At 65.9% G+C, this 57,546-nt stretch carries 49 protein-coding genes, 5 tRNA genes and 1 pseudogene (2 of these 55 running past the window's edge); 15 read left to right on the top strand and 40 right to left on the bottom strand.

Features of this window, described 5'->3' with window-relative positions; genetic code table 11:
* The 10 genes from lepA to BSTEL_RS11620 form a co-directional block, all read right to left on the bottom strand.
* Positions 1–1,326, bottom strand: partial view of a translation elongation factor 4 gene (gene lepA, locus BSTEL_RS01300; protein ID WP_034526173.1) — the 5' portion only. It extends 555 nt beyond the left edge of the window; 1,326 of the gene's 1,881 nt are visible here — the first part of the coding sequence; its start codon is at positions 1,324–1,326; the stop codon falls past the left edge of the window.
* A 121-nt stretch (positions 1,327–1,447) separates the two neighbouring features.
* Positions 1,448–1,708: a 30S ribosomal protein S20 gene (gene rpsT, locus BSTEL_RS01295; RefSeq protein WP_034526172.1), complete on the bottom strand. Its 261-nt coding sequence runs from the start codon at positions 1,706–1,708 to the stop codon at positions 1,448–1,450.
* Positions 1,709–1,790: 82 nt separating this feature from the next.
* Positions 1,791–2,555, bottom strand: coding sequence for a trimeric intracellular cation channel family protein (locus BSTEL_RS01290; RefSeq protein ID WP_051922734.1), 765 nt, complete (start codon positions 2,553–2,555; stop codon positions 1,791–1,793).
* 208 nt (positions 2,556–2,763) lie between these two features.
* Positions 2,764–3,003, bottom strand: coding sequence for a DUF2442 domain-containing protein (locus BSTEL_RS01285; RefSeq protein ID WP_034526169.1), 240 nt, complete (start codon positions 3,001–3,003; stop codon positions 2,764–2,766).
* 239 nt (positions 3,004–3,242) lie between these two features.
* Entirely contained in the window at positions 3,243–3,614 is a 372-nt protein-coding gene (locus BSTEL_RS01280; RefSeq protein WP_156963110.1) for a type II toxin-antitoxin system PemK/MazF family toxin, read from the bottom strand.
* Between the two features lie 619 nt (positions 3,615–4,233).
* Positions 4,234–4,425, bottom strand: coding sequence for a helix-turn-helix transcriptional regulator (locus tag BSTEL_RS11630; RefSeq protein WP_084686024.1), 192 nt, complete (start codon positions 4,423–4,425; stop codon positions 4,234–4,236).
* A 95-nt stretch (positions 4,426–4,520) separates the two neighbouring features.
* Entirely contained in the window at positions 4,521–4,721 is a 201-nt protein-coding gene (locus tag BSTEL_RS12965; RefSeq protein WP_034526163.1) for a helix-turn-helix transcriptional regulator, read from the bottom strand.
* A gap of 199 nt (positions 4,722–4,920) precedes the next feature.
* Entirely contained in the window at positions 4,921–5,307 is a 387-nt protein-coding gene (locus BSTEL_RS01265; RefSeq protein WP_034526161.1) for a type II toxin-antitoxin system mRNA interferase toxin, RelE/StbE family, read from the bottom strand.
* Entirely contained in the window at positions 5,300–5,503 is a 204-nt protein-coding gene (locus BSTEL_RS12010) for a hypothetical protein (protein WP_156963109.1), read from the bottom strand. Before BSTEL_RS12010 ends, BSTEL_RS01265 begins: the two co-directional genes overlap by 8 nt.
* A gap of 159 nt (positions 5,504–5,662) precedes the next feature.
* Positions 5,663–5,878, bottom strand: a complete 216-nt coding sequence (locus BSTEL_RS11620; protein WP_034526158.1) for a helix-turn-helix transcriptional regulator — start codon at positions 5,876–5,878, stop codon at positions 5,663–5,665.
* Positions 5,879–6,592: 714 nt separating this feature from the next.
* Between BSTEL_RS11620 and BSTEL_RS12645 the strand changes: the two genes are divergently transcribed.
* Both BSTEL_RS12645 and BSTEL_RS12640 read left to right on the top strand, forming a co-directional pair.
* Positions 6,593–6,775 (top strand): hypothetical protein, encoded by a 183-nt coding sequence (locus BSTEL_RS12645; RefSeq protein ID WP_238567594.1) that lies wholly within the window; start codon positions 6,593–6,595, stop codon positions 6,773–6,775.
* 16 nt (positions 6,776–6,791) lie between these two features.
* Positions 6,792–7,109, top strand: coding sequence for a hypothetical protein (locus BSTEL_RS12640; protein ID WP_238567595.1), 318 nt, complete (start codon positions 6,792–6,794; stop codon positions 7,107–7,109).
* A gap of 387 nt (positions 7,110–7,496) precedes the next feature.
* Here BSTEL_RS12640 and BSTEL_RS01245 read toward each other — a convergent pair whose 3' ends face one another.
* Together BSTEL_RS01245 and BSTEL_RS01240 are read right to left on the bottom strand one after the other, a co-directional pair.
* Positions 7,497–8,624: a branched-chain amino acid aminotransferase gene (locus BSTEL_RS01245; RefSeq protein WP_034526152.1), complete on the bottom strand. Its 1,128-nt coding sequence runs from the start codon at positions 8,622–8,624 to the stop codon at positions 7,497–7,499.
* Positions 8,625–8,842: 218 nt separating this feature from the next.
* On the bottom strand, positions 8,843–9,472 hold the full coding sequence (locus tag BSTEL_RS01240) for a 50S ribosomal protein L25/general stress protein Ctc (protein WP_034526150.1): 630 nt from the start codon (positions 9,470–9,472) through the stop codon (positions 8,843–8,845).
* A 240-nt stretch (positions 9,473–9,712) separates the two neighbouring features.
* Between BSTEL_RS01240 and BSTEL_RS01235 the strand changes: the two genes are divergently transcribed.
* Positions 9,713–10,711 carry an alpha/beta hydrolase gene (locus tag BSTEL_RS01235; protein ID WP_034526147.1) on the top strand — a complete coding sequence of 333 codons (999 nt, stop codon included), beginning with the start codon at positions 9,713–9,715 and terminating at the stop codon, positions 10,709–10,711.
* A gap of 113 nt (positions 10,712–10,824) precedes the next feature.
* On the opposite strand, the gene BSTEL_RS01230 is transcribed toward BSTEL_RS01235, so the two are convergent.
* From BSTEL_RS01230 to BSTEL_RS01220, 3 genes and pseudogenes are all read right to left on the bottom strand, one after another.
* A complete protein-coding gene (locus BSTEL_RS01230) occupies positions 10,825–12,246 on the bottom strand; it encodes an NAD(P)(+) transhydrogenase (Re/Si-specific) subunit beta (RefSeq protein WP_034526144.1) in 1,422 nt (473 codons plus the stop codon).
* Positions 12,247–12,546 carry an NAD(P) transhydrogenase subunit alpha part 2 gene (locus BSTEL_RS01225; RefSeq protein ID WP_034526141.1) on the bottom strand — a complete coding sequence of 100 codons (300 nt, stop codon included), beginning with the start codon at positions 12,544–12,546 and terminating at the stop codon, positions 12,247–12,249. It abuts the gene before it with no gap.
* A gap of 20 nt (positions 12,547–12,566) precedes the next feature.
* A pseudogene (locus BSTEL_RS01220) lies at positions 12,567–13,719 on the bottom strand (NAD(P) transhydrogenase subunit alpha).
* Positions 13,720–13,922: 203 nt separating this feature from the next.
* Here BSTEL_RS01220 and BSTEL_RS01215 point away from each other — a divergent pair.
* On the top strand, positions 13,923–15,965 hold the full coding sequence (locus BSTEL_RS01215; protein WP_034526138.1) for an AMP-dependent synthetase/ligase: 2,043 nt from the start codon (positions 13,923–13,925) through the stop codon (positions 15,963–15,965).
* A 122-nt stretch (positions 15,966–16,087) separates the two neighbouring features.
* Here BSTEL_RS01215 and BSTEL_RS01210 read toward each other — a convergent pair whose 3' ends face one another.
* The 7 genes from BSTEL_RS01210 to BSTEL_RS01180 all read right to left on the bottom strand — a co-directional run bounded on the left by BSTEL_RS01210 (position 16,088) and on the right by BSTEL_RS01180 (position 19,507).
* Positions 16,088–17,902 carry an AMP-dependent synthetase/ligase gene (locus tag BSTEL_RS01210; protein WP_034526136.1) on the bottom strand — a complete coding sequence of 605 codons (1,815 nt, stop codon included), beginning with the start codon at positions 17,900–17,902 and terminating at the stop codon, positions 16,088–16,090.
* Positions 17,903–17,940: 38 nt separating this feature from the next.
* Complete coding sequence (locus BSTEL_RS11615) at positions 17,941–18,645, bottom strand: M23 family metallopeptidase (RefSeq protein ID WP_238567593.1); 705 nt, start codon at positions 18,643–18,645, stop codon at positions 17,941–17,943.
* A gap of 348 nt (positions 18,646–18,993) precedes the next feature.
* Positions 18,994–19,069, bottom strand: a tRNA-Gly gene (locus BSTEL_RS01200).
* Between the two features lie 32 nt (positions 19,070–19,101).
* Positions 19,102–19,174: transfer RNA gene (locus BSTEL_RS01195), tRNA-Val, on the bottom strand.
* 43 nt (positions 19,175–19,217) lie between these two features.
* Positions 19,218–19,292 (bottom strand) — tRNA-Val (locus BSTEL_RS01190).
* Between the two features lie 43 nt (positions 19,293–19,335).
* Positions 19,336–19,406, bottom strand: a tRNA-Cys gene (locus BSTEL_RS01185).
* Positions 19,407–19,434: 28 nt separating this feature from the next.
* Positions 19,435–19,507 (bottom strand) — tRNA-Gly (locus BSTEL_RS01180).
* Positions 19,508–19,711: 204 nt separating this feature from the next.
* Here BSTEL_RS01180 and BSTEL_RS01175 point away from each other — a divergent pair.
* Complete coding sequence (locus tag BSTEL_RS01175; protein ID WP_034526132.1) at positions 19,712–20,566, top strand: PAC2 family protein; 855 nt, start codon at positions 19,712–19,714, stop codon at positions 20,564–20,566.
* A gap of 15 nt (positions 20,567–20,581) precedes the next feature.
* Here the strand turns inward: BSTEL_RS01175 and BSTEL_RS01170 are convergent, their stop codons facing one another.
* Positions 20,582–21,373: a fructosamine kinase family protein gene (locus BSTEL_RS01170; RefSeq protein ID WP_034526127.1), complete on the bottom strand. Its 792-nt coding sequence runs from the start codon at positions 21,371–21,373 to the stop codon at positions 20,582–20,584.
* A gap of 200 nt (positions 21,374–21,573) precedes the next feature.
* Here BSTEL_RS01170 and BSTEL_RS01165 point away from each other — a divergent pair, with 200 nt between their 5' ends.
* On the top strand, positions 21,574–22,494 hold the full coding sequence (locus BSTEL_RS01165; protein WP_034526122.1) for an undecaprenyl-diphosphate phosphatase: 921 nt from the start codon (positions 21,574–21,576) through the stop codon (positions 22,492–22,494).
* Positions 22,495–22,604: 110 nt separating this feature from the next.
* On the opposite strand, the gene dnaJ is transcribed toward BSTEL_RS01165, so the two are convergent.
* Positions 22,605–23,765 carry a molecular chaperone DnaJ gene (gene dnaJ, locus BSTEL_RS01160; protein ID WP_034526117.1) on the bottom strand — a complete coding sequence of 387 codons (1,161 nt, stop codon included), beginning with the start codon at positions 23,763–23,765 and terminating at the stop codon, positions 22,605–22,607.
* A 71-nt stretch (positions 23,766–23,836) separates the two neighbouring features.
* Positions 23,837–25,057, bottom strand: a complete 1,221-nt coding sequence (hrcA, locus tag BSTEL_RS01155; RefSeq protein ID WP_084686020.1) for a heat-inducible transcriptional repressor HrcA — start codon at positions 25,055–25,057, stop codon at positions 23,837–23,839.
* Positions 25,058–25,456: 399 nt separating this feature from the next.
* Between hrcA and tkt the strand changes: the two genes are divergently transcribed.
* The 6 genes from tkt to BSTEL_RS01125 all read left to right on the top strand — a co-directional run bounded on the left by tkt (position 25,457) and on the right by BSTEL_RS01125 (position 33,968).
* Positions 25,457–27,565 (top strand): transketolase, encoded by a 2,109-nt coding sequence (tkt, locus tag BSTEL_RS01150; RefSeq protein ID WP_034526114.1) that lies wholly within the window; start codon positions 25,457–25,459, stop codon positions 27,563–27,565.
* A gap of 118 nt (positions 27,566–27,683) precedes the next feature.
* Positions 27,684–28,787, top strand: coding sequence for a transaldolase (gene tal, locus BSTEL_RS01145; RefSeq protein WP_034526112.1), 1,104 nt, complete (start codon positions 27,684–27,686; stop codon positions 28,785–28,787).
* Between the two features lie 205 nt (positions 28,788–28,992).
* Complete coding sequence (brnQ, locus tag BSTEL_RS01140) at positions 28,993–30,345, top strand: branched-chain amino acid transport system II carrier protein (RefSeq protein ID WP_034526231.1); 1,353 nt, start codon at positions 28,993–28,995, stop codon at positions 30,343–30,345.
* Between the two features lie 69 nt (positions 30,346–30,414).
* On the top strand, positions 30,415–32,022 hold the full coding sequence (locus BSTEL_RS01135) for an aminopeptidase P family protein (RefSeq protein WP_034526110.1): 1,608 nt from the start codon (positions 30,415–30,417) through the stop codon (positions 32,020–32,022).
* Positions 32,019–32,540, top strand: coding sequence for an NUDIX hydrolase (locus tag BSTEL_RS01130; protein WP_034526108.1), 522 nt, complete (start codon positions 32,019–32,021; stop codon positions 32,538–32,540). Before BSTEL_RS01135 ends, BSTEL_RS01130 begins: the two co-directional genes overlap by 4 nt.
* A gap of 276 nt (positions 32,541–32,816) precedes the next feature.
* A complete protein-coding gene (locus tag BSTEL_RS01125; protein ID WP_051922733.1) occupies positions 32,817–33,968 on the top strand; it encodes an ROK family transcriptional regulator in 1,152 nt (383 codons plus the stop codon).
* Here the strand turns inward: BSTEL_RS01125 and BSTEL_RS01120 are convergent.
* The 7 genes from BSTEL_RS01120 to BSTEL_RS01090 form a co-directional block, all read right to left on the bottom strand.
* Positions 33,960–34,913, bottom strand: a complete 954-nt coding sequence (locus tag BSTEL_RS01120; protein WP_034526106.1) for an ROK family protein — start codon at positions 34,911–34,913, stop codon at positions 33,960–33,962. The two genes, BSTEL_RS01125 and BSTEL_RS01120, sit on opposite strands and share 9 nt — an antisense overlap.
* Before the next feature lie 30 nt (positions 34,914–34,943).
* A complete protein-coding gene (locus BSTEL_RS01115) occupies positions 34,944–36,443 on the bottom strand; it encodes a galactose-1-phosphate uridylyltransferase (protein WP_034526105.1) in 1,500 nt (499 codons plus the stop codon).
* Positions 36,440–37,519, bottom strand: a complete 1,080-nt coding sequence (locus BSTEL_RS01110; RefSeq protein ID WP_034526104.1) for a phosphotransferase enzyme family protein — start codon at positions 37,517–37,519, stop codon at positions 36,440–36,442. Before BSTEL_RS01110 ends, BSTEL_RS01115 begins: the two co-directional genes overlap by 4 nt.
* 13 nt (positions 37,520–37,532) lie before the next feature.
* Positions 37,533–39,785 (bottom strand): 1,3-beta-galactosyl-N-acetylhexosamine phosphorylase, encoded by a 2,253-nt coding sequence (gene gnpA, locus BSTEL_RS01105; protein WP_034526102.1) that lies wholly within the window; start codon positions 39,783–39,785, stop codon positions 37,533–37,535.
* A 54-nt stretch (positions 39,786–39,839) separates the two neighbouring features.
* On the bottom strand, positions 39,840–40,790 hold the full coding sequence (locus BSTEL_RS01100; protein ID WP_034526099.1) for a carbohydrate ABC transporter permease: 951 nt from the start codon (positions 40,788–40,790) through the stop codon (positions 39,840–39,842).
* Positions 40,787–41,758 carry a carbohydrate ABC transporter permease gene (locus BSTEL_RS01095; protein ID WP_034526098.1) on the bottom strand — a complete coding sequence of 324 codons (972 nt, stop codon included), beginning with the start codon at positions 41,756–41,758 and terminating at the stop codon, positions 40,787–40,789. The genes BSTEL_RS01100 and BSTEL_RS01095 overlap by 4 nt, the downstream gene beginning before the upstream one ends.
* A gap of 159 nt (positions 41,759–41,917) precedes the next feature.
* Positions 41,918–43,225 carry an ABC transporter substrate-binding protein gene (locus BSTEL_RS01090; protein ID WP_034526094.1) on the bottom strand — a complete coding sequence of 436 codons (1,308 nt, stop codon included), beginning with the start codon at positions 43,223–43,225 and terminating at the stop codon, positions 41,918–41,920.
* Positions 43,226–43,503: 278 nt separating this feature from the next.
* On the opposite strand from BSTEL_RS01090, the gene BSTEL_RS01085 reads away from it, so the two are divergent.
* The 3 genes from BSTEL_RS01085 to BSTEL_RS01075 all read left to right on the top strand — a co-directional run bounded on the left by BSTEL_RS01085 (position 43,504) and on the right by BSTEL_RS01075 (position 47,141).
* A complete protein-coding gene (locus tag BSTEL_RS01085; RefSeq protein ID WP_034526089.1) occupies positions 43,504–44,724 on the top strand; it encodes an ROK family transcriptional regulator in 1,221 nt (406 codons plus the stop codon).
* Positions 44,725–44,777: 53 nt separating this feature from the next.
* On the top strand, positions 44,778–45,674 hold the full coding sequence (locus BSTEL_RS01080) for a carbohydrate kinase family protein (protein WP_034526087.1): 897 nt from the start codon (positions 44,778–44,780) through the stop codon (positions 45,672–45,674).
* A gap of 234 nt (positions 45,675–45,908) precedes the next feature.
* Complete coding sequence (locus BSTEL_RS01075) at positions 45,909–47,141, top strand: MFS transporter (RefSeq protein ID WP_034526083.1); 1,233 nt, start codon at positions 45,909–45,911, stop codon at positions 47,139–47,141.
* A 158-nt stretch (positions 47,142–47,299) separates the two neighbouring features.
* Here the strand turns inward: BSTEL_RS01075 and BSTEL_RS01070 are convergent, their stop codons facing one another.
* The 8 genes from BSTEL_RS01070 to whiA form a co-directional block, all read right to left on the bottom strand.
* Positions 47,300–50,443: an alpha-mannosidase gene (locus BSTEL_RS01070; protein ID WP_034526079.1), complete on the bottom strand. Its 3,144-nt coding sequence runs from the start codon at positions 50,441–50,443 to the stop codon at positions 47,300–47,302.
* Between the two features lie 28 nt (positions 50,444–50,471).
* The gene (locus tag BSTEL_RS01065) at positions 50,472–52,064 is read right to left on the bottom strand and encodes an aminotransferase class I/II-fold pyridoxal phosphate-dependent enzyme (protein ID WP_169741207.1); all 1,593 of its coding nucleotides are present in this window, start codon (positions 52,062–52,064) and stop codon (positions 50,472–50,474) included.
* Positions 52,065–52,214: 150 nt separating this feature from the next.
* Positions 52,215–53,069 (bottom strand): HAD family hydrolase, encoded by an 855-nt coding sequence (locus tag BSTEL_RS01060; protein WP_034526074.1) that lies wholly within the window; start codon positions 53,067–53,069, stop codon positions 52,215–52,217.
* Entirely contained in the window at positions 53,066–54,016 is a 951-nt protein-coding gene (locus tag BSTEL_RS01055; RefSeq protein WP_034526072.1) for an L-lactate dehydrogenase, read from the bottom strand. Before BSTEL_RS01055 ends, BSTEL_RS01060 begins: the two co-directional genes overlap by 4 nt.
* 124 nt (positions 54,017–54,140) lie before the next feature.
* Positions 54,141–54,389 (bottom strand): preprotein translocase subunit SecG, encoded by a 249-nt coding sequence (gene secG / locus BSTEL_RS01050; protein WP_034526069.1) that lies wholly within the window; start codon positions 54,387–54,389, stop codon positions 54,141–54,143.
* Positions 54,390–54,470: 81 nt separating this feature from the next.
* Positions 54,471–55,265, bottom strand: a complete 795-nt coding sequence (tpiA, locus tag BSTEL_RS01045) for a triose-phosphate isomerase (protein WP_034526067.1) — start codon at positions 55,263–55,265, stop codon at positions 54,471–54,473.
* 102 nt (positions 55,266–55,367) lie between these two features.
* Positions 55,368–56,573 (bottom strand): phosphoglycerate kinase, encoded by a 1,206-nt coding sequence (locus BSTEL_RS01040; RefSeq protein WP_034526065.1) that lies wholly within the window; start codon positions 56,571–56,573, stop codon positions 55,368–55,370.
* A gap of 134 nt (positions 56,574–56,707) precedes the next feature.
* Positions 56,708–57,546, bottom strand: the 3' portion of a protein-coding gene (gene whiA / locus BSTEL_RS01035; protein WP_034526061.1) for a DNA-binding protein WhiA. 109 nt of this gene lie beyond the right edge of the window; 839 of the gene's 948 nt are visible here — the last part of the coding sequence; its start codon lies beyond the right edge, outside the window; its stop codon occupies positions 56,708–56,710.

Raw genomic sequence — 57,546 nt, 5'->3', positions numbered from 1 at the left:
CATCGTGCCCATCTGGCCGCGATGGTCCTGGCACAGGTCCATGACCGCGCCGATGAACTCCTTCGGCGTGATGATGTCCGCCGCGACCATCGGCTCGACGATCTTCTTGATCTTGCCGTCCGGGAACTCGCTCGGATTGGTGACGTGATGCTCGCTGCCGTCCTCGCTGGTCACCTCGTAGGTGACGTTCGGCGCGGTCTGGATGAGGTCGAGCCCGAACTCGCGGCTGAGTCGCTCGGAGACGATCTCCATGTGCAGCAGACCGAGGAATCCGCAGCGGAATCCGAAGCCCAGGGCGACGGACGTCTCCGGCGTGTAGACGAGGGCGGCGTCGTTGAGCTTGAGCTTGTCGAGCGCCTCGCGCAGTTCGGGGAACTGGGCGTTGTCGATCGGGAACAGGCCGGAGTAGACCATCGGCTTCGGGTCGCGGTAGCCGGGCAGCGGCTCGGTGGCGGGGCGCACGGCGGAGGTCAGGGTGTCGCCGACCTTCGACTGGCTCACGTCCTTCGCGCCGGTGATGATGTAGCCGACCTCGCCGGCGCCGAGCGCCTTGGTGCGGGTCATGTCCGGGCTGATCACGCCGATCTCGATCGGATCGTGCGTCATGCCGATGCCCATCATGTGCACCTTCTCGCGGTCGTGCAGTTCACCGTCCTCCATGCGGATGTAGGTGACGATGCCGCGGTAGGAGTCATACACGGAGTCGAAGATCAGGGCGCGGGCCGGCGCCTCGGGGTCGCCTTCCGGAGCCGGCACCTCCATGACGATCTGGTCAAGCAGGTCGGCGACGCCCTCGCCGGTCTTGCCGGACACGCGCAGCACATCGCTCGGATCGCAGCCGATCAGGCCGGCGATCTCCTCGGCGTGCTTGTCTGGTTCGGCGCTCGGCAGATCGATTTTGTTGAGCACCGGGATGATGGTGAGATTATGGTCGATGGCCATGTACAGATTCGACAGCGTCTGCGCCTCGATGCCCTGCGTCGCGTCGACGAGCAGCACCGCGCCCTCGCATGCGGCCAGCGCGCGCGACACCTCGTAGGTGAAGTCCACGTGGCCGGGGGTGTCGATCATGCCCAGCGTGTATTCGGTGCCGTCGAACGTCCACGGCACGCGCACGGCCTGCGACTTGATGGTGATGCCGCGCTCCTGCTCGATGTCCATGCGGTCAAGGAAGCGGTCGCGCATCTCGCGTTCCGGCACGATGCCGCTCAGCTGCAGGATGCGGTCCGCCACGGTGGACTTGCCGTGATCGATGTGCGCGATGATGCAGAAGTTGCGGATCAACGACTGGTCGGTGGAACCGGGCTGGTTGTGCTGGGTGGCCACTGAGCATGCCTCCTAATCGACTGTAGTCAAACCTTCATTAGTGTACGCGAAATAAGAGACCCCGCAAACCGGTGGGCTTGCGGGGTTCCTCGACCATCCGCTCAACGGAGCGGAACCAGTCTCACAGGGCGTTGATCGCGACGGCGAGGCCGGACTTGCGGTTGGCGGCCTGGTTCTTGTGGATCACGCCGGCGCTGGCGGCCTTGTCGAGCTTGCGGGCGGCGACCTGGTAGGCGGCCTGGGCGGCGGCCTTGTCACCGGCGGCGATGGCCTCGCGGGTGGCGCGGACGGCGGTCTTCAGCGAAGACTTGACGGCCACGTTGCGCTTGTGCGCCTTCTCGTTGGTGATGACGCGCTTCTTCTGCGACTTGATGTTTGCCAATGTAACTCCAAACGACGTTTGCTATAAGGACATACGAGACGTAGATGATAGCATGCCGTGCGGATAACGCGACGCGCCTTCGTCAGGCGTCATCGTCCTCATCCCACCGCGCGTGCGGCTCACGGTCCGCGGCACCGGATTTCGGGGTGATGTCCGGGCGTCTGAGATAGTGCCTCTCCCCCGGAAGATACACATTGTGGCGTTCCACGGCACCCGGAAACTTGATGTTGTAGATCACGGAGGCGAGACGCATCCCGACGATAAGCACGATGATGAGCACGTCGAGCCCGATTTCCTGCTCCGCATCCAGCAGACCCGCCATGCGCCCCTTGCACACGAACACGGTGCACACGCATCCGATGGCGGAGGGCACCGCGTACCAGTGCTTGTCGCGGATGATCATCGGCACGTCGTTGAGGAGGATGTCGCGGGTGAGACCGCCGCCCAGCGCGGTCGCCATGCCGAGGAACCCGGCGGTCATGCCGGACGCGCCGAGGTACATGGCCTTCGCCGTGCCGTTGACCGCGAACAGGCCGAGCGCGAGCGCGTCGAGCGTGATCATCGACCATTTGAGTTTGTTGATCTCGGGATGGACGATCGCGATGGCGATGCCGGAGACGAGCGCGGCGACCACCGACCACCGATCGGTGATGCCGACGGGCGGTACTTCGAGCAGCACGTCACGCAGGATGCCGCCTCCCAACGCGGTGAGCCACGCGATCACGAGAATGGCGAACAGGTCGTACTGCTTGCGCACGGCCGCCAGCCCGCCGACCAGACCGCAGCAGAACACCGCGAGATACTCCACACCCATGAAGAACGCGTTGCTTTCCAGCGCCACCTGCATGGTCTTCCCCTCTCATACGAAATCCCCCGGAACAGATGGTTCCAGAAGATTGCGACCATCCTCCACGCACATCAATACACTAGCGGCGCCCCGGTTCAATGGGCTATCGTGTTCGAATGAACTTGACGACCGATAGCATCACGCATCATTTTCAGGTAAGCAATTCGGCGTATCGCGATTAGGCCACGGCACGCCGACAGAGGAACAATCAGAAGGCGACGGCCTCGTCTCGCACCGCCTCGGGCGCGACGTCGATACCGCCATCGCACCACACGATAGTGCCGTCCCCCGCTTTCGCGGTAGCGAACACACGAGGATCGTTCAACACCTCATACGCCGGATATTTCAGGTATTTCGACATATCCACCACGCCGGAAAACCCGTCCCGGAACCTGACAGCGACACGATGACCGGTCATAGGAACCGCGTCAGTGACGACAGCAACCATAAATCAATCCTTTCGCTTATGCTCAAGCGGCGGAATATCGACCGGCTGTGTACCCGGCTCGACATGTTCAACCCAATTCGCATCGAGTCCAGCACGCCGCAAAGCACCCACTTGTCGAAAGTTTAGTCGGCATGCTTGGAAACTCAGGGATGAGACTTTCCCATTCCTACGTGAGACATGCTGGAATAGCGAACGCTGCAATAGCCGAATACCGTTTGTTGGCACACGGTCAGGCGTGTTCAGTGGACACGCAGATGAATGAAGTCGGATTCATCCAGCTTGGACAACTCGCCGACAATCAGATTGATATCCGCGTTATCCAAATGCCCGTAATAGCCGACTATGTCACGATGGTCGAAACTCACCAGCTGGGCACATCTAGCCACACCGTCCGTCAGGTTCGCGGCCGAAGGCTCGACAAGCCACACGTCGTCCTTCTCATACTTCGCCTTAGAAGTAATCTTGACGCCCACATAACTAGGCCCGTCGCCAACAATCATAATGGCGACGGGCCTTTTCTTATGGCCGTCCAAACCCTCATATTCAACGTCGATCCTCACGACGTCATAACGTCGAATACGTTCTGGAAGTTCAGCGGTCCGCTTCTTCAATCCGCCCACCTCTTCGGCAGAACGAGCGCCCCGGACTCGGAACGCTTCGGATGACAGACGAAGCTATCCGGGATGTCCAAAACCGGCCCATCCTCGTCATATCCGACGATTCGGACACGCTCGGACGCGACCGCCGTCCGAGCGGACGACACAGACGGACGGGAACGCTTCAACATGACATTACGCGCCCGGCGACTTCGCACAAGTACACTATCCATTGCAGCTCCTTCCACCGTTTGACGGACCATTGCTAGCGTATCCCAATAGGGTTAAGACACGCTATGAGCCCCTTGCCCCCGCCATGAAGACGGTGAATAAGGGCGGCCACGATATAGGGCGCATGGCCGCGCCCAACCGTCAAGGAGAGGCCGAAGCCTGAAGCCCCGGCCGTTAACATGTCATTCGCCTATGTGGTGTTCCACCACCCCGTCAACCATCACGGACAGGTGCCCCCGTCCATGAACACGTCGATGTTGTGGGTAACACCGCAAGCGCACGCCACGGAGAATCCCGTGGCCGCGTGCAATTCACGCATATCCATGATATAGTTCTCCTTGTGTGTGGAACGGCCGCAAATCGTAAGACTTGCGGCCGTTCGGTTTATCTCGTACAAGAGAAGCTAATCGTCTATCAAATCGCGCATATCACAGTCAAGCGCGTCCGCTAGTTTCAGCAGTATTGCGCCGCTTAGTCCGTCGGCTCGCCGTTTGCCGCTTTCGACATTGGCGATAGATGAACGCGGAACGTCTGCTAATTTCGCTAACTCGGATTGTGTCAGTCCTTGCGCGACTCGAATATCCTTCAGCTTCATATGACTCACCTCGCAAAAACAGACACGTCTCAGTAGCTGAACACTGTTTGCTGGCACACAGTGGCACGCGGCCTAATCTTGCGGCCGCATTTCTTTTAGTCGGGGTACCCGTCCATCAAGTCGGACGGGTGACACCTGAGCGCACGGGATAGTTTCAGGGCGTTCTCCAGCGTCATGTTTCGGGCGTCACGACGCCCGGTTTCATAACTGCTGATGATTGTCCGCGCTATCCCGGTTTCGCGCGCTAGCTTGACTTGTGTCAGGCCGGCGCGTTTTCGCAGTTCCTTGAGTCCCAATGGTTCACCTCGCTTGTTGTTCGGCTACACCATTATGACACGTTAATGTATCACTCGCACGTACTGAAACACCGTCGGCGTTCCGGTTGTGCGATTCATCGTGTTCGATTGAACTTGATGATTGATAGCATAACGTATCATTTTGGGGTAAGCAAATCGGCGTGTCGTGATTAGGCCACGGCACGCCGACGGAAGACAGTCAGTCGAACAAGGCGGCTTCTATCTTACCGTCCGTCATATCGTGCGCGGCTTTTTCCGCCGCCTCACGCTCGGAATCGGGCCATGCATCGGAATCAAACCGACATGTATACAGCTCCCAATGAGTGCAGATACGAACAAGCAGAACACGCAAGCCAACCACGCGATAGACCAGCAGCACGTCGTCTTCCACGTGACATTCCATGTACCCGGTAAGGCAACCATTGCCATGCGTCAAACGGTGAGGCTCACATTCAGCCGGAACCCCACCGTATTCCGCAAGATGATTGTCGATCAGGTCAACAACGGAATCAAACAAGTACGCGCGGTAACGTCGCAACCGCTCCAAGTCCGCATAAAACCAGTCGGTGCCGGCGAACTCAAACACACGCCGCCGCCTTTTCCGCATCCACCTTATCCGCAACCGAACGAATCGACGCCATGAAATCAGCTTTCGACCGATACACGCGGATACCCGTAGGCAGTTCCGAACCAAGACTAGCCGCCTCGGACAATCTCGCCACCCGGCGAAGACGCGCCGCCGCAAAACGCCGTGCCCGCCGCTCCATAGTGATAGTCGCCATAACAACCACCTCCTAAAACTCGATGGTATCCAGCGTATCCCGTCTATCTTGGAACACGCTGTAGTCCCTTACCCCCGCCATAAAGACAGTGAGTGAGGGTAGCCACGATACAGGGCGCATGGCCGCGCCCATTGAAAGCACACGCCACCTGGACGATCGTTAATCACCTTGCGGCGACGGCGCGTCATCCAAGAGTTTGCGCGGATTAGACACACGCAACGCGTCACAAATCGCAAGCGCGTTATCAAGCGACACGCCGCCGATAGGGCGCTGTCCCGTCTCAATGGCCGCGATGCGTTGCCGCGTCACGCCGAGCCTGTCGGCTAACTGCTGTTGCGTCAATCCACGCTTCAGGCGTAGTTCTCTCAATCCCATGTTCCCACCTCGCTTATGTCAGGTGGGGTTCATTCTACCCAAGGGAGACGCCGGCGCGGAATGTTCCGCGCCGGTATCCCCGGCATGGTCAGATGGTCACATGGATGACCAGTGTTCCGTCACTGTAGACGGCCACCGTCACCACATGGGATCTACGGCAGACGCCGCACCATCTCACCACGCCACACGCTCGTAAAAGACGTGTTGTCATGGTAGTATCTCCCTTGAGTAACCGAGCGGCCGCAAGTCTTACGATTTGCGGCCGCTGTCTTTTACCCCACCGTGGTTACGGTGGGTTCAATTCCATCAATCGCGACGCGGGGTGTATCCCAGTCCGACAGGTACCCAAGGATGTCCCGAGTATCCCCGCCGCTATGCCATGCGTCACGTCATCGCGGGACAAGTCAACCGCTCATATGCCCACAAGGCTCACGTCACTAGCGGCACCAATTCCATGACGGATAGCCCGGTGCTCAATAACGCCACGGGCGCCGGTCATCGTGTCGCGTGGGACCGAGTCAGCGTCGTCAAGGTATTCGAATTGTTCGTGGAACACTAACGGTTGGAGACGCGGTTCTGCAATCCGAACCCCGTCAACGAGAAGGGCAGCGTGGAGAACGTGGTCGGGTTCCTGCGCCGCAACGTCATGGTGCCCCTGCTCAACGCGGAATCGCACGCCCAATTGCCCGGTACATGCCGGAGCGGTGCGACGCGATGGCCAAGAAAACCCATTACTGCAAGGGCGCGCCCATCCGGGACCTGTTCGCCGAGGAAAAGGCATGCATGCAGCCCCTGTCCCCCAAACCCTACGACGCGGTCAGATGGGAGGAGCGCAAGGCCGACAACGACGGGCGCGTGCGGATCGACGGCAACTACTATCTCGCCGGCCCCTCGTAGCGTGGCTGGCCCCTCGATGTCGGTCTGCGCGTTCGACGTGACCATCCGCACCCGGGACGGACGCACCTGCACCAGACTGCCCCGCGCGTACGGGGACTCGCCCGCCACGATCCTGCCCGCATTAAGCCGCAAGACCTGCGCATGGGACGATTCCACCATTCGTAATGATTTCCCCGACAAGCTCCGGCTCGCCATCGACCATATGGACGCCAAGACACGGCGGACCACGTTCCGTCTCATCGCCAAGGCCCACTTCAGCCTGACGTCTGACCCGCACCAGCAGGTGCACGGCGTGCTGGCCGACGGGAGTGTGCGTGAGCCGGCGCCGCCATGAGGAACGAACCCGGCCCATGGCCCCGCATTCCCGGCAATACCGGGCGGTCCCGCCCACCGGCTCGCAGCCGATCAGCCACACCCCGCCCGCGAGCCCGACGCCACGTGCCTTTGCGAGACGGGATTCAGACGCAGCCTGTCCAAGCCAAGCAGGACCCGGCCGTCGAACGCGCTGGACTCGTTACCAAGCCGCGCGGTTTCCTTCACTTTTCCGATCACACACCGAATGAAACCGCACGGCCCTTACACCACAATCGGAGGAGCCAGTTTGTAGGCAACTGTAGGCAAATAGACTTTTGTCCGAACTCGAGACCTCAAAAAGCAAGGCCCTTCATCCTTACTTGCGTAAGGATGAAGGGCCTCCAATCAAACGAACGTTCGAATGGTATCAGCAGACCTTCCACATCCAGTTGTGCGGATCCTCGATCTCGCCGAGCTGGATGCCGAGCAGTTCGTCGCGCAGCGACTGGGTGAGCTCGCCGACGCCGCCTTCGGCGACGGTCACGTCGAACTTCGGGGACTTGAAGCGTCCGATCGGCGTGATGATGGCGGCGGTGCCGCAGGCGAACACCTCGGTGACCTCGCCGGACTTGATGTCCTCGAGCAGCTGTTCGAGGGCGATCATCGTCTCGACCACGTCGATGCCGCGGTCCTGCAGCAGCTGGATGAGGGAGCGGCGGGTCACGCCCGGCAGGATGTTGCCGGTCAGGGACGGGGTCTCCACGTGGCCGTCCTTGTGGACGACCATCATGTTCATGCCGCCGAGCTCCTCGAGGTAGGTCTTGGTGGCGGCGTCGACGAAGCAGACCTGCTCGCAGCCGTTCTCGATGCCCGTGTACTCGCCGAGCAGGGAGGCGGCGTAGTTGCCGCCGCACTTGGCGAAACCGGTGCCGCCGGGGCCGGTGCGGAACCACTTGTCTTCCACCCAGATGCTCACCGGCTTGACGCCGCCCGGGAAGTACGGGCCGGACGGGGAGGCGATCACGCAGTAGTCGACCTCGTGCGGGGCACGCACGCCGAGGAACGGCTCGGAAGCGAACATGAACGGACGCATGTACAGCGTGTACTCACGACGGGACGGAACCCAGGCGGCGTCGCGGCGCACCAGCGCGGCGACGGAGCCGATGAAGTCGTCGACCGGCAGCTCGGGCAGGTAGAGGCGCTTCGCGGAGTTCTGGAAACGCTCGGCGTTCGCGTCCGGGCGGAACAGCCAGGTGGAGCCGTCGGAGTGACGGTACGCCTTGAGGCCTTCGAAGCATTCCTGCGCGTAGTGCAGCACGGATGCGCCCGGATCCATCTTGAGCGGCGCGTACGGCTCGACACGGCGGTCGCCCCAACCCTCGCCCTTGGTCCACGTCATGTGGGTCATGTTGTCGGAGAAGACCTGGCCGAAGGCCGGCTTGTCGATGAGCTCGGCGCGCTTGGCGTCGGAGGCCGGATTCTCGTTCGGCAGTACGGTGAACGGCTCGACCAGCTTGTCGAGCGCCGCCGGATCGTGATGCGTGTTCTCAGTCATGTTCACTTCTTTTGTTGCAATCGGCCGTACGATGACGGTCTTTCGAAGGGGTTGCCGTGCGCTTGTGGCGCCCGGTGCTGTCAGTTACTTTCGCACATCCCGCAACGGCGGATGTGCGCCGGTTCACATTATGAAAAGCAAATGGGAAGACCCGCGAGACATGTCGCGGGTCTTCCGGGGAAAATCAGATCGTCACGCCGGCCTCACGCCGGCGGCGATCACTTGGCGTCGGCGGCCGGGGCGGCAGCGGCGTCGGCGGCCGGAGCGGCGGCAGCGGCCTCCGGGGCGGCGGTGGACTCGGTGGCGTCCTCCGGCACCTCGACGGTCACGACGGACTCCTCGGCGTTCTCGACGTCAAGCTCGACGCCCTCGGGCAGGACGACGTCCTTGGCGAACACCTTGGTGCCGTCGGTCAGGCCCTCGACGTTCACGACGATGCGCTCCGGCAGGTTGGCGACATCGGCGCGGACCTTGAGCTCCTGGATGTCGACGAACGCGACGGCGGCGCCCTTCGGCGTGCCCTCGACGAACACCGGCACCTCGACGTCGATCTTCTCGCCGGCCTTGACCTCGTAGAAGTCGATGTGCTCGACGATGCGCTTGACGGGGTTGCGCTGCACGTCCTTGACGACGGCCATGGCCTTCTCGTCGCCGAAGTTCAGCTCGAACAGGGCGTTGGTGTGGCGCAGGGAGAGGGTGGTCTCCTTCATCGGCAGGGTGAGGAACTTCGGCTCGGCGCCACCGGCGTAGATGGTGGCGGGGATGCGCTTGGCGACGCGCAGGCGGCGGGCGACGCCCTTGCCGAACTCGTTGCGGACTTCGCCGTTGAGGACGATCTTGGTAGCCATAGTATGGTCTCCTTGGGTTGTATGGACGTATGTGTCACTTGTCGTTCTGTCTTTTGACGCCACGACGCGCCGCAGAACGTCCCAAGAAGGGATGATTCACGCCGAGTCGATAACGGAAGAGGCAATCCCTTGTGGGACCGTTCTTCCCTCGCCAAAGCAACAGCAATCAAGTATACGAAGGTGGCGGACAATCACGGCTACAATCGTGAATGGAAGTTCTTCACAGGGAATCGAGTTGCGATGAAGCGAACCACAAGGAACATGCTGATCGGCGCCGGTGCGGGGGCCGGTCTTCTCGCCGCCGGACTGTGCGGCACGGCCGAACTGATGTTCCACCTGTCATTGGACGTGCGGTACACGCACTGGATGAAGCGTCTGATGTCCGGTCCGGCGGCCGCGCCGTATCTCGACTCCCCTCATCGCGACGCCGACGAGGAGACCGAGGCCGCGCACTGGTTCGACACGGTGAAGCAGCCGGTCTCGATGCGTTCCGAAGATGGTCTGAAACTGTGCGGTTGGCTGTTCGACCCGGATTGCGCCTCCCCCGCACCGCACCTGTACGCGGTGTGCGTGCACGGCTATGGTGGAGGCCCCGCCGATATGGCGAAGTACGCGCACCGCTTCGCCCGCATGGGATTCACCGTGCTCGTCCCGGCGCAGCGCGGCTACGAACTGAGCGAGGGACGCTACGTCGGCATGGGATGGCTGGAGCGCCGCGATCTTCTGGGTTGGACCACCCTCATCACCGCGAGCGACCCCGAGGCCCGCGTCCTGCTGCACGGCGTCTCGATGGGCGCCGCCACGGTGATGATGACGACCGGCGAACCGGAGCTGCCCCGCAACGTCGTCGCCGCGATCGAGGACTGCGGATACACGTCGGTGCGCGACCAGTTCCTGTTCAACGCGAAGCACATGTACCATCTGCCCTATCACTGGATGGGTGCGCCGATCGTCGACCTCATGTCCGCGATTTCGCGCCGGGTCGCCGGGTACGGCTTCCGCGAGGCATCCTGCGTGCGTTCGCTGCGCCATACGATCATTCCGATGATGTTCATCCACGGCGACGCCGACACGTTCGTCGACCCCGCGTTCCTCGACCGCAACATCGCCGCATGCGCGGGACCGGACCGCGAACGTCTGCTGGTGCCGGGCGCCGGCCATGCCCTCGCCGCGAGCACGGATCCGGAGCTCTATTGGAGCCGCGTCGGCGCGTTCGTCACGCGCGTGTTCGGACTGTGACGGTTCGCCCCGCGGCCGGCATCGCCTCCGGAAAACGACCCGGAAACGATGGGAGCCCCTCAGAGGAGGGGCTCCCATGCGGTTGAAGCCGGCGCGCCGACGAGGACGCTCCGTTACGCCAGCAATTCCTTGACGGCGGCGATGACGGCTTGCAGGCTCTTCTTCGCGTCGCCGAACAGCATCTGCGTGTTGTCCTCGAAGTAGAGCTCGTTCTGGATGCCGGCGTAGCCGGTGCCGCGGCCGCGCTTCATGACGACCACGTTCTGCGCCTTGTCGACGTCGAGGATCGGCATGCCGGAGACCGGGGTGCCCGGGCGGCGGGCGGCCGGGTTGGTGACATCGTTGGCGCCGACGACGAGGGCGACGTTGGCGGACGGGAACTGCGGGTTGATCTCCTCCAGGTCGACGAGCTCCTCGTAGGGCACGTTGGCTTCGGCGAGCAGCACGTTCATGTGGCCGGGCATGCGGCCGGCGACCGGGTGGATCGCGTAGGAGACCTCGACGCCGTGGTTCTTGAGCAGCTCGCCAAGGTCGGCGAGTTCGCGCTGGGCCTGCGCCTGGGCGAGGCCGAAGCCGGGCACGAAGATGACCTTGTCAGCGTAGACGAGCTGGACGGCGAGGTCGTCCGGCGAGGTCTCCTTCATCGTGCCCTCCGGGCCGTCGCCGGCGGCGGCAGTGTCGGAGCCGCCGAAGCCGCCGGCGAGGACGGACAGCAGCGGACGGTTCATGGCCTGCGCCATGAGGATGGACAGGGTCACGCCGGCCGAACCGACGAGCGCGCCGGCCACGATGAGGGCGACGTTATCGATGGCGAGGCCGGACATGGCGACGGCGGTGCCGGTGCAGGCGTTGAGCACGGAGATGACGACGGGCATGTCGGCACCGCCGATCGGGATGACGAACACGAGGCCGTAGCCGAGGGCGAACAGCGTCGTGAGAATCGACCACAGGAGGCGCTGTCCGGGCTGGACGCACAGCATGACGAAGCTGGCGACCGTGAGGACGATGAACACGATGTTCCACACGCCCTTGCCGGGCAGGGTGAGCTTCTTCACCCACTTGACGCCCTGCAGCTTGCCGGCGGCGATGAGCGATCCGGTGAACGTGACGGAGCCGATGAGGATGCCGAGGCCGGCGGTGATGAGCACGACGAGATCCGGCACGCCCTCCTTGGTGAGGATGTCGTTCAACGCGACGAGCGCGGCCGCGCCGCCGCCGACCGTGTTGAACACGGAGACGAGCTGCGGCATGTCGGTCATCTTGACCTTCTTGGCGGAGACGACGCCGGCGACCGCGCCGATCAGGATGCCGACGACGAGCACGACGACGGCGACCGTGTTGACGAAGCCCTTGGCGAACAGCACGATGAACGCCATGAGCACGGCGACGACCATGCCGAACGCGGAAATCTGGTTGCCCTTGCGGGCGGTCTTCGGCGAGTTCATGAAGTGCAGGCCGACGACGAACATGACGGCGGAGAACAGGTAGACGAACCAGGCGACGATGTCGATGGTTCCGACGGTTGCGGAGGCCATTTACTTATCCTCCCCCTTCTTCTTGTTGGATTTGAACATCTCGAGCATGCGGTCGGTGACGACGTAGCCGCCGACCACGTTCATCGTGCCGAGCACGGCGGCCAGGAAGATGAACACGTAGGCGAGCGGCGAGTTCGCCTCGGCGGCGACGATGACGACGCCGACGATGACGATGCCGTGGATGGAGTTCGCGCCGGACATGAGCGGGGTGTGCAGGGTGGCGGGCACCTTGCCGATCACCTCGATGCCGATGAGCAGCGCCAGCACGAACAGTGTGATGGAGACGACGAGCGTGGGCATTTGCGTTTCCTTCCCTTCTTCTACTTCTCTGCGGACGCGGACCCGGCGGCCTCGACGCGGCCGGCGACGACGAGCGCGGCGTCCAGCTCCTCGGAGGGGGTCCTGCGACAGTTTGCCGTCACGCACGAAGTGGGCGAGCACATCGGCCACGTTGCGTGCGAGCAGGTCGGACGCGGTGGTGGCGACGCCGGAGGCGAGGTACGGCGCGCCAATGATGGTGACGCCGCCTTCGGTGGTCCGCGTGCCGATGGCGGAGCCCTCGACGTTGCCGCCGAGTTCGGACGCCGCGCAATCGACGATAACGGCACCGCGCTTCAGGCCGTCGACGCCGGCCTTGGTGAGCAGCACCGGGGGCCTGCGGCCCGGGACCTTCGCGGTGGTGATGACGATGTCGAAGCCGGCGGCCTTCGCGTCGACGGCGGCCTGCTGCTCCTTCTGCTCCTCGGGCGTCAGGGCGCGCGCGTAGCCGCCTTCGCCCTGTCCCTTGGAGAAGTCGAGTCCGAGGTCGAGGAACTTCGCGCCGAGCGATTCGACCTCGCCTTTGGAGGCGGGGCGCACGTCGTACGCGGTGACGACGGCGCCGAGCCGGCGCAGCGTGCCGATGGCCTGGAGTCCGGCGATGCCGGCGCCGAGCACGAGCGCCTTCGCCGGGCGGATCGTGCCGGCGGCGGTGGTCATCATCGGCAGGAACGAGCCGTAGGCGTCGGCGGCGAGGATGGCGGCCTTGTAGCCCATCACCGAGTTCTGCGAGGTCATCTCGTCCATCGACTGCGCGCTGGACAGCTGGCGCGGCAGGCGCTCGATGGCGACGCCCACGAGACCGGCCGCATCGAGCGAGGCGACGTAGTCGGCATCGGTGAACGAGCCGAGCATGCCGATCACCCACTGGCCGGCCCTGAGTTTGGCGACGGTCCCGGCGGACGGACGGTCGACGAAGCCGAGCGCATCGGCCTTGGCGATCACCTCGTCGCGTGCGGCGACCGTGGCGCCCGCCTTCGCATAGTCCTCGTCCGTGTAGTGCGCCGCGGCGCCGGCGCCGCGTTCGATCAGGCAGGAGATTCCGCTCCGCCCGAGCCTGGTGACGATGTCCGGGGTCAACGCGACGCGGGATTCCGTATCCGACGTCTCGTCCAGCACACCGAAAGCCACCGTGGCTTCCTTGATTTCAGCCATGAGAGCCCTTTCTGACATTGGCCGTATCGGGTCATACGTCGCCCCAGTGTAGCCGAAATCGTGCGGCACGCACGGAGGAACGTCCACGAACGCGCGCACGCCCCGCGTTCCCTACGCTACCGTAAGGTGACGTGTCGCGTCCGGGGCGCTAAACTGGCTGTTTTGAGACAGGACCAGACAGGAATTGGGTCAAGGAGCACCACGTGTCCGTTTTTTCCACGTTGAAGCAGCAAACCACGAACATCACGCGCAAGGCGTTGCGTCTCGGCACCGACTTCGTGCATCCGGTCGGCGACGACGCCGGCAACGAACCCGACTACGCCGGCGAGGACATCGCCCGCGAGGAGTCCATCGAGCTGCCCCACACCGACGTGTGGGGGCCGGACCGTCCGACGGTCACGGAGATCGATTCGGAGTCGGGTCTGCTGACCACTACCACGCAGGGCAATCCCCCGCTGGACATGGGCATGTCGATCTACGACATCTACGCCGACCGCGCCGCGCGCATGGGCGACGAGCCGCTGTACACGTACAAGGAGGACGGCGAGTGGGTCACGAAGACCGCGAACGAGTTCCTCGCCGAGGTTCGCGAGATCGCCAAGGGCCTGCTGCACTACGGGCTGAGGAAGGGCGACGGCGTGGCGTTCATGTGCCGCACCTCCTATGAGTGGGATCTGACCGACGCGGCCGTCATGGCCTGCGGCGGCGTGCTGGCCACCATCTACGACACGGATTCCGCCGAGCAGATCCGCAACATCGTCAACAACTCCGACGCCCGCCTGCTCATCGTGCAGGACACCGCCATGCGCGACAAGGCCGACGGCGCCGTCGAGGAGTGCCCGTCGCTTGAGCACATCGTGTGCATCGAGACCGGCGGCCTGGACGAGATCAAGGCGTACGGCAAGTCCGTGTCCGACGAGGAGCTGGACGAGCGCATCGACTCGGTGCAGAAGACCGACCTGTGCTCGATCGTCTACACGTCCGGTTCCACCGCCGCGCCCAAGGGCGTGGAGATGACGCATGAGCACTACTGCCAGACGGCTCTGAACCTGCCCGACTACATGCCGGATCTGCTGCACGACAAGAAGAACACGATTCTGCTGTTCCTGCCGCAGGCACATTCGTTCGCGCGCGCCATCAACTACATCGTCGTCGCCTCGAACATCCACATCTACATCGCGACCGGCATCAAGACGCTAATCTCCGACCTGCAGGTCGCCAAGCCGTCCATCATGATCGTCGTGCCCCGCGTGCTGGAGAAGGTGTACAACGCCGCATCGCAGAAGGCGGGCCACGGCGCGAAGGGCATGGTGTTCGCCTCCGCGGTCGTCGCCGCGCAGGACTACATGAAGGAGATCTCCGAGAAGGGCCATGCGGGCGCTCTGACACGCACCAAGCGCGCCGCGTTCGACCCGGTGGTCTACAAGTCGCTGCGCGAGGTGCTGGGCGGCCGCGCCAAGTGGATCGTCGCCGGCGGAGCCCCGCTCGACCCGGAGCTGATGGCGTTCTTCCGCGGCGCCGGCGTGCCCGTGTACGAGGGCTACGGCCTGACCGAAACGACCGCCCCGTGCGCGTTCAACGTGCTGGGCGTCCCGTTCCACGCCGGTTCGGTCGGCATCGCGTTCCCCGGCTTCTCGCTGCGCATCGCCGAGGACGGTGAGATCCAGGTCAAGGGCCGCGCCGTGTTCCCCCGCTACCACAAGAACGAGGAGGCCACCGAGACCTCCTTCACCGAGGACGGCTGGTACGCGACCGGCGATCTGGGCCGCATCGACAATGACGGCTTCCTGTACATCACGGGCCGCAAGAAGGATCTCATCATCACCGCCGGTGGCAAGAACGTGGCGCCCGGTCCGATCGAGGAGGTCATCCAGCGTTGCGAGATCGTCTCGCAGGCGCTGGTGCTCGGCGACAAGCGTCCGTTCATCTCCGCGCTCATCACGCTGGACGAGGAGTCGCTGCGCCCGTGGCTGGCCGCGAAGGGCCTCGACGAGCATATGACGATGGAGGAGGCCGCGGAGAACGCCGCCGTGCGCGCCGAGGTGCAGAAGTGGGTCGATCAGGCCAACGAGGGCGTCTCCCGCGCCGAGTCGGTCCGCAAGTTCATCATCCTGCCCGAGGAGTTCACGCAGGAGAACGGCCTGATGACCGCGTCGATGAAGGTCATCCGCCCGAAGGTCATCAAGCGGTATGCGACGCTGCTCGCCACGCAGATGTACACGAAGAAGACGGCCCCGCGCCAGTGAGGCGCGTATCTCCGTCCACGTGACGGGACGATGGAAGGGCCCGTGCCGAATCTCCGATCGGGATTCGGCACGGGCCCTTCCATATGCGGCGGTCGTCTTCCGCCGCTGATGTCACGCGGACGTCACTTCTTGCCCGCGTAGATCACGTTGTCGATCAGGTCGCGGTAGCGCTTGGTGATGGCCTCGCGGCGCGCCTTCATCGACGCGGTGACGAGCCCGTTCTCCTCGGTGAAGTCGTCGGGGACGATCTCGAACTTGCGGATGGATTCGGCGCGGGAGACGAGTTCGTCCGCCTGATTGACGGCCCGTTCCACCTCGGCGTACACGATCGGATTGCGCGCGGCTTCGGCCAGATCGGCGCACGGCTTCGCACCCTGGGCTTCGAGCCACGTGTTCGTCTCCGCCAGATCGAGCGCGACGATCGCGGCGACGAACGGCTTGCGGTCGCCGACGACGACGCACTGGTTGACGACCGGCGAGGTCATCACCGACGCCTCCAGTTCGCCCGGCGAGACGTTCTTGCCGCCGGCGGTGATGATGAGGTCCTTCTTGCGGCCGGTCACGGTGACGAAGCCGTCGTCGCTGAGCGAGCCGAGGTCGCCGGTGTGCAGCCACCCGTCGCGGATCTGCTCGCGCGTGATCTCGGGATGGTTGTGGTAGCCGACGCACACGGCGGGGCTTTTGATGCACAGCTCGCCGTCGTCGGCGATGCCGACGGCCGTGCCCTGCATGGGCAGGCCGATCGTGCCGATCCGGTATCCGGCGGTCGGATTCACGGTGGCGGGCGCGCACGTTTCGGTCATGCCGTAGCCTTCGAGCAGCGGCAGGCCGATGCCGTTGAAGAAGTGCGCGATGGACTTGTCGAGCGGGGCGCCGCCCGAGACCGCGTATTCGACATGCCCGCCGAATACGCCGAGGATCGACTTGTAGACGAGCCTTGCGTAGACGGCGTGCTTCAGGTTCAGCAGGAACGGGATCGGCTCGCCGGACTGCTGCGCCTTCGACCATGCGCGGGCGGTGGCGGTCGCGCCCGCGAAGACGCGTCCCTTGAATCCGGCACCGGCCTTCTGTGAGGCCGCGTTGTAGATCTTCTCGAAGATGCGGGGCACGGCGAGGATGAACGTCGGCTTGAACGCGGCGAAGTCGGCGAGGATCGTCTTCAGGTTCCCGGACAGGCCGAGCGTCACGTTGCCGGCGAAGCAGAAGAACTGCATGTACCGGGCGAACACGTGCGCGAGCGGCAGGAACAGCCAGAGCCGCGCGTATTCGGGCATGGCGATGGCCGGCATCGACCGGATGCCGGAATAGGTGATGAAGATGAAGTTGCCGTGGCTCAGTTCGACGCCCTTCGGCGTACCCGTGGAGCCGGACGTGTAGACGATGGTGGCGAGGTCGTCGCCATGCACGGACCGTTCGCGTTCGCGGAACTCCGCGTCGGTGACGCCCCTGCCGTACTCCTCGAGCGTGTCGAGCGCACCGAAGTCGATGACGTACACGTCGCCGAGGTCCGGGCACTGCGCGCGCACTGATTCGACCTTGTCGCGCTGCATGTCGTTCTCGGCGAACGCCATGCGCACGTGCGAGTCGTTGAAGATCATGCTCACCTGCGCCGGAGAGTTCGTCTCGTAGACGGGCACGGTGAGCGCGCCGATCGACATGATGGCCATGTCGAGCGCCGTCCACTCCCAGCGGGTCTTCGAGATCACGGACACGGCGTCGCCGGGCATGACGCCGCGCGCGATGAGGCCTTTGGCGAGCGCGACGACCTTGTCGCGGAATTCGACGGCGGTGAAGGACCGCCACTCCCCCGTGTCCGGCTCCTTGTATTCGATGAGGGATTGCTCCGGCGTGCGCGCGGCACGCTCCTCCAGTATCGAGAACAGGTTCCTGTCCGTGTCAATCGGCTGTTCCAGCGGCCTCAGGTATTCCGTGATCATCGTTCTGCACGACCTCCTAGGATGTGTCGTCACCGATTCTACCGTGCGTGGGCTTCACCCGACCCCTCGCGCACCACCGGTTTGAGCGCGATGCGCCGGGGCTCGGCCAGTGCCTCGGGATCGAGGTAGTCGTCGCCGCGTCTGACGCCCCAGTGCAGGCATGCCCCGTCGCAGTGGTCGGAGTGCGCGCCCACTTCGCCGAACGGCTCGTCGCGCGTGACCCGTGCTCCGACGCCCAATGCGGTGACGGCCGGCTCGAAGGTGAGCGTCAGATCGTGGTGGCGTATGCTCACCACCTGTTTGCCGGCGACGCTTCCCGTGAACGTGACGACGCCGTCCGCGGGGGCGAGCAGTTCATCGTGTTCCGCCGCGGCGAGGTCGATGCCCCGGTGCCCGGCCAGCCACGGCTGCGCCGGCCCGTCGAATGTCCGCCGTCTGTCGACGCGACGCAGCGGCCAGGACAGCGCGCGCCCGCATACGCCGGACTCCTCCTCCGCCGTCGCCGCGGTCCACGCCAACGGTCTCGGCCGCGTGTCCATGACGCCCACGGCCGAGGCGAACGTCGTCCGTCGCATGCCGCCCGCGCACCATGCGACGGAATCGGAGCCGGCCACGGCCCGCCGTTGCGACGGTTGCGGCGGGGCTTCCCCATGCCGCATCGCGAGGACGGCGGGCAGGAACATGATAACGGCGACGGCGAGGGACGCCACGATGCGCAGCGACTCCTGCCGTAGTCGTTCCATGCGGCGGCGTTCGCGTTCCGCCGCCGCGCGTCGGCGACGTGACTTCCATCGGCCGCGCCGCCGTGCGTTCCGTGCGATCGTATCGTCATGCCGCCGCCCGTCCATGTCGGATCCTCCCGTCGTCGTGGGTCGGCGCCCGGCGGTCGCCCGACGCCCATGCATTCCACGATGGACGACGGGCCCGTGCGAGTCCAACCGTGCGGGGAATGTGGACGGCACTCTCACGAATCTTCACAATCGCCCGCGGACCGGGTCGTGCGGGACCATCGGCCGATTCCGGAGAAGCCGTCGGGTCGGGAGACCACGTCGGAAACGAAGAAACCCCCGCACGATGGCGGGGGTTCGGAGTGGAGCGGACAACGGGACTCGAACCCGCGGTCTCAACCTTGGCAAGGTTGCGCTTTACCAACTAAGCTATGTCCGCGAAAGGATTCCGCCGTGAGAAGTGGAATCCGGTGGGCGATGTAGGAATCGAACCTACGACCCCTTCGGTGTGAACGAAGTGCGCTAGCCGCTGCGCCAATCGCCCGAATTGCTTCGGTATTCAGTTATCAGGCCGAATCGCTTCGGCATGGTGGGCGATACAAGATTCGAACTTGTGACCCCTTCCGTGTCAGGGAAGTGCGCTACCTCTGCGCCAACCGCCCGGGCCTGCACCAACAGCCGACCGAATCGCTTCGGTTCGCTGAGAGGTGGGTACGAGAGTCGAACTCGTCTATACGGCTTTGCAGGCCGCTGCCTAACCGCTTGGCTAACCCACCGTAAGGTCGTCAACTCATCGGACCTTAGAGCGGACAACGGGACTCGAACCCGCGGTCTCAACCTTGGCAAGGTTGCGCTTTACCAACTAAGCTATGTCCGCACTGGTCGTGGGGATTGCTCCCCGCCGAAGCACGAGTCACTACTATATCCATCCGCGAGCGAATTGCAAACACGGCGTGTCGCACCGGCGGATGCGGTCGCCGCCGCGGACGACGGGGCATCGGCCCGGCGCATCGGCACGCCTACGGCGAACACCGCCGGATCATGCCCGCCCGGCATGCGTTCCGCCGTTATTGTGGAAGGCATGAGCGAGGAACGGGACCCGCGGCGGAGCGTCATGCTCGCCGCCTTCGAGGGATGGAACGACGCCTGCCAGTCGGCGACCAACGTGATCCGGCATCTGCTGGGGCGCTACGAGGCTCGGGAGATACGGCACATCAGCTGCGACGGCTATTACGACTATCAGGTGTCGCGGCCGATGCTGTGCCGCGTCACCGGACGCCCCCGCATCATCTGGCCGCAGACCACGTTCTACGAGATCGCGCTCGCGCCGGATCTGCGCATCTACGCGCAGCTCGCGCCGGAACCGAACTACCGTTGGCGTGAATACTGCCGGCAGAGTCTGCACATCGCCGACGAGTTCGACGTCGACCGCATCGTCACGCTCGGATCGATGTACGCCGACTGCCCGCACACCCGCCCGCTGCCGATCGACGTCTCGCACGATCTCGACGAATGTGGCCGCAGCTGCGACTGCGGCGCGAACGACGGAGAAGACGGGTACAGCGGCCCCGTCGGCATCCCCACCGTATTGGACGACATGGCGCGCGAACAGTCGTTCGACACCACGTCGATGTGGGTGTCGATTCCCCAATACACCGGCAACGACGACTGCGCGCCCGCCACGCTGGCACTGCTGCGCCGTCTCGGCGAGGAAATCGGCTTCGATTTCGACGAGGGCGACCTGCCGTCGCTGGCGGACGCATGGAAGGCCAAGGCGTCGATGCTGCTCAGATGCAGCGACCAGCTGGCCGACTACGTGCATCATCTCGAACGCGAATGGGATCGCGCGGAGGCGGCGCGGAAAGCGGCCTCCGCCGACCCCACCCAGGCCGAACGCCTCGTCAGGGAGGCGGAGGACTTCCTCAAAGGGCTGTGACGGGCCGCCGCAGCGTCATCCCAGCAGGGAACGGCACATGGAACGGTACTCGCCCACATAGCCGCCGCCGAAGAACACGCAGTGGCCTGCGATCGGGTACAGCCGCCACAGGGTCATGCGCTCCTGCCAGCCGGCCTTGAGCGGGTGGACGCTCTGATAGCCGTCGAGGATGTCACGCAGATAGGTCATCCCGAACAATCCCAGCATGGCGAGATCCTCCTCGCGGTGGCCTCCGTGCGCCGCCGGGTCGATGAGCACCGCCTCGCTGTAGCCGCGGTCCGCGGTCCACATCACGTTGCCGCTCCACAGGTCTCCGTGCACGCGCGCCGGCTTGTCGGAGGCGGCGCGGCCGAGCAGGTCGGGCATCGCGTCGATCACCTGTTCGGTGAGCGCCAGGTCCGATTCGTCGAGTTCCCCGCGGCGGATGCCAAGCTCCACCATCGGGCGGAGTCGGCCTTCCGCGTAATAGGAGACCGGGTCGTCCCATTCGCCGGTCGCCATCGGCACCGGATCCTGCAGCGGGCCGAAATAGCAGGTGCCGTCGTATCCGGCCGGCGCGGAACCGAAATGCGGGGCGCCCGCGTCGTGCATGCGGGCGAGCGCCGCGCCGAAGTCATGCGCCGCCTTGACGGTGGGCATCGCGGAATGCACCTTCTCGATGTCGAGGTGGTCGTCGCCCCAGCCGATTACCTGCACGACGCGGGGGCCGCCCTGCGGCATGGCCTCGCCGAGCCATTCGAGCCCCCTGCCCTCGCACTCGAAGAACCCCTTCGGCGCGTATCCCCTGCTCTTGCGGTACGTATCCATGAATTCGCTCCTTCGTCGACGGGCCTTTTCACGGCCCGCGTCTTCGCCCAATTGTGGCCTCATTGCGCGTATTGCGCAAGGCGCCGTCCGCGAAGCGCCGCGCATGAGCGCGGTCTTAGCCCCCTATGAGTACAGTGGTCATCGCAAATGTCGAATACCGCAATATGCGAATACCCGAATTCCAGAGGTTAGAGGGGTTTATGAATTTCTTCCAGGCGATTTTCCTCGGTCTCGTCCAGGCGCTGACCGAATACCTGCCGGTGTCCTCCAGCGCGCATATCCGCATCATCGGCGACCTGATGATCGGCTCCGACCCGGGCGCCGCGTTCACCGCCATCATCCAGCTGGGCACGGAGCTCGCCGTGATCCTGTACTACCGTCGCGACATCATCCGCATCCTCGGCGCATGGTTCGGCTCCCTGTTCGGCCATGACGGCAAGGATTGGAAGTCGCGTCTGGGCGCGAAGAACCCGGACACGCAGATGGGCTGGTTCATCATCATCGGCACGATGCCGATCCTCATCGCGGGCCTGCTGTTCAAGAACATGATCGAGACGACGCTGCGCAACCTGTGGATCACCGTCACCGTGCTCGCCGTGTTCGGCGTGCTGCTGTGGATCTTCGACAGCCGCTCCAAGCAGGTCAAGACGATGAACCAGATGACCGTGAAGGACGCCCTGCTCTTCGGCGTCGGCCAGATGCTGGCGCTCATCCCGGGCGTCTCCCGTTCCGGCGGCACCATCACGTTCGGCCGCGCCATGGGATACACGCGCGAGGCCGCCGTGCGCGTCAGCTTCCTCATGGCCATCCCCGCCGTGTTCGGTGCGGGCATCCTGGAGGCCGTCTCCGCGGTGAAGGACGTGACCGCCTGCGACGCCACGAAGGCCGCGGACGCGTGCGCCGCGATCGGAGGCGCCGCCTGGCCGGGCTGGGGCCCGACCATCGCCGCCACGATCGTCGCGTTCTTCGTCGGCTACATCGTGATCATCGGCTTCCTGAAGTTCGTGAGCACGTTCTCCTACAAGGCGTTCGCCATCTACCGCATCGGCCTGGCCGTGGTGGTCGCCATCCTGCTCATCTCCGGCGTGCTGCCCGCCATCGACCCGTCCGTGGCCGGCTGACGGCTTCACGCGCATAACGGAAAGGCCCTGTATCCGCGATTCGAAACATCGTGGATACAGGGCCTTTCCGCGTATCATCGGGGAACGGCTGAATGCCTCCCCGGACTCGCTCAGCTCAACGCGTCCTTGAGCTTCGAGAAGAAGCCCTTCCTGCCGGACTGGCCGCCGGCGGCGGGTCGGGAGCTCTGGGCGACGTGGGTGGCGTCGCCGTCGTGCGAGGCGGCGAACTTCTCGATGAGGGAGCGTTCCTCGTCGTCGAGTCTGGTGGGGATCTCGACGGCGATGTGCGCGATGAGGTCGCCGCGCTCCCCCTGCGCACGCATGCGCGTGACGCCGAGGCCCTTCAATGTGACGGTGTCCTCGGGCTGGCATCCCGCGGGGACCGTCACGGTCTTCTCGCCGTCGAACGTGTCGATCTCGAGATCGTGGCCGAGCACGGCCCAGCTCATCGGCACGCGCACCCAGCAGTGCAGGTCGTCGCCGTCGCGGGTGAACTGCTTGTTGGAGCGGATGCGGATGTCCACGTACAGGTCGCCGGCGGGACCGCCGCCCTCGCCGACCTCGCCCTGGCTGGCGAGACGGATGCGGGAGTCGTCGCCGATGCCGGCGGGGACCTTGACGCCGACGCTGCGGGTGACCCGCACACGGCCGTGGCCCATGCACGAGGGGCACGGCTTGGAGATCACGTCGCCGTGGCCTTCGCAGCGCTCGCACGGCGCGGAGGTCATCATCTGGCCGAGCATCGTGCGCACGACCTTCTGACGGTAGCCGCTGCCATGGCAGTCGGGGCAGGTGGTGGGCTTCGAACCGTCGGCGGACCCGGAACCGGAGCAGTCGGGGCACAGGCCGAACGTGGTGATGCGCACCTGCTCGGTGCCGCCGAACACGGCGGTCTTCAGATCGATGGTCATGCTGGCGAGCGCGTCGCGGCCGGGCTGGGTGCGCGGGGTGGGGCCCTGCGCGCCGCCGCCGAACGCGCCGCCGAAGAACGTGCTGAACACGTCGCCCATGTCCCCCATGCCGCCGAAGCCGCCGGCGCCGAATCCCGCGGAGGCGTTGGGGTCGTTGGGGTCGACGCCGGAGTCGTACATGCGGCGTTTGTCGGGGTCGCTCAGCACCTCGTAGGCGTTGTTGACCTCCTTGAACTTGTCCTCGAATTCGGGACCGGCGATGTCGGGATGGTATTTGCGGCTCATCCGGCGGTACGCCTTCTTGATCTCGTCGTCGCTCGCGGTACGGTCGACGCCCAGCACCTCGTAGTAGTCTGCCACGGTTCGTTCGTTCCTTTATGTATATGCCTGTGTCTGTTGTTGCTAGCGGGTTATTGTGCCATAAGGAGGGGTCAGCGGGGCGGTCGGCCCGAGGCCGTCGGGCTTCCGTCCGCCGCGCGTCCGGGAGGATCGCGGCGGGATGTGTCGCCGTCGGCGAGGAAGGCGGTCAGGTAGCGTGCGACCGCGCGCACGGCGGAGATGGTGTTCGCATAGTCCATGTGGGTGGGGCCGATGGAGCCGATGAAGGCGACCGGTTCGCCACCGGGTCCGTGGACGGCGGCGGTCGCATCGTCCGCGTCGTTCCCGGGGCTGGCGGATGCGCCGTCGGTCTGCTCCGTTTTCCGTGACCGGTCTTCGTGTGCCGTCTCGTCGCCCGTCTCGGTCCTGCCGTAGCCGCTGGTGACGACGGCCGCATGGAGCAGTCCGGGCGTGTGCGTCTCGGATCCGATGGCCACGCCGACGCCGTCGCCGCGCGCGGTCTCCTCGCTCAACGCGCTCATCAGCTTCATCAGCACGACCTGCTCCTCCAACGCGTCGAACAGCGGCGCGAGGTCGGCCATGGTGCGCTGGTGGGCGAGGCTGGATGCCCCGGACATGTACAGTTCGCTGCCGCGTTCGTCGTCGTGCATCGCCGAGAACGCGGCGGCGAGCTGCCCGGCGAGCGCGTCCGTCTCGCGGAACCGCGGGTCGGCTCCCAGCGCGCGGATCCGTTGCGCCGACTGCGCGAGGGACAGGCCGGCACATTCGGCGTTGACGGTGTCGGTGAACAGCCCGAGCAGTTCGGACGACGGCATGTCGGGAGCGACGATCGTGTGCTGCGCGACACGCCCGGTGTCGGTGATGACGACGGCGAGCAACGTAGCGGCGGCGACGGGAACCAGCTCGACGTGGCGCAATGTGGAACGCGCGAGCGACGGCGAGGCGACGACGGCGACCTGCCCGGTGATGCGGGCGAGGAGACGCGCGGCGCGCTGCAGCGTGTCCTGCAGGCTCGCCGATCCGGACAGGAAGCCGTCGATGCCGCGGCGCTGCGCCTTGGACAACGGCACGACGGTGGCGAGACGGTCCACGAAGTACCGGTAGCCTTTCTCGGTGGGCACGCGTCCGGCCGACGTGTGCGGCTGGATGAGATAGCCTTCCTCCTCCAATGCGGCCATGTCGTTACGGACGGTGGCCGAGCTGACGCCGAGGTCGTGCTGCTTGGTGAGCGCGGCCGAACCGACCGGCTCCTGTGAGCGGATGTAGTCCTCGACGACGGCGCGCAGGACCACCATGCGTCTTGTCTGCGGCATGCGCACCTCCTTGCGTTACGTACCCGGCGGGCACTGTTCATCCATGATTCATGTCGTGTTCCGCGGCGCTTCACGCGACGGCCGCGGATGCATCGCGACACGCGCATGCCGGACCGGGGCGACGGTTCCTCCGTCGTTCCGTGAGCCCGGAATGGGGCTCTCCGCATGCGTTTGCGCCGTATCCATTGTATTAGCACTCGCCCATTTCGACTGCTAACGCGTTCGTCGCCAGCGTAGCGACACATATTGTGAACGCTAACAGAACAGAAGTTACCAAAACACGCCAAAATCAAAACGCTACGTCGCGAAATGAAGGTAGCATGGGTAACGCAATGTGAGGGCGACAGCGCCCGGCACAAGCCGGATACGCGGCCCGACCAAGCGGAAGGAAAGACATCCATGACCGAATTCAAGGAGACCGAGCTGGACGAGCGCGCCATCAAGATGGCCAAGGTCCTGTCGGCCGACGCGGTTGAGAACGCCGGTTCCGGCCACCCCGGTTCCCCCGTCTCCCTGGCGCCCATCGCCTACACCCTGTACCAGCACTTCATCAAGCACGATCCGAACGATCCCAACTGGGAAGGCCGCGACCGCTTCATTCTTTCCGGCGGCCACGCCTCCCTCACCCAGTACGTCCAGCTCTACTTCTCCGGCTACGGCCTGACCCTGGACGACCTCAAGCACTTCCGCGGCGGCGCGGACACCCGTACCCCGGGCCACCCGGAGTACGGCCTGACCCCGGGCATCGAGATGACCACCGGCCCGCTGGGCCAGGGCTTCGCCTCCGCCATCGGCTTCGCGTACGGCGAGCGTTTCCAGCGCGGCCTGCTCGACCCGGAGACCCCGAAGGAAGACTCCCCGTTCTACCACAAGATCTGGGCCATCTGCGGTGAAGGCGACATCGAGGAGGGCATCTCCGGCGAGGCCGCCGCCCTGGCCGCCAACCAGAAGCTCGGCAACGTCACCGTGATCTTCGACGCCAACCGCATCCAGATCGAAGGCGACACCAACCTGGTGCTGGCCGAGGACGTGCTCAAGCGCTTCCAGGCGTACGGCTGGTACACCGACGAGTTCAGCTTCATCCAGCCCGACGGCTCCTACAAGGAGGACGTCGAGGGCCTGGCCGACGTGATCGCCAAGGCCGAGGCCGCCGCCCCGGACCAGCCGAAGCTCATCAAGGTCGACACCCTCATCGCGTGGCCGACCCCGGGCAAGACCAACGATCCGTCCTCCCACGGCTCCAAGCTGGGCGCCGAGGCCGTCGCCGGCCTCAAGAAGATCCTCGGCTACGACCCGGAGGAGAACTTCCACGTCGACGAGGAGGCCCTCGCCCACGCCCGCAAGGTCGCCGAGCGCGGCCTCGAGGCCCACAAGGAATGGGACGAGAAGTTCGACGCCTGGCGCAAGGCCAACCCGGACAAGGCCGCCCTGTACGACCGTCTGAAGGCCGGCGAGCTGCCGGAAGGCTTCGACAAGGCCATCGACGACCTCGAGGCCACCTTCGAAGTCGGCAAGAACGTCGCCACCCGTGGCGCCTCCGGCTCCGTCCTCAACGCCATCGCGGCCGTCATGCCGGAACTGTGGGGCGGCTCCGCCGACCTCGGCGGCTCCAACAAGACCGACCTCAAGGGCGCCGCCACCTTCGCTCCGGCCGAGTGCGCCACCAAGCAGTGGCCGGTCTGCAGCGAGTTCGGCCGTCAGCTGCACTTCGGCGTGCGCGAGTTCACCATGGGCTGCATCACCAACGGCATCCTGCTGGGCTCCCACACCCGTCCGTTCGGCGGCACGTTCTTCATGTTCTCCGACTACGAGCGCTCCGCCGTCCGTCTGGCCGCGCTGATGGAGATCCCGAACCTGTACGTGTGGACGCACGACTCCGTCGCCGTCGGCGAGGATGGCCCGACCCACCAGCCGGTCGAGCACCTGGCCTCCTTCCGCGCCATCCCGCAGCTCGAGGTCGTCCGCCCGGCCGACGCCTTCGAGACCGCCGAGGCCTACCGCTACTTCTTCGAGAAGAAGAACACGCTGCCGGCCGCCATGGTGCTGTCCCGCCAGGGCATCCCGGTGCTCGCCGAGACCGCGGCCAAGGCCAAGGACGGCGTGCGCAAGGGCGCCTACGTCCTGGTCGACACCGAGGGCACCCCGGACGTCATCATCATGGCCACCGGCTCCGAGGTTCAGTGGGCCGTCGCCGCCGCCAAGACCCTGGCCGGCGAGGGCGTCAAGGCCCGCGTCGTGTCCGTGCCGTCCGTCGAATGGTTCGAGGAGCAGGACGCCGAGTACAAGGAGGCCGTGCTTCCGGCCGCCGTCAAGGCCCGTGTCTCCGTCGAGGCCGGCGTTGCCATGCCGTGGTACAAGTACCTCGGCTCCTACGGCAAGCCCGTCTCCATCGAGCAGTTCGGTCTGCAGGGCGATGGCGCGCAGAACATGATCGACCTCGGCATCACCGCCGAGCACGTGGTGGAGGCCGCCAAGGCATCCATCGCGGAGGTCGAAGCCGCCAAGTGATCCGTCGGGCGGCGTCACCGCGTCGTGCGTGTATGACGCGGTGACGCCGCCCCTGCCCCAATCACATATCAGATGTGTTCCATGCGAAAGCGGCATGGAACGGTTAGGAAGGAAAACAATGACTGAAGCAACGCAGCGTACGTCCGACTCCGGCGTCTCCATCTGGCTGGACGACCTGTCCCGCTCCCGCATCGAGTCCGGCTCCCTGCAGGACCTCATCGCCAACAAGAACGTCGTCGGCGTGACCACCAACCCGTCCATCTTCCAGAAGGCCCTGAGCCAGGTCGGCCCGTACGACGAGCAGCTCAAGGAACTCGGCAAGGTCGACGTCGAGACCGCCATCCGCGAGCTCACCACGACCGACGTGCGCAACGCCACCGACATCTTCCGCGAGATCGCCGAGAAGACCGACTTCGTCGATGGCCGCGTGTCCATCGAGGTCGACCCGCGTCTGGCCCACGACACCGAGAACACCGAGAAGCAGGCCGTCGAGCTGTGGGAGAAGGTCAACCGTCCGAACGCGATGATCAAGATCCCGGCGACTCTGGAAGGCCTGCCGGCCATCACCGCCACCCTGGCCAAGGGCATCTCCGTCAACGTTACCCTGATCTTCTCGCTCGAGCGCTACGAGCAGGTCATCGACGCCTTCATCGAAGGCATCGCCCAGGCTGATGCCAACGGCCACGACCTCAAGCACATCGGCTCCGTCGCCTCCTTCTTCGTCTCCCGTGTGGACACCGCGGTCGACAAGCAGCTCGAGGCCCTCGGCACCGACGAGGCCAAGGCTCTCGAAGGCAAGGCCGCCATCGCCAACGCCCGCATCGCGTACGAGCTGTTCGAGAACAAGTTCGCGAACGACCCGCGCTGGGCCGCGCTGGAAGCCAAGGGCGCCAAGAAGCAGCGTCCGCTGTGGGCCTCCACCGGCACCAAGAACCCGGCCTACTCCGATTGCGTCTACGTCGACGAGCTCGTTGCTCCGTTCGTCGTGAACACCATGCCGGAGAAGACCCTGAACGCCCTCGCCGACCACGGCAACGGCGCCCCGACCATCAAGGGCACCTACGAGGAGTCCCACGCCGTCATGGCCAAGCTGGCCGACCTCGGCATCGACTTCAAGGCCGTCACCGACAAGCTCGAGGCCGACGGCGTCGCCGCCTTCATCAAGTCCTGGGATTCGGTCATCGCCGACGTGCAGTCCGGCATCGACCGTGTCAACGGCTGAGACAGGCGCACGCATGCGGATGCCATGCGTCCACATAACGGCTGAATAGCTGGAATCACAAGGCTCCCGACCGCAAGGCCGGGAGCCTTTGCGGTTATGGTGGCACTCGGAAACACACGGCGAGGAGGAGGTTCCATGGATGGACCGTCCCCGCCGCACGAACACGGCGCCGGAAACGGACGACCGGAACAAGGAGGCCTATCGCATGCATCTGACCGCAAGGCAACGTCTGGTGATGACGTTCACGTTCTTCTCGATGTTCTTCGGAGCGGGCAATCTCATCTTCCCGCCGTTCGTCGGGGCTCAGGCCGGTTTCGCCATCATGCCGGCCGGCGTCGGATTCATCGTCTCCGCGGTCGGCCTACCGATCCTCGGCGTCATCGCCGTCACCTTCGCCGGCGGATTCGACGCGCTCGCCTCGCGCGTCTCCCCCGGTTTCTCGTTGTTCCTGGGTCTCGCGATCATCCTCACCATCGGCCCGTGCTTCGCGATTCCCCGCACCGCGACCACCTCGTTCGAGATGATGGTGGCGCCGTTCACGGCCGATGGAGCCATCCCCGTCGCACGGCTCGTCTACTCCGCCGTGTTCTTCGCGCTGGCGTTCCTCTTCGCCCAGCACCCCGAACGCCTGTCCAAGGTGCTGGGACGCTTCATGGGCCCGCTGCTGCTCGCACTCATCGCCGTCCTGTTCGTCGCGTGCCTCGTCCACGGCGGCGAGGCGCCGCGCCCGAGCGGCGACTACGCGACGAACCAAATGGCGCGCGGATTCCTCGACGGCTACCAGACGATGGATCTGCTCGCCGCCCTGTACTTCGGCATCGTGATCTCGGCGAACATCCGCGCCCAAAGCGTCGACGACGAGAACGAGGTGCGCCGCGAGACCGCGTTCGCCGGACTCGGCACCGGCGTGCTGCTCGTGATCATCTACGGCGCGCTGAGCTATGTGGGCGTCGTGTCGGGCGGCATCACGGCGATCGATTCCACGAAGGACACGGGCGCGACGGTGCTCACCAACCTCACCTCCTCGGTGTTCGGCGCGGCCGGCACCGCGTTCCTCGGCGTCGTGTTCGTCATCGCCTGCCTCAACGTGTGCACCGGTCTGATCTGCACGTGCGCCACCTACTTCCACACGCGGTTCCGCACGGTCGCGGGGCATGGCGTGAGCTACCGCGCCTGGCAGGTGGTCTTCACCGTGTTCAGCTTCGTCGTCTCGAACGCGGGTCTGAGCGCGATCATCAAGGTCTCCGTGCCGGTGCTGTCCGCCCTCTACCCGCTCGCCATCGTGCTCGTGCTGCTCGCGCTCACCCATCGGATCGTCGGCGCGCGTTTCCCACGCGTCTACCAATGGACGATCCTGCTGGTCGCCATCCCCTCCGTCGCCACCTGCGTCGCCTCGCTCGCCGTCGTCTTCGGCAGCTCCCTGCCGTGGCTCGACGCCGCGCTCGCGCTGCTCCCATTGCAGGAGCAGCAGCTCGGCTGGCTCGTCCCCGCCGCCGTGGGCATGATCGCGGGCGTCGTGGATTCGCTGGTCCGACGGAAGACCGTCGACCGCCCGTGACAGACGCCGCCGACGACGACTACTATGAGGGTGAGTCAACGAGTCCCCGATGATGAACAGGAGCGTTTCATGGGTGAAGTGGTCACCGACAAGGACAGGGAATACGAGGCTGAGGAACGTGCGAGCGCGCCGGGTGCCGACCAGGCGATGGCCGACCGTGTGAACAACCGTTCGCTGCGCCCGCGTTCCGAGGCGTTCAAGGAGTTCATGCGCTCCGGTTGGGCGGACGACGAGCCCGACATCGAACCGCTGGAATCCTCGAAGTTCACGCCCACGCGCCTGAAGGCCCTGGGGGCGGCGTTCCCCGGCGAACGTCTGGTGATTCCGGCGGGGCAGCCCAAGGTGCGCAACAACGACTGCGACTACATGTTCCGTCCGGACACGGCGTTCGCCTACTACACGGGTCTCGGCGTGGACTACGAGGCGGGCGCGGTGCTCGTGCTCAACCCCGTCGACCCGGATTCGCCGGAGGCGAAGGCCGGCGAGACGCATGTGCCGGAGCTGTTCGTCGCCCCGCGTGCGGACAATTCCACCACCGACTTCTTCATGAACGCGCATTACGGCGAATACTGGGTGGGCCCGCGCGCCGGTCTCAAGGAGATGACGGCGATGACCGGCATCGAGACCCATGACATCGCCCAGCTGGCCGACGCCCTGTCCAAGGACGTCGGCGGCGAGGCGGGCGCGGTGCGCGTGCGCGTCATGCGCGAGACCGATCCGCGGATCACCGCCCTCGTCGAATCCGTGCGCGAGGCGAACGGCGCGTCCGACCCGGATCATAACGCCGCGGCGGACGACAAGCTGCACGAGTTCACGTCCGAGGCGCGCATGGTCAAGGACGCGTACGAGATCGGCGAGATGCGCAAGGCGGTGGCGGCCACGAAGGCCGGCTTCGACCGTCTGCTCTCCTCGCTGCCGAACGCGCTCGACAAGCCGCGTTCGGAACGCATCCTCGAAGGTGCGTTCAACGCGGTGTCCCGCGAATTGGGCAACACGGTCGGCTACGATTCGATCGTCGCCTCCGGCCCGCACGCCCCGATCCTGCATTGGATGCGCAACACCGGCGTGGTGAGGAGCGGCGACATGCTGCTCGTCGATGCCGGCGTCGAGGTCGATTCGCTATACACGGCGGACATCACCCGCACCTTCCCGACGAACGGCAGGTTCACCGATCTGCAGAAGCGCCTCTACCAGGCGGTGCTGGATTCCCAGCAGGCCGGTTTCGAGGCGGCGAAGCCGGAAGCCACGTATTCGGACATCCATCACGCCTGCATGCGCGTGATCGCCGAGCGTCTGCACGAGTGGGGCCTGCTGCCGGTGGACGTCGAGGAATCCCTCTCCCCCGAGGGCCAGCAGCATCGCCGTTGGCTCGCCTGCGGCGTGGCCCATCATCTGGGCCTCGACGTGCACGACTGCGCGCAGGCGCGCTTCGAGTCCTATCAGGGAGCGCCGATCCGCCCGGGCATGATCTTCACGATCGAGCCGGGCCTGTACTTCCGTGAGGACGATCTGCTCATCCCGCCGGAATACCGCGGCATCGGCATCCGCATCGAAGACGACGTGCTCATGACCGAGGACGGCCCCGAATGGATCTCCGCCGGCATCCCGAAGCGGATCGACGAGGTCGAGGAATGGATGCGCGAACGCGCCGCGGCCGCCGGGAAGGACATCGCATGACCACCCCGCAGTTCATCCTCGACCTGAGGAAGAAGATCGGCCATGATCCGCTGTGGCTGATCGGCGTGACCGGCTGCGTGCTGGACGGCGAGGGACGCGTGCTGCTCGGCCGCCGTTCGGACACCGGCGAATGGGCGATGGTGTACGGCATCAACGAGCCGGGCGAGCAGCCGGCCGACACGGTGGTGCGCGAGATCAAGGAGGAGACGGGTGTGGACGCGGTCGTCACCGATCTGGTGGCGGTCACCTCGGATACGCGCGTCATCACCTACGCGAACGGCGACAACGCGCAGTACATGGACCATTCGTTCCTATGCGCGCTGAAGCCGGAAGGCAACGCCGAACCGTTCGTCGGCGACGACGAAAGCCTGTCCGTCGGATGGTTCGACCTCGACGAACTGCCCGAGCCGCTGGCGAACAGCACGGTGGAACGGCTGAAGCTGTTCCGCACGTATCTGGAGAACAAGGCGAAGGGCGACGCGCACGCCCTGTTCCTGTTCGACGGCGAACGCCGCTGAGAACGACGGGAACGTGGAAGTGCCGGACCACCGGCGGCACCGGAAGGGGCCGACACCTCCATGCCGTCGTCTTGTTTCCCTCCACGTCGCACCACCTTAATTATTAAGATGCTTTACATAAAGAAAACAGACGCATCATTCACATTCCACTGTCCACAACCCCCATATGACGGGTATAATTGTTAACATTATTGATTGATAAGCGTCCGGCGGTTAGGGGACGTACGTCCGACCATCAACGGCGATGCACGGGCGCCAAGGCAAGGAGAGACCGACATGGCCCCGCACACCCCAGCGAAATCACTGCCGTTGAAAGTCCCCGGCGGGCAGCTCACCAAGGCGAGCCCGTCCGACGTGCGGCGCATGAACCGTTCGCTCATCTTCAACCTGCTGTTCCCCTCGGACGCGCGTTCGCGGGCCGAACTGAGCCGCATCACCGGATTGTCGCGAGTCGCCGTGTCCGACGTGGTCAACGGCATGATCGACGAGGGCCTCATCCGCGAGAACGGGCATGAGACGAACGCGAACGGCAAGGGAAAGCGCGCCACGCTGCTCACCGTCGACCCGATGCGACTGCACGTCATCGGCATCGATCTGTCGCAGGACCATCTCATCGAAGGCGCGGTCACCGATCTCAAGGGCACGCCGCAGAACCACATGGAAATCGCGTTGGAGCCCGACGCACGCCTGGAGACCGACGCCATCATCCAATTGGTGGACCAGCTGCGGGCGGACGTGGACGACGATTCGATCATCGGCATCGGCATCGCCGCCCCCGGCGTGGTCAGCGGAGGCGTCGTGCGCGAATCCACGGCGTTGGGATGGCGTGACGTCGACCTCGCCTCCATCGTCGAATCCCGGTTCACCGTTCCCGTGACCGTGGTGAACGACACGGTCGGATCCATGTACACCGAACGGTTCTTCGGTGAGGCGGGGCCGAACCTCATGTTCGTCAAGGTCGATCAGGGCATCGCAGCCGCGACGCTCATCGACGACGTGCCCGCGCTCGGCGAGCATGACGCGGGAGGCGAGATCGGGCACATCTCCCTCGATCCGGACCAAGGACCCCAATGCCCCTGCGGCAAACGCGGATGCATGGAGACGCTCATCGGCGCGCATGCATTGCGCGCACGCATGGCCGGGACGGATGCGGACGGACGGACGGCGATCCTCAACGACGCCGGCACGTATTTCGCCTCCGCGATCGCCATGTCCATGGGACTGCTCGACATCGGCGACGTGTGCGTGTACGGTCCCGCCGACATCATCAACAGCACGTTCCTAGACGCGGCGCAGAACCGTCTCGACGCGATGACCGCATCGACCTTCCACCAGCGCACACGCGTAAGGCGATGCCAGCGTGGAGCCGGCATCGCCCTGCGGGGTGCGGCCATCGCCGTGGTGCTGCATCACCTCGAATCAGCGTGACGCATACGGCCGGGCCGCGAGCGCGGCGCCCAACGCGCCGACCGGCCGATCGGCGGGCGCCAGCCTCAGCCGCTCCTCCAGCCGCAGACCGGCGAGGAACGGGCATACGGATGCGCGCGCCGACAGTTCGTCGCCGATGATGCGCAGCAGCGGCTCGCCGATGCGCGCCATGCCGCCTCCGATGACGATCGTGCGCGGATCGACGGACTGCGCGAGGATCTGGATCGCATCGCCCATGGCGTGTTTGACCATGCCGAGTATGCGTCCGGCCTCCGGCTCCCCCTGTGCCGCCTGGATGATGAGGTCGGAGAGCGCATCCTCTCCCCCGGTGGGCCACAGGCGCGTCACCGCCGCCCCGGAGCAGACGGTCTCCAGACAGCCGCGCTGCCCGCACGGGCAGTCGAAGCGGTTGGGGTCGACGGGGATGTGGCCGATCTCGCCGGCCGCGCCGCTGGCCCCATGGTGAAGTTCGCCGTCGATGATGATGCCGGCCGCCAATCCGGTGCCGAAGTTGAGAAACGCCACGGGCCCGTCCGGTTCCGTCCCCTCCGCATCGTCCTCTTCGTCGGACACGATGCGCGCGGCGCCGAGGGCCGCGGCGTTCACGTCGTTCTCCACGTGCACCGGCACGCCCAACCGCGCGCCGGCGAGCGCGCCCAGCTCCAGCGACGTGATGTCGAGGTTGACCACGTTGGAGACGAGGCCGATGGCGGCGTCGACCTGTCCGGGGATGCCGACGCCCACGGCTGCGACGTCCGCGAGCCGTTCCGCGGCCACGGCCCGGACGATGGCCTCCACGTCGGCGACGACGTTGTCGCCTCCCCGTCTGGCCGGCATGCGCGTGGTGACGGCCACGGTGCCGTCCGGTCGCATGAGCGCCGCTTCGATCTTGGTTCCTCCTATATCCACTCCGACGAGACAGGGCCCCGTTGCCGTATCCGTCATGTCATGCTCCTTTCCGTTGTGATCGTGGAATCATTCGAGATGCGCATCGCGCAGGCCGAGGTCCGCGAGGAACGCCGCGGTGAACGTCCTGTCCTTGAACACGGCGGTGTTGGCGAGGATGCGCTCGCACACCGAGCCGAGTTCGTCGCGGATGGCCGCCCGCACCGTCTCCCGATCGCGCCCGCCGTCCAGGGCCGCCGTGAGTTCGTCCCATACGAGCCCGAACTCGTCCATGCCGTCGGGCAGTCCTTTGCCGTGGACGAGCGCGTCCTCGATCGCGGCGAGCTGACCGACGAGTCGTCCGGGGAGGATGAACAGTCCCTGCGCCTCGATCAGGCCGATGGGCTCCTGTTTGATAGCCCAGTGTTCGGGGTGCGCGTGGAACACGCCTTGCGGGTACCGTTCGCTGACCGCGTTGTTGCGGAAGATGAGGTGCATCTCCCATCCGCGGTCGGTGCGGATCACGCTGGGCGACAACGCGGATTGCCGGTTGCCGTCGGCGTCATGGCTGGCGATGCCGTGTTCCGGGTCGTCGTGGTCGATCCACGCGCGGCGGATCAGGTCGCTGGTCGCGACGATCGCCTTGCGGGACGGGGATACGACGCGGACCGCGGTGCCCGGCCAGTCGAGGATCTCGACTTCCACGTCGTCCCGGCCGGGGACCGTGAACGTCCTCCATGCGGCGGCCTTGTGCATGGGCATGAGTTCGCCGCCGCCCTGATAGTGGTCGTGGGCGAGCACGGAGCCGCCGATCCGCGGCAGGGCGGCGTTGCATCCGAGGAAGTAGCCGGGGAACCGTTCGACGAAGTCGATGAGGTCGGAGAACGTGTCCCGGTCGACGTGCATCGGCGTGTGCTCCATGTTCACGCAGATGCCGTGCTGGTTGAAGTAGCCGTATGGGGAGAACTGCCAGAACCAGGGTTCACCGCCGAGCGTGACGGGGATGGTCCGCAACGTGCGGCGGCCGCGCGGCGCGTAGCCTTCGTTCGTGTGGCAGATCGTGCAGGCTGGGTAGCCGCCGGCGACGGCGTTGCCGGCGGCCGCGCGGCGCATGTCCTTGAACTCGGGTTTGGCGAGGTTGATGGTGACGGTCAGCCCGTGCGAGTCGAATCGGGGGTTATGGTCGAGCGCGCCTTTCTTCACGTAGTTGTTGGCGACGCAATAGTCGTACAGCCAGCGCATCGCGTCCATGCCGCCGCCGATGCGCTCCTCCTGCGCGAACCGTGCGGCGACGCCGGAGGGGCGTGCGGAGAGCAGGCCCATCGCACCGTCGGCCATATGCTGCGATTCGTCCGCGTCGCACAGGCCCGCGTCGACGATCGCGGTGCGGAACCGTTCGAGCATCGCATCGGGCAGCAACGGTTCGCCGCAGGTCTCGCCGGTGGCGTGGTAGGTGCCCAACCCGAGCAGTTCGAGCACCTGGTTGCGTTTCCAGTCCACGTCGAGCGGATTGAGTTCGAGGCGGCGCACCGCGTAGTCGAGGAGCGCGTCGATGCTCGCGTACACGCCCGCAAGCGGATCGTCCGTCATGCCTTCCCTCCCATCACATCCGCGACGACCGCGGCCATCGCATCGGCCTGTTCCTCCATTTCGGAGGCGAGTCTGATCTGCGTGCGGGCGCGCACGAGATTGTGCTCCGGGTATCTGGTCGCGAAGTAGATGTCGCCGGCCAGATGGTCGGCGAGGAACCGCATGCCACATTCGACGGTCATCATCCACGCTCCCGTCGGCAGCAGCTCGGCCTCGCGCGCGGTGACCGCGCCGCCGAGCTCGCCGAGGAACCCTTCCGCGTAGGAGCGGAACAGGTCGAGGCTGAAATGCACTTTGTCGAGGTCGCGCTCGTCCTCCAGGGCGGTGGACGCGCCGAACCGGATCGAATCGCCGAAATCGTAGAGCAGGGATCCGGGCATCACCGTGTCCAGGTCGATGATGGCGCGGGCGTGGCCGTCGCGCGCGTCCATGAGGATGTTGTTGAGTTTCGTGTCGTTGTGCGTCACGCGCAGCGGGATCGTCCCGTCGGCCAGTCCGTCCGTGATCGTCGCGTACCTGCCGTCGCGGCCGCGGAAGAACGCGATCTCGTCCGGGCATCCGGCCGCGCGTCCCATGGCGTCCCTGTCGAGCGCGGCGAGGAAGTCGCGGAACCGTTTCGGCGTGTCGTGGAAATGGGCGATGGTCTCGGTCAGCTGCGACGCGTCGAACCCGGACAGCTGGTTCTGGAACGCGCCGAACGCGCCGCCGGCCGCGCGGAACACGGCGGCGTCGGTGACGAGATTGTAGGAGACGGTGTCTTCGATGAACACGTACATGCGCCATGCGCCGGTGGCGTCCTCCAGATACGTGGAGCCGTCGCGCGTGGGGATGATGTCGAGCGTCTCCTGCCCCTGCGCGCGCAGGAACGCGGTGACGAGTTCGATGTTGCGCATGAGATGGAACGTGTCCGGGAACACGGTCGTGTTCATCCGCTGGAGGATGGCCCGTCCGTCCGTGGTCTCGACGAGGTAGGTGGCGTTGATGTGCCCGTCGCCGTACGGGGCGACGCGCGTCACGTCGCCGTCGAGGCGGAACCGTTCGGCGACCGCGTGCAGGTCGATGTCGTTGCCGGTCATGGCGGGTCTCCTTTCAGCAGGCGCGCCAGGCGATGGCGCTCGGCGCGAGGTCGAAATGCTCGGCGGCGCCGTCGGGCAGGGTCACGTCGGTGGATTGCGGACGGTCGGTGTTGTTGACCACGCAGTACCAGTGGCGTTCCGGGAACCGCGCGACCTCGCATTCGGGGTTGGTGGAGCTGTACGCCGCGTACCGGTCCTCGTTGCGGCTCGCCCAGAACAGGATGCGTTCGAGCAGTCGCGCGTTGGCGGCGGAATACGGCAGTCCGGACACGTAGACGCCGCGGCCGGCGCCGTACTCGTTGGCGGCGAGCTGCACCTGCCCGTGGTCGGCGCGCAGCAGCGTCACCCGCTCGTCCACCGGGAACGTGTTGGGGATGGCCTCGCCGAAGTCGATGCCGCCGAGCGGGCTGCGCCCCTGACCGCCGCCGCAGCCGGACAGCGGCGTGCGGTAGCCGTCGCGCTCCCATGCCTCGCGCGCGGCCGGGTCGACGGGCACGTCGGCGGTGATGAAGTGGTCCGGCGTGACCGGCGGGAAGTACTTGTCCACGGACAGGGTCTGGAAGCGCTCCTCGTCCACGCCGAACACGTCGGCCAGCTGGAAGAACCGCCCTTGGAACCATTGGGAGGTGGGCTCGCCCACGCCGACGAGCGCGCCGCCCGCCCGCACCCAGGCGCGCAGCCTCTCGGCGAGCGTCGGGTCCTTCGCCCAGATGTCGCCGCCGGAGTACGCGGTGTCGACCGGGCCGCCGGTGATGATCACGTCGATGTCGTCGTCCACGCCGTCGGCGATGACATCGTCGAAGCTGATGAACCGCACGTCGACGCGCATGCCGGAGAGCGCTTCGAGGATGCCGTAGTAGGAGTAGGTCTGCTTGTTGGGCAGCGCGTGCGCGACCGTGTACGCCATCCAGGAGCGCATGTGCCCCCACGAGTTGAGGATGGCGACGGTGAGTTCGCCTTCGGCGGCCTCTCCCCCGGTGCGCTCGTGGATGTCGCGGAACTCGTCGGCGATGTGCGTGACGGCGTCGACGAACTTCGGGAACTTCGCGGCGAGCGACAGGTAGCCGCCATACCCCATGCGTTCGATCGGCGAGCGCAGGATCGCGCGGCGCGCCTTGCGCCAGTTGTCCCATGCCTCGATGCTCGGGTCGTTGCCCTCGTGGAAGGTGTCGGGGAAGAAGTACGGCAGGAAACGGCCCTCCGTGTACCGCACGCCGGGGATGTCGGCGATCATGCGCGTGGTGGTGCCGTCGCCGATCGAGCCGACGACCGCGTCGAGACCGAGGTCGGCGAAGCCGTCCTTGTACGGTTCGGTGCCGATCCACTGGTCGCCGAGGAACATCATCGCCTCCTTGCCGGCGGCGTGGGACATGTCGACGAGACGCTTCACGTTCTCCCTGGCGAAGCCGGACAGGAAGTCGATCCAGTCGCGCTGCGCCTTGCGGGGCACGCGCCATGCGGAGTCGTAGCATCCCTCGTCCACGAAGTCCTCGGGGCGCAGCCGGTAGCCGTACGTCCGCTCGAAGTCGTCGAGCGCGGCGGGCGAGACGGTGCAGGAGCATCCGAACCAGTCGACGATCTTCTCCCGGTGTCGCTGGTCGAACAGCAGCGTGAACTGGTAGAAGAACGTGGTGAAGCGCACCACGTCGGTCGCGGGGTTGTCCTCCAGCCATTTCGCGAACGTGTCGAACACGAATTCGCGTGTGGCGGGATGGTAGATGTCGAACGGGATCTCATGCTCCTTGTCGCCCCAGTCGTTGGTGAGATGGTTGTACATCTCGACCGGGTCCCAGATGATGTAGGCGAGGAACGAGACCGTGTACTCGTGCATCGGCGTCGCGTTGATGACGGTGACCACGCCGGCGGAGGCGTCCACGCTCCAGTCGGTCGTGGGGACGACGGCGCCGGTGGTGCGGTCGACGACCTCCCAGTAGCGCGCCGGATCGGCGTCGTAGTTGGGGGTGAGCTGCTCGTCGTAGAACGTCTCCATGAGCGCGATGGGCACGGTCCCCGTCTCGGCGAGCACGCGCCGGGTGAGCAGGTACACCTGCGGGGTCTCATCCATGTGGAGGGTAATCCATTCGTTGTGCGCGCGCGTCGGGAAGTAGGCGCTGTACACCTTCTTGCCGAGGGCGAGCACCGCGTCGTCGAGATGCGTGCCGTCGGAGTTGCGGATGGCGTCCGCGCCCCACAGTTCGGCGAGCTCCTTCGTCTTCTCGGCGAAGTTCTCCTCGCTGGGGAGGGTGAATCGTCCGGTGGTGGTCATGGTTGCGTGTTGCTCCTTTGCAATGGGATGGGGGTGCGTGCGGCGGCGCGGAGTTCAGCCCTTGACGGCTCCGGCGGCGAGTCCGGCCTGCCAGTACCGCTGGAGTCCGAGGAAGAGGACGATGACGGGCAGGACGCCGAGCAGCGCGCCCATCATCAGGGCGCCGCGGTCGGTGAACGTGGCAAGCGACACCATGCCGTACAGGCCGAGCGTGACCGGCTTGAGCGTGTCGGAGGAGATCATCATGAGCGGCAGCAGGAAGTTGTTCCACGTGGCGACGAACAGGAACAGGAAGATCGTGACCATGGCGGGCGCGAGGATGCGCAGCACGATGGTGAAGAAGATTCTGGCCTCGCTGGCGCCGTCGATGCGCGCCGCCTCCAGCAGCTCGTTGGGCACGGAGGTCTGCGCGTACACGCGTCCGAGGAAGAAACCGAACGGCGAGACGCAGCACGGGATGATGATCGACAGCATCGTGTTGGTCAGGTGCATGGCGTGGAAGATCGAATACTGCGGGATGGTCAGCAGCGCCGCGGGCATGAGCATGCAGCCCATGATGACGCCGATGGCCGCGTTCCTGCCGCGGAAGGCAAACTTCGCGGTCGCGTAGCCGGCCATCACGGCCACGAGCGTGCCGATGAGCGCGGAGACGCCGGAGTAGACCAGCGAGTTGGCGACCCACCGCCAGAACTGGCCGCGGGTCCATCCGAGCAGCGTCGCGTAGTTCTTGGCGATGGCGTCGGGGAGCTCCGCGATGCCGACGGCGAACCACAGGCCGTTGCCGCCGGTCATCTGGCTGGGCGTCTTGGTGGATGCGATGATCGCCCAGTAGATCGGGAACAGGAAGTAGATAAGGACCAGCACCAGCACGGCGATGGTGACGATGCGCACGGCCGCGGAGGGCTGCATGGAGCGGGGCAGGTCGTTGGCATGCAGGTCGCGGATCCTGTCGGCCTTCCTGCGTGCGCGCGCCGCGGCGCGGGATTCCTTGGTTGCGGTGCTCACTGCTCGTTCACCTTCCTTTCGACGAGTGCGTAGACGGCGGCGAGCACGCCGGCGATCAACGCCATGACGATGGCAATGGCCGAGGCGGGGCCGTCGCCGCCCGGGGTGAGGGTGCCCTGCGAGGTGTTGAGGGCCATCATCATCGGCGTGTACGACTTGGAGATGCCCGGGTCGGAGATGGCCATGACCTGGGGCTCGTTGAACAGCTGGATGGTGCCGACGATGGACAGCAGCATGGCGAGCAGCGCGGCGGCGCGCACGTTCGGCAGTTTGATGTGCCAGGCGATCTGCAGCCCGTTGGCGCCGTCGATGCGGGCCGCCTCGTACAGGTCGTGCGGGATGGCCTGCAGCGCGGCGAGGAAGATCAGCATGTTGTAGCCGGTGAACGTCCATGTGGTGATGTTGGCCATCGAGGCGATGACGATGTTGTCGGCGAAGAAGTCGACCTGGATGCCGATGGCGGCGAGCGCCTTGACGATGGGCGAGATCTGGCCGTTGTAGAGGAACACCCAGATGATCGAGGCGACGACGCCTGGGATCGCGTACGGCAGGAAGTAGCCGAGGCGGAATCCGGTGACGTGCCTGACGATGAACGAGTCGAGCAGCATGGCCAGCACGAGCGCGGAGATGATCATGACCGGCACCTGGATGAGCGTGTAGAGCAGCACCCTGCCGGTTCCGGCCCAGAATGCGGGCGAGGTGACGACGTATCGGAAGTTCTGCAGCCCGACGAACTTGTTGACGAGTTCGCCGCCGCCGTAGGCGCCTCCGCCCACGGTGACCTGGCGGAAGAAGCTCGAGTAGATGGCCCAGATGATGGGCAGGATGAAGACGAGGGCGAAGAGGATGCCGAAGGGGGCCATGAAGGCCCAGCCGGTTCGGTTCTCGCGCTTGGCGGCGTCCGACCGCTTCGGCCTGCCGGCGCGGCCCGCGGACGGCGTCTTCGCCGTGTGCGTTGTTGCAGTCATATGGGAGACCTGTCTTTCGTATGGTTCGGGTTCGCGGCCCCGGTCCCGGGGCGGTCACGTCGAAAGGCCGGAGCGTCGCGGCTCCGGCCTTTCGACGTCATCGTCCTGGACGATCGCGGTATGGGGCCGCCCCGGGCCGCGGTCCGGGGCGGCGCATGGTCACTTGGCCACGGACAGGCCGAGGTTCTTGAGCGTGTCCACGGAGGTGGTCTGCGCGTCGGAGAAGATGTCCTCGACCTTGCCGGAGCCGTCGGTGGCCTTGGCGGCGGTCTCGTTCATCTTCGCGACGACGGCGGAGAAGCCGGGCATGTAGGTGAAGTCGCCCATGTTGTTGTTGGCGTCCTTGAATTCCTTCATGATGTCCTGGCCGCCGAAGAACTCGCCCCACTCGGACGGGGTCTCGGCGTCCTCGGTGGTAGCGGCGGGGACGAGGCCCTGGGAGACGAGGTCGGGCACCTGGGTGTTGAACCAGTCGAGGAACTCCATGGCCTCCTTCGGGTGCTTGGAGCTCTTGAGGACCGCGACCGCGGAGCCGCCGTCGGGGCCGGTCTTGCCGGCGTTGCCGAACCAGTCGCCGAGTTGGGCGACCTGCCAGTCGCCGGAGCCGGTGCCGCCGGAGGAGGTCACGAACAGCGGGGCCTCCCATGCGGCGGCCACGGTGCCGATGAGCGAGCCGTCCTTGATGGACGCGTCGAAGGACGGGTCCCAACGCGGGTTGGTGGTCGCCGCCTTGGCGTCGAGCAGCTGCTGGTAGAAGTCGGCCACGGCCTTGGAGCCGTCGGTCTCAGTGTCGACCACCCAGGCGTCGCCCTTGACCTTGTACCAGCCGCCGGAGGCGCCGGCCAGACCGGAGATCATGTTGCCCGCCTCATCGGGCTGGTAGGACATGATGTACTTGCCGGAGGCCGCGGCCTTCTTGGCGGCGTCGATGAACTCGTCGGCGCTCTGCGGCACGGAGTCGATGCCGAGCTTGGCGAACTCGGCCTTGTTGTAGAAGTAGACGAGCGGGCCGGTGTCCTGCGGCAGGCCGTAGGACTTGCCGTCCACCTGGGTGAGGCTGTACGGGCCGGAGGCGAAGTGGTCCTTGTACTGTTCGGCGTACTGGGTGACGTCCTGCAGCATGCCCTTGGTGAACACCTCGGGCAGCTCGGCGTAGCCCACCTGCGCCAGATCGGGCGCCTCGCCGGACTTGACGTCGGTCTCGAGCTTCTTGATCATGTCGGAGGCCTTGCCGTCGAACTTGGTGGCCTTGACCTGGATGTCCGGATGCTCCTTGTTCCACTTGGCCACGATGTCGTTGACCAGGGTCATGCCCTCGCTGTCGGGCAGACGGTGCATGTAGGTGATGTTCACCACGCCGTCGGACGAGCCGGACGAATCGTTGGCGGACGAGCCGCAGCCGGCGAGTCCCATGGACAGTGCGGCCACGGCGGCCGCGCATGCGACGAGACGCTTGTTGAATGACATGTTCCTAACTCCTCCTTGAGATGGACCGTCACTGCCTTGTGACGATTGGTATGTATCGTAAAACGACGTCCTTTATTTGTCAACTATCTTTACATTAACGGCGCGTCCGGAATGACGCGCGACCGCGTAGCACGTCACCACTTGCGACACGCAAACGTTTTCGCGACACGCCACAACAATTCTTAATTGCGTTCATGTATTAACCGCGTTAATATGTCAACGAAGTTCAGATTCAACGGCGAGCGGACAACCACTCAATCGCGCAAGGAGGTGTCGAGATGAACAGCAGTACCACGCCGAACACCACGGCATCCCAAGCGACGGTGGCGGAATCCAACCGTTCCCGCGTACTCCAGCACCTGTACCACAACGGGGTCAGCTCCCGGGCGCAGATCGCCAAGGCGCTGAACCTCACCCCCTCCGCCATCACCAAGATCACCGCACAGCTCATCGAAGCCGGCGCGATCGAGGAGACCGGCGACATGGAGGGCGCGAAGAACCGCCGTTCCATCGGACTGAACCTCGACACCGAGCGATTCCACATCATCGGCGTCAAATTCGCCCGCTCGCTCGTCCAGGTCGGCGTGTTCGACCTGTGCGGCAACGCGCTCGGCCTGGAGGACCTGCCGCCGGTCACCAACGAGACCATCGGCGAGGCCGTCAGGCTCATGCACGTCCGTCTCGAGTCGCTGCTCGACGCGGACCCGTCCATCATCGCCATCGCCATGGCCGTCCCCGGCCCGTACATGCGCGACGAAGGCCGCACGGCCGTCGTCTCCTCCATGCTCGGATGGCGCGACGTCAACTTCATCGAGGAATTCGGCCACGCCTTCCGCGTCCCCGTGTTCGTCGAGCAGGACGCCCGCGCCGGCGCGCTCGCCCACTACCTGTTCGATCCCGAATCGCACGGGGAGGACGACATCTCCTACTTCCTCGTCGGCGAAGGCGTCGGCCTGGGGGTCATCGAGAACGAGCGCATCATCAACGGCGCGCTCGGCGCCGCCACCGAGATCGGTCATGTCTCCATCGACATCGACGGCAAGCCGTGCGACTGCGGCAACCGCGGATGCCTCGAACGATACTGTTCCACCCCGGCCATCCGCGAGATGCTCATCGAGGAGGGAGGCCCCGTGCCCCACGCCGAGCTGATGAGCAACGCGGAGGCGACCCGCGCCCTGTTCGCCCTCGCCAAGGAAGGCGTCGACAAGGCCGTGGAGATGGTCCGCCGCATCGGCCGGTACATCGGCTACGGATGCGTCAACATCTTCAACACGTTCAACCCGCAGCTCATCATCATCGGCGACATCGTCTCGGAAGCGGGACACCTGCTGCTCGACGAGGTGCGCGCCACGGTCCGGAGCCGGTCAATCCGCGAGATCTACGACTCCACAGAAATCAGACTGTCCACCATGCCCACCGACGCGACCGTCTGCGGCACCGCGGCGGTGGCGGCCACCCAGTTCCTCGACCATCCCTCGATGTTCTTCGACCTGAGCTGACCGCGAAACCCAAGATTTCCATACGGAAAACCAACAGAAGGAAAGGAACCATCATGTCCAAGCCCATCGTTCTCTCCCTCGGCGAGCTCCTGTGGGATATGCTGCCCTCCGGCAAGCGCGCCGGCGGCGCCCCGGTGAACTTCGCCTACCACGCGATGATGAACGGCGCGGACGGCTACTCCATCTCCGCCGTCGGCGAGGACGAGCTCGGCGACGAGCTCCTGGCCGAGACCGCCAAGGCCGGCATCCACGCCGTCATCCAGCGCAACGCCTGGCCGACCTCCACCGTCGAGGTCGAGCTGCGCAACGGCATCCCGGAGTACACGATCGTCAAGGGCGTCGCCTGGGACCACATCCTGTACACCCGTCAGCTCATCGAGGTCGTCGAGCAGGCCGACGCCGTGTGCTACGGCACCCTGGCGCTGCGCTCCCCCGAGTCCCACGCCACCATCACCGAGCTGCTCAAGAAGACCAAGCCGGGCGCGATGAAGTTCTTCGACATCAACCTGCGCGGCGACCACTACTCCAAGGAGCTCATCGAGGAGCTGCTCGACGCCGCCACCGTCTTCAAGATCAACGACGAGGAGCTCCTCCTCCTGCGCGACATGTTCGACATCCGCGGCACCTCCGGCGAGGACGCCTGCCGTTGGTTCCTCGAGCAGTACAAGCTCGACTACGTGATCCTGACCGCGGGCTCCGCCTACTCCACGATCATCTCCAAGAACGGCGAGATCTCCACCGTCGACACCCCGCGCGTCGAGGTCGTCGACACGGTCGGCGCCGGCGACTCCTTCTCCGGTACGTTCACCGCGCGCATCCTGCTGGGCGACACGCTCTCCGAAGCGCACCGCAAGGCCGTCAACACCGCCGCCTTCGTGTGCACCCAGAACGGCGCCTGGCCGGAGTACCCGGCCAAGATGACCGACTACCTGGCCGAGGCCGGCAAGTAAGCCACGCCACGACCCACCGGAACGATCCGCAAGCGACGGCCTCCGCCCGACCGGAGGATCGTTCCGACACCACCTTTCCTGGCATTGGGATCCGACGGTCCGTTCAACGCCGCGGCAACGACCGCCGCGCACGTCGCGGACCGTTGGATCCACCGCTGACGCCAGGCAGCCATAACTGAATATCGAATATCGACAATTTCGTCAGTCTCATTACAGGAAAAAGGGATTTATACAATGAGCAACGAAACCGCCAAGACCGGCAACGCCGGATTCGCGAAGATCCTTCCGGTGATGTTCGCCTTCTTCGTCATGGGCTTCGTCGACCTCGTCGGCACCGCGACGAACTACGTCAAGGGCGAGTTCAACCTCGCCGATGGCACCGCGAACCTGTTCACCACGATGGTGTTCTTCTGGTTCCTCATCTTCTCCGTGCCGACCGGCATGCTGATGAACAAGATCGGCCGCCGCAAGACCGTGCTGTGGTCCATCCTCGTCACGCTCGTGGCCATGGCCCTGCCGATCATCGCCTACGTCGCCCTGTCCGGCACGCCGCGCCTCGTCCTGATCGTCATCTCCTTCGCCTTCCTTGGTATCGGCAACACCCTCATGCAGGTGTCGCTCAACCCGCTGCTGACCGTGTTCGTCAAGGGCGACAAGCTCGCCTCCACGCTGACCACCGGCCAGTTCGTCAAGGCCTTCGCCTCCCTGTTCGCCCCGTACATCGCCATCTGGGGCGCCACCAAGCTGAACATGTGGTGGATTCTCTTCGTGATCTACTTCGTCGTCGGCATCGTCGGCTACGTCCTGCTCGCCTTCGACAAGATCGACGAGCCCGCCCCGGACGCCGGCACCACCACCATCGGCCGCTGCTTCAAGCTGCTGTTCTCCGACGGCATCGTGTTCCTGTGCTTCCTCGGCATCGTCGCCCACGTGGGTGTGGACGTCGGCATCAACGCCCAGGCCCCGCGTATCCTGACCGAGCACACCGGCGACCAGTTCACCGAGATCGCCGCGACCGCCACGATGGTCTACTTCATCGCCCGTATGATCGGCTGCTTCACCGGCGGCATCGTGCTCCAGAAGATCAGCAACAAGGTCGGCCTGCGCATCTGCGGCGTCATCATGACCGCCTCCGCCGTGTGCTTCGCGGTCTTCGCCCTCGTGCAGGACAACCCGCCGGTGTGGCTGTTCTGGGTCGCCGTCGCCCTCGTCGGCTTCGGCAACTCGAACGTGTTCTCCCTGTTCCTCTCCCACGCGCTCATGTACCGTCCGGACCGTCAGAACGAGATCTCCGGCCTCATGCTCATGGGCCTGATCGGCGGCGCGATCTTCCCGCCGATCATGGGCGTCGCGGCCGACGCGGCCGGCCAGTTCGGTGGCATCCTCGTGATGGCCGTCGGCTGCCTGTACGTGCTGGTCATGGGCTTCGCCTACAAGGTGCTCGAAGGCAAGAAGGCCGAGGCCTGATCGCATCCATGACGCGACCGGTCTGAGACCACGAGCCCGAACCGCAGGGGCGGTTCCTTTCCGGAATCCATTTCCCGGAAAGGAACCGCCCCTTTTCGCATATCCGCGGTGCTGCGGCGTCCCGCATGCGGGCCGTATCGCCGCCCTGCGCCGCCATGTCACGGCACTCGTCTCCGAATACGCAAGGTGGCCAGCTGGAACGCCCCGAACACGAGCGGCACGCCGTCGCGTCCGACCGTCGGCGCACCGGCGAGCGCGCGCGGCAGATCCGGCGCAGGCGCCTCCCTTTCCGTCAGGTCGGTCTCCGTGATCGTGCATCCGTCGAGTATGGGGTCGAGGTGCAGCGTCGCCCGCGCCCGGCCTCCCGCCGCCTCGTACAGCCGCAGGACGATGTCGCCGGAGCCGTCGTCGGCGGGTTTCACCCAATCGAGCACGATCACGCCCCGCATATCGTCGAGCACGGCGATCGGCGGAACGGCCGCCGCGCCGTCGATGTCCGGTGTGTTGAGCCGCGTGGCCTCGGCGAGCGTCGCCGGCATGTCCGCCGCGACGAGCACCGACCAGTCGAACGCATGACGGCCCATGTCGGTGTCCGGATCGGGGTAGCGCGGCGCGGACAGCAGTGACGGCCGGATCATCACGCCGCCCGCGCTCCCCCGCATCGGATCGCGGCGGATCGACGACACGTCGGCGCCGTAGGTGGAGCCGTTGACGACGGCGACCGCATAGCCGCCATCGGGTTCGGCGACGCGCACGAACCGGTGCGTGCAGCTCTCGTATGCGGGGTTCTCCCCGAGTGGGCCGGCCGTGACCGACCGTTCCACGAATCCGTACGGACATTCGAACCGCGCACGGTCGGCGTGCACGGCCACAGGGATGTCGACTTTGAGCATGCGTTCCGGCGCATGCCAGTCCACGTCGGCGTGGAAGTCGAGCACACGCGCGCCGGGGCGTAGCGTGACGCGCGTGCGTATCCGCACGCCGTCCGCGGTGACGTCGCTCACGGCCGTCGCCGCGCCCGCCTCGTCGCCGTGCGCCGTGGCGGCGACGTCGGCGAGCGTCCCGTCCGTGAGCGGCACGGCGGTGTCGAACGCGTCCCGTTCCAGCTCCCATGCGTCCCATTGCGACGGTTCGTCGCGCAGCAGCTCGTACCGGCCGATGGCCGTCCCCTCAGGCACGATCTCACGGTCCGCGGCGAGGTCGATCAGGGAGTCCACGGTGCCGTCCGCGGCGATGCGCGCGCGGATGAGGCCGTTGTCGAACGTCGCGCCGTCGGCGTCGCGTGTGATGCGGACGGCTCGGACACTGCGCCCGTCGCCGTCGGGAGAATCCTTCCGACCGTCCCCGGCCGCGGTCGATGGGTCGCCTCCGCCGTTGCCGTGCGCGGCGAGCAGGCGCGCCGTCTCCGCGGCGATCGCACGCAGCCGTGCGATGTCACGCGCGTAGGTCTCCCGTGCCTCGCGGTGGACGCGGGCGATGCCAGTACCGGGCAGGATGTCGTGGAACTGGTCGACGAGGAGCCGCTTCCAGATGCGGTCGATCTCGTCGCGCGGCGGCTCGTAGCCGGGGACGCGCACGAGCGCGGTCGCGGTGAGACGGTCGACGACGCGCAGCAGGGATTCCTCTTCGCGGCAGTATCGTTTCATCTCCTGCTGGGCCGTGGTCGTGCCGCGGTGGAGTTCGAGGTACAGTTCGCCGCGATGCACGGGCGTTTCGTCCGCGCCGTGCGCGTCGCCGACGAGATCGCGTCGCAGTGCGGCGAATAGTCGGTCGGGCGTGCCGAAATCGACGCGCGGCGCGCCTTCCAAGTCGTGCGCGCGGCGGATCCGCGCGGTCATCTCGCGGGTGGGGCCTCCTCCCCCGTCGCCGTGCCCGTAGAGGATGATCGCGTCGCCGACGAGGTCCTTGTCGGTAAGCTTCCGCTGCGAGCGCATGAGCTCGTCCATCCCCATCGTGGAGCCGTAGGTGGCGGACGGCGGCATGTGCGCGAGAATACGCGTGCCGTCGATTCCCTCCCACAGGAAGGCGTGGTGGCGCGGCGGATTCGTGTCGTTCCAGAAGAGCTTGCCGGTGAGGAACCAGTCGAAGCCGGCGCGGCGGGCGATCTGCGGCAGGCTGGCGGCGAATCCGAACGAGTCGGGCAGCCATACGCCGTGCGGGCGCACGCCGAGACGTTCACGGAAGTAGGCGAGTCCGGCGGTGAACTGGCGTACCAATGATTCGCCGGTGGGCATCAACGCGTCGGTTTCGACCCACATGCCGCCCACGGGGATGAACCGGCCCTCGTCGATGCGGCGGCGCATCCGAGTGAACAGGTCGTGGTGGTCGTGTTCGAGCCACGCGTAGTGCCGGGCGGAGCTCATGACGAACGTCATGTCGGGGTCCTCGTCCATGAGTGCAAGCACGTTGGCGACGGTGCGCGCCACCTTGCGCCGGGTCTCGCGCATCGGCCACAGCCATGCGGTGTCGATGTGCGCGTGGCCGACGGCGATGTGGCGCACCGCGCTCGGCGCGGCGGGCAAGGCGAGCACGTCGGCGAGTGCGGCACGCGCCCGCGGGACGCTCGCCGTGCGGTCGCGCTCGTCGTAGGCGTCCAACGCGCGTCGCAGCGCCCCGGCGAGCCGCCATCGGCGCGGCTCGCCGGCGGGCAGCTCGCGGATGAGACCGGATACGGTTTCGAGGTCCATCATCAGGGCGTGCAGGTCCCGGTCGAACAGAGTGACGTCCATGCGGTTCACCGCATACGGCAGGTCGCGCACGCCGGTCGGATCGCCGCCGAGCATGGTGGGCGCGAATCCGCCCGCCTCGCTCAGGTCGGGATTGCACGCGGCCTCCAGGTAGAGCGTGAACCGGCCGTCGGCGTCGAGTCCGGCGACGTCCGTGCCGTCGGCGCGGACGAGCGGCACCCACCGGTTGCGCGGGTTGACGGCTTTGACCACCGTGCCGTCGGGACGGTAGACGAGTCCCTCCGCCTGGAATCCCGGCCAGTCGGGACGGTTCCAGCCGAGGTCCGTGACGAGTTCGACGTCGCGGCCGCGCGTGGCTTCGCGGTCGACGCGGCCGCATATCTCGAACCACGTGGTGCCCCATGTCGTCCCCCACGGTCCGGGTACGGAAAACGGGCGGAATCCCGCCGTTCCGGCGCGGGCGCGGGCGAGGAACGCGTCGGCGGGTTCCGGCTCCCCGGGGTTGGCGGCGGCGCGCACGTCGCATGGGGCGATCGTGGCGTGGACGTATGGGGCGATGCGTTGCGCGATGACGCGGTCGCATCGGACGAGTTCGCGGTCGATGTCGACGGCCATGATGGGGTCCTGCCCGGAAGTCCGGGAGTCAGTTCTGCCAGTAGTAGCCGAAGAAGTCGGCGATCTTGGCGGTCGCGTCCTTGAGCACTTCGATGCGCGGCAGGTAGACGATGCGGAAATGGTCGGGCTCCGCCCAGTTGAAACCGCCGCCGCGGGTGATGAGGATGCGCTTCTCGTGCAGCAGGTCGAGCGCGAACTGCTCGTCGTCGCGGATGTTGAACCGTTTCACGTCGATCTTCGGGAAGATGTAGAACGCGGCCTTCGGTTTGACGGCGGAGAGGCCGGGGATCGCGTTGATCGCGTTGTAGATGTATTCGCGCTGCTCGTAGAGGCGGCCTCCGGGCACGATGTAGTCGTTGACGCTCTGGTGGCCGCCGAGCGCGGTCTGCACGATGGACTGGGCGGGCACGTTCGAGCAGATGCGCATGTTGGCGAGCATGTTGATGCCCTCGATGTAGTCCCTGGCGATGCGTTTGTTGCCGGACAGCACCATCCAGCCGACGCGGTAGCCGGCGATCATGTGCGACTTCGACAGGCCGGAGAAGGTGACGCAGAACAGGTCGGGGGCGAGCGAGGCGATCGACGTGTGCGTGAGCCCGTCCATGACGAGGCGGTCGTAGATCTCGTCGGAGAAGATCATGAGATGGTGCTCGCGCGCGAGGTCCACGATCTGCTGCAGCACCTCCTTCGGGTAGAGCGCTCCGGTCGGGTTGTTCGGGTTGATGAGCACGATGGCGACGGTGCGGTCGGTGATCTTGGCGCGCATGTCGTCGATGTCCGGATACCATTCGGAGGCCTCGTCGCACACGTAGTGGACGGCGGTGCCGCCGGCGAGGTTCACGCAGGCGGTCCACAGCGGGTAGTCGGGACTCGGGATGAGCACCTCGTCGCCGTCGTCGAGCAGGGCGGACATGCACAGGTTGATGAGCTCGCTCACGCCGTTGCCGGTGTAGATGTCGTCGATGGTGACGTTCGGCAGGTTCTTGAGCTGCGCGTACTGCATGATCGCCTTGCGTGCGGAGAACAGGCCCTTGGACGGCGAATAGCCCTCGGTCTCGGTGAGCTGATGGGCCATGTCGTAGACGACCTCGTCCGGCGTGCGGAAGCCGAACGGCGCGGGGTTGCCGATGTTGAGCTTGAGGATGTGCGTGCCGTCTGCCTCCATGCGGGCCGCCTCGTCGACGACGGGGCCGCGCACGTCGTAGAGCACGTTGTCGAGCTTGTGCGACTTGCCGAACGTGCGTCGGCGCGGGGCGGGTGCCGAATCCGGGTGCCAGCCGCCGTCGGTCGTCGCCGCATCGGACGGCGCCGCGGAATCGGAGCCCGCGTCGGAGGCTCCATCGGAGGCCTGCGATGCGATGGGCGCGTTCCCGTCACCTTCGGCGGTCCCGTCCGTTGTTCCACGGTCGCCCCTGAGCCATGCCACGTCCACGTTGAGCGCGGCCGCCAGGAAGTCGAGGATGTCCTCGCGGGGCATGGTCTTGCCGGCGACGTATTGGCTGATGTGGCTCTTGCCCATCCTCACGCCCCGGTCCTCGGCGGCGCGCACCAGGTCGACCTGCTTCAATCCCCTGTCGTTCATCGCCTCGTGGAGCCGTTCCGCGAACACCGCTGTGGACATGTCTTCCTCCAAACCATGAAGTTCAATATCCGTATTGAACATTGGTTCATAACCTAGAAGGAGTTCAAGACAAGTTCAATTCCCGCGGCATCGTGTTTCGCATGCCGGACGGAAGGGAATTGAACTTTCGTCCGGCATGCGATGCGGAATCTACAGCAGATGCGTCTCGATCCACTGGGCGACGCCGTCCTCGTCATTGGACGGGCAGATCTCGTCGGCGATGGCGAGGACCTTGGGGTTGGAGTTCGTGACGGCGACGCTGGTGCCCGCGGCCCGCATCATGTCGATGTCCACGAGATCGTCGCCGAAGGCGATTGTCCGCTCGCGGGCGATGCCCATCCGCCCGCACAGGATGTCCAGCGCGTCGCGCTTGTTCGCCTTCGGGTTCATGAACATGTACAGCGTGCCTTCGGAGACGGACAGCGCGAAATCGTCGGGGATCAGACGACGGATCGTCTCGCGCTGCTCCCCCTTCGGGAACGCGATGATCTTGTCGGCGGTCCCCGCGGGCACGTCCTCTTCGGTGAAGTCGGTGAACCGCCACGTCTGCGTCTTCCAGTAGACGCTCACATCGAAATTCGTGTACCGCACGTCGTCCATGACGATGCCGACCTCGAGATCGGGCATCGCGTCGAGCAGCGAACGGCACACCTCGCAGGCGCGGGACGACGGGAACCCGATCTTCATGAGATGCCCGTCGGCGGGCAGGCGGCCCGAGGTGAGCATCTCGTAGTCGGATTTCGCGGGGTTGAAGTCGATGAGCGCGCCGTTGAGGTAGATGCAGGCGTCGACCGGCAGCCGCTCCGCGAGAGCGTAGCCGGTGCTCACGGGCCTGGCCGTGGCGATGGCGAAGCGGTATCCGGCGTCGTGCAGGCGTTCGATGGCTTCGATGGACCGTTCGGTGAGGTGCCGCCCTTCGAAGGTGGGGGCGCCGTGCAGCAGCGTGCCGTCGAGGTCGGCGACGACGAGACGGGATTGCGGCGGGACGTGCGCGGCCGGGATCACAGCAGCCCCTCGCAGTAGGAGCGGACGAGCTCGGCGGAATGGTGGAGCTTCGCGTGCTCCTCCTCGGTGAGTTCGAGTTCGACGATCTCGTTGGCGCCGTTGGCGCGCAGTTCGGTGGGCACGCCGAGGAACACGTCATGCTCGCCGTATTCGCCGTCGAGCAGCGTGGAGACGGGCACGATGCGGCGTTCGTCCCACAGGATCGTCTGCACGATGCCGGCGACGGTGGAGGCGATGCCGAAGTTGGTGCCGCCCTTCGCGGCGACGATCTCGTTGCCGCGCATGCGCGTCTTGCGTTCGATCTCGGCGGTGGAGACGGAGGCGAAGCGGCTCTGGTTGTCGGCGAGGAACTTGGCGAACGGCTTGCCTCCGAGCGAGACGGTGGACCATGCGGCGAACTGGGAGTCGCCGTGCTCGCCCATGACGAACCCGCCCACGTTGCGCGGGTCGAGTCCCGTCTCTTCGCCGATGATGGTCTTGAGGCGCGAGGTGTCGAGCGCCGTGCCGGTGCCGAGCACCTGCGCGCGCGGCAGTCCGGAGCGCTTCCATGCGTACCAGGCCATCACGTCGACCGGGTTGGAGACCATGACGATCACGCCGTCGAAGCCGGAGGCCATGACGTGGTCGACGACGTCGCCGACGAGGCCGACGGTGAAGCCGAGTTCGGCGAGACGGGTCGAGTTGGCCGGCGGCTTGCGGCCCACGGTGACGACGACGATGTCCGCGTCGCGGCAGTCGGCGTAGTCGCCGGTGCGCACCTTGACGTGACGGTCCTGGAATTCGCTGCCGTCGTCGAGGTCGTGACTCTCCCCCGTCGCCTTGGCGGCGAAATGGTCGATGAGCACGAGCTCGTTGCACAGACCGTGCGTGACGATGGCGAACGCGGCGGTGGCGCCCACCTGGCCGGTGCCGACGATGACGACCTTGTTGCGGTTCATGGTGACCATGATGATGTCCCTTCCGGGTTCGACGGGCGCACCGGCTCGGAGCGGATCCCGCCGTAACGAACACGACCCATGGCCGGAAGCCGGTCATGGGTCACATGAACATGAGCGAATGTGCCGAAGACGCTCAGATGAGGTTGAACTTGGTCATCAGGCCGAGGGCGATGATGATGGCCACCCAGATGAGGGCGATGATGACGGTCCAGCGGTTCAGGTTCTTCTCGGCGACGCCGGACGTGCCCGCGTTCTGGGTGAGGCCGCCGCCGAACATGTCGGACAGGCCGCCGCCCTTGCCCTTGTGCATGAGGATGAGCAGGGTCAGCAGGCAGCTGAGCACGACGAGAACGATTTCGAGGGCGATCTTCAGAGCGGTCACGGGTGGATTACCTCCGGTTTGGTATCAATCTGCGCTCAAGCATAGCGCAATGTACTGAAAAAGGTGGGGCGCCGGGCGGTTTCACCGGGTGGCTTTGGCGGTGAGCCGGCAGATGCGGGTCAGTTCGTCCACGTCGAGCGCCGCACCGCCGATGAGGAAGCCGTCGACGTCGGGTTCCCCGATGAGCTCCACGGCGTTCTTCGACGAGACGGAGCCGCCGTAGAGGATGCGCACGGTGTCCGCCACCGTGTCGTTGAACGTGGCGCGAAGATCGTCGCGGATGGCCTGCGCCGCGTACTGCGCGGATTCGGGGGTGGCGACCATGCCGGTGCCGATGGCCCACACGGGCTCGTAGGCGATGATGAGCTTCGCGGCCTCCGCCTCGTTGAGGTCCCGCGTCACGTCATGCACCTGTCCGACGGCGAAGTCGAGCTCGATGCCCTGGCGGCGCTCCTCGAAGCTTTCGCCCACGCACAGGATCGGCTGCATGCCGGCGGCGAGGACGGCGCGCACCTGGTCGACGATGTTCGCATCGTCCTCGGGATGGTATTTGCGGCGTTCCGAATGGCCGATGATCACGTAGGAGCATCCGAGCCGGGCGATCATGTCGGCGGAGATGTCTCCGGTGAACGCGCCCTGGTCGGTGACGGACACGGACTGCGCGCCGTAGCGGATCTTGAGCTTGTCGGCCTCGACGAGCACCTCCACGCTGCGCAGCGAGGTGAACGACGGGAACAGGGCGACCTCCACCCTGCGGAAGTCGAAGTGGGCGTCACGCAGCTGCCATGCGAACTTCTGCACGAAATACGTGGCCTCGAGGTGGTCGAAGTTCATTTTCCAATTGCCCGCGACCAGCGGAACGCGTTCGGACGCCATGGATCCCCTTCCCGGAATGCGAAACGATGCGGATACGGTGTGAGACGGCATGGCTCCCCGCGCCACGGGACGTGGCGTGGGGAGCCGATGCGGAAGTCAGTGTCAGGCGAGCACCTTCAGGCCCGGCAGCTCCTTGCCCTCAAGGAACTCGAGGGAGGCGCCGCCGCCGGTGGAGATGTGCGAGAAGCCGTCCTCCGGGAAGCCGAGGTTGCGCACCGCGGAGGCGGAGTCGCCGCCGCCGACGATGGTGAACGCGCCGGCCGCGGTCGCGTCGACCAGGCCCTGCGCGACGGCCTTGGTGCCGGCCGCGAACTCGGGGATCTCGAAGACGCCCATCGGGCCGTTCCACACGACGGTCTTGGAGTCGACGATCTTGTCGTGGAACAGCTTCTGGGACTCCGGGCCGATGTCGAGGCCCATCTTGTCGGCCGGGATGGCGTCGGCGGCGACGACCTCCGGGGCGACCGGGGTGTCACCGGCCGGGAAGCCGGCGTTCACGACGATGTCGGTCGGCAGCACGAGCTCGACGCCGTTCTTCTCGGCGGTCTCGATGTAGCCTTTGACCTTGTCGAGCTGGTCCTCCTCGAGCAGGGAGGTGCCGACCTCGTAGCCCTTGGCCTTGAGGAAGGTGAACACCATGCCGCCGCCGATGACGAGGCGGTTGGCCTTGTCGAGCAGGTTCTCGATGACGCCGAGCTTGTCGGAGACCTTGGAGCCGCCGAGCACGACGGTGAACGGGCGCTCCGGGTTCTCGGTGGCCTTGGACAGCGCCTTGACCTCCTTCTCGACCAGCAGGCCGGCGGCGGCCGGCAGATCGGCGGCCACGTCGTAGTTGGAGCCCTGGGCGCGGTGGACGACGCCGAAGCCATCGGAGACGAAGACGTCGCCGAGGGCGGCGATCTTCTTCGCGTACGGGGCGCGCACGGCCGGATCCTTGCTGGTCTCCTCCGGGTTGAAGCGGACGTTCTGCAGCAGGACGACGTCGCCGTCGTTCATCGCGGCGACCTTGGCCTGGGCGTCCTCGCCGTAGGTGTCGGCGGCCAGCGGCACGTCGATGCCGAGCAGCTCGCCGAGACGGGCGGCGACCGGGGCCAGGGACAGCTCCGGGACGACCTTGCCCTTCGGACGGCCGAGGTGGGCCATCAGGATGACCTTCGCGCCTTCCTCGCGCAGGGCCTTGATCGTCGGCAGGGCGGCCTTGATGCGGCCGTCGTCGGTGATCGTGGTGCCGTCCAGCGGGACGTTGAAATCGGCGCGGACCAGGACGCGCTTGCCCTTGAGGTCTCCGAGATCCTTGAGTGTCTTCATGAATATCCTTTCCTAACCGCTTGCGCGGGAAAGTGGCGGTTTCTTGCCACTTCGCATAATACAACAGGCCCGCCGTCCGGGCGGGCCTGACACAGGAATTTTTGGAACGTATCGCCGAATCGTTATGAAAACGTTCAGGAACGGGACTTGGCGGTCTTCTCCGCGAGCTGGAGCAGACGGCGGATGCGCCCGGCGATGGCGTCCTTGGAGATCGGCGGCTCGGCGAGACGGCCGAGCTCCTCCAGACTGGCGTCGCCGTGCTCGAGGCGCAGTTGGCCGGCCGCGCGCAGGTTGTCCGGCACGTCCACGCCGGCGGCGTCGAACAGCTCGAACGCCTTGCGCACCTTGTCGCACGCCTCGGCGGCCGCCTTGGCGGAGCGGCGCATGTTCGCGTCGTCGAAGTTGGCGAGCCGGTTCGCCTTGGAGCGGGTCTCGCCGTCCGAGCGCTTGCCCGTCCAGTCGCGGGCGGAGCGCATGGCGCCCATCGAGTTGAGCATGCGCTCGATGGAGTCCGGGTCGGTGAGCGTCACGCGATACGACTTGCTGAGCTGACGCGGCTTGGCGGTGATGCCGAGGCGCCGGGCGAGTCCGGCCAGGGCCATCGCGGCCTCGTTGGACGGGCAGATGATCTCCATGTACGGGTTCTTGCCCAGATCGGACAGGATGCCCCTCGCCATGAAGGCGCCGCGCCAGGCGGCGCGCACCTGGGCGATCTTGCCCTGCACGATCTTGACGGGCAGACCACGCACGGCCTTGTTGCGGTCGATGAGGCCGGTCGCGACGGCGAGGTTCACCGCGCCGCGCTCCACCTTGACGACATGGTACTGGTGCGTCCCCTTCGGGGTCGTCCTCGTGGAGCTGATGAGCTTGGCGTCGAGGCTGTACAGGTCTTCGATGTTGTCGCGCAGCCACTGGGCCGCGATCAGCGAATCGAAGGTGGCGAGCATGACGATCTGCTTCTGGGCGTTGTGCG

Origin of the sequence: Bifidobacterium stellenboschense (assembly GCF_000741785.1) — a bacterium.
Classification (GTDB): Bacteria; Actinomycetota; Actinomycetes; order Actinomycetales; family Bifidobacteriaceae; genus Bifidobacterium; species Bifidobacterium stellenboschense.
This window is presented reverse-complemented; position numbering and strand designations above follow the sequence as displayed.

Excerpts from the sequence above, each read along its gene's own strand:
- BSTEL_RS01090 (WP_034526094.1), bottom strand. The coding sequence starts at position 43,225 with ATGTCATTCAACAAGCGTCTCGTCGCATGCGCGGCCGCCGTGGCCGCA.
- BSTEL_RS11630 (WP_084686024.1), bottom strand. The coding sequence starts at position 4,425 with ATGAAGCTGAAGGATATTCGAGTCGCGCAAGGACTGACACAATCCGAG.
- brnQ (WP_034526231.1), top strand. The coding sequence starts at position 28,993 with ATGCATCTGACCGCAAGGCAACGTCTGGTGATGACGTTCACGTTCTTC.
- BSTEL_RS11615 (WP_238567593.1), bottom strand. The coding sequence starts at position 18,645 with ATGGAACGACTACGGCAGGAGTCGCTGCGCATCGTGGCGTCCCTCGCC.
- BSTEL_RS01110 (WP_034526104.1), bottom strand. The coding sequence starts at position 37,519 with ATGACCGGCAACGACATCGACCTGCACGCGGTCGCCGAACGGTTCCGC.
- BSTEL_RS01225 (WP_034526141.1), bottom strand. The coding sequence starts at position 12,546 with ATGCCCACGCTCGTCGTCTCCATCACACTGTTCGTGCTGGCGCTGCTC.
- BSTEL_RS01290 (WP_051922734.1), bottom strand. The coding sequence starts at position 2,555 with ATGCAGGTGGCGCTGGAAAGCAACGCGTTCTTCATGGGTGTGGAGTAT.
- BSTEL_RS12010 (WP_156963109.1), bottom strand. The coding sequence starts at position 5,503 with ATGGCGACTATCACTATGGAGCGGCGGGCACGGCGTTTTGCGGCGGCG.
- BSTEL_RS01115 (WP_034526105.1), bottom strand. The coding sequence starts at position 36,443 with ATGACGGACGATCCGCTTGCGGGCGTGTACGCGAGCATCGACGCGCTC.
- BSTEL_RS01065 (WP_169741207.1), bottom strand. The coding sequence starts at position 52,064 with ATGTCCACAGCGGTGTTCGCGGAACGGCTCCACGAGGCGATGAACGAC.
- BSTEL_RS01070 (WP_034526079.1), bottom strand. The coding sequence starts at position 50,443 with ATGGCCGTCGACATCGACCGCGAACTCGTCCGATGCGACCGCGTCATC.
- BSTEL_RS01170 (WP_034526127.1), bottom strand. The coding sequence starts at position 21,373 with ATGGATACGTACCGCAAGAGCAGGGGATACGCGCCGAAGGGGTTCTTC.
- BSTEL_RS01055 (WP_034526072.1), bottom strand. The coding sequence starts at position 54,016 with ATGGTCACCATGAACCGCAACAAGGTCGTCATCGTCGGCACCGGCCAG.
- BSTEL_RS01235 (WP_034526147.1), top strand. The coding sequence starts at position 9,713 with ATGAAGCGAACCACAAGGAACATGCTGATCGGCGCCGGTGCGGGGGCC.
- tal (WP_034526112.1), top strand. The coding sequence starts at position 27,684 with ATGACTGAAGCAACGCAGCGTACGTCCGACTCCGGCGTCTCCATCTGG.
- BSTEL_RS01165 (WP_034526122.1), top strand. The coding sequence starts at position 21,574 with ATGAATTTCTTCCAGGCGATTTTCCTCGGTCTCGTCCAGGCGCTGACC.
- BSTEL_RS11620 (WP_034526158.1), bottom strand. The coding sequence starts at position 5,878 with ATGGGATTGAGAGAACTACGCCTGAAGCGTGGATTGACGCAACAGCAG.
- BSTEL_RS01080 (WP_034526087.1), top strand. The coding sequence starts at position 44,778 with ATGTCCAAGCCCATCGTTCTCTCCCTCGGCGAGCTCCTGTGGGATATG.
- BSTEL_RS01175 (WP_034526132.1), top strand. The coding sequence starts at position 19,712 with ATGAGCGAGGAACGGGACCCGCGGCGGAGCGTCATGCTCGCCGCCTTC.
- BSTEL_RS01230 (WP_034526144.1), bottom strand. The coding sequence starts at position 12,246 with ATGGCCTCCGCAACCGTCGGAACCATCGACATCGTCGCCTGGTTCGTC.
- BSTEL_RS12640 (WP_238567595.1), top strand. The coding sequence starts at position 6,792 with ATGTCGGTCTGCGCGTTCGACGTGACCATCCGCACCCGGGACGGACGC.
- hrcA (WP_084686020.1), bottom strand. The coding sequence starts at position 25,057 with ATGCCGCAGACAAGACGCATGGTGGTCCTGCGCGCCGTCGTCGAGGAC.
- BSTEL_RS01285 (WP_034526169.1), bottom strand. The coding sequence starts at position 3,003 with ATGGTTGCTGTCGTCACTGACGCGGTTCCTATGACCGGTCATCGTGTC.
- tkt (WP_034526114.1), top strand. The coding sequence starts at position 25,457 with ATGACCGAATTCAAGGAGACCGAGCTGGACGAGCGCGCCATCAAGATG.
- BSTEL_RS01210 (WP_034526136.1), bottom strand. The coding sequence starts at position 17,902 with ATGATCACGGAATACCTGAGGCCGCTGGAACAGCCGATTGACACGGAC.
- BSTEL_RS12645 (WP_238567594.1), top strand. The coding sequence starts at position 6,593 with ATGGCCAAGAAAACCCATTACTGCAAGGGCGCGCCCATCCGGGACCTG.
- BSTEL_RS01095 (WP_034526098.1), bottom strand. The coding sequence starts at position 41,758 with ATGACTGCAACAACGCACACGGCGAAGACGCCGTCCGCGGGCCGCGCC.
- BSTEL_RS01120 (WP_034526106.1), bottom strand. The coding sequence starts at position 34,913 with ATGACGGATACGGCAACGGGGCCCTGTCTCGTCGGAGTGGATATAGGA.
- BSTEL_RS01125 (WP_051922733.1), top strand. The coding sequence starts at position 32,817 with ATGGCCCCGCACACCCCAGCGAAATCACTGCCGTTGAAAGTCCCCGGC.
- BSTEL_RS01040 (WP_034526065.1), bottom strand. The coding sequence starts at position 56,573 with ATGAAGACACTCAAGGATCTCGGAGACCTCAAGGGCAAGCGCGTCCTG.
- BSTEL_RS01085 (WP_034526089.1), top strand. The coding sequence starts at position 43,504 with ATGAACAGCAGTACCACGCCGAACACCACGGCATCCCAAGCGACGGTG.
- gnpA (WP_034526102.1), bottom strand. The coding sequence starts at position 39,785 with ATGACCACCACCGGACGATTCACCCTCCCCAGCGAGGAGAACTTCGCC.
- BSTEL_RS01135 (WP_034526110.1), top strand. The coding sequence starts at position 30,415 with ATGGGTGAAGTGGTCACCGACAAGGACAGGGAATACGAGGCTGAGGAA.
- BSTEL_RS01245 (WP_034526152.1), bottom strand. The coding sequence starts at position 8,624 with ATGACTGAGAACACGCATCACGATCCGGCGGCGCTCGACAAGCTGGTC.
- BSTEL_RS01075 (WP_034526083.1), top strand. The coding sequence starts at position 45,909 with ATGAGCAACGAAACCGCCAAGACCGGCAACGCCGGATTCGCGAAGATC.
- BSTEL_RS01130 (WP_034526108.1), top strand. The coding sequence starts at position 32,019 with ATGACCACCCCGCAGTTCATCCTCGACCTGAGGAAGAAGATCGGCCAT.
- tpiA (WP_034526067.1), bottom strand. The coding sequence starts at position 55,265 with ATGGCGTCCGAACGCGTTCCGCTGGTCGCGGGCAATTGGAAAATGAAC.
- BSTEL_RS01240 (WP_034526150.1), bottom strand. The coding sequence starts at position 9,472 with ATGGCTACCAAGATCGTCCTCAACGGCGAAGTCCGCAACGAGTTCGGC.